The 57,671-nt window shown below is 60.9% G+C and carries 48 protein-coding genes and 4 tRNA genes (2 of these 52 cut by a window edge); 35 read left to right on the top strand and 17 right to left on the bottom strand.

Features of this window, described 5'->3' with window-relative positions; all coding sequences use genetic code 11:
- From cobO to CWE01_RS13110, 14 genes are all read left to right on the top strand, one after another.
- Nucleotides 1-446 carry the 3' portion of a cob(I)yrinic acid a,c-diamide adenosyltransferase gene (gene cobO / locus CWE01_RS13170; protein WP_100940942.1) on the top strand. It extends 166 nt beyond the left edge of the window, so 446 of the gene's 612 nt are visible here — the last part of the coding sequence; its start codon lies off the left edge, out of view; it ends in the stop codon at nt 444-446.
- On the top strand, nt 443-1,801 hold the full coding sequence (locus tag CWE01_RS13165) for a cobyrinate a,c-diamide synthase (RefSeq protein ID WP_100940941.1): 1,359 nt from the start codon (nt 443-445) through the stop codon (nt 1,799-1,801). The genes cobO and CWE01_RS13165 overlap by 4 nt, the downstream gene beginning before the upstream one ends.
- Nucleotides 1,798-2,448: a 5,6-dimethylbenzimidazole synthase gene (gene bluB / locus CWE01_RS13160; protein ID WP_100940940.1), complete on the top strand. Its 651-nt coding sequence runs from the start codon at nt 1,798-1,800 to the stop codon at nt 2,446-2,448. The genes CWE01_RS13165 and bluB overlap by 4 nt, the downstream gene beginning before the upstream one ends.
- Complete coding sequence (gene cbiB, locus CWE01_RS13155; protein WP_100940939.1) at nt 2,445-3,353, top strand: adenosylcobinamide-phosphate synthase CbiB; 909 nt, start codon at nt 2,445-2,447, stop codon at nt 3,351-3,353. Before bluB ends, cbiB begins: the two co-directional genes overlap by 4 nt.
- The gene (cobD, locus tag CWE01_RS13150) at nt 3,346-4,338 is read left to right on the top strand and encodes a threonine-phosphate decarboxylase CobD (protein WP_100940938.1); all 993 of its coding nucleotides are present in this window, start codon (nt 3,346-3,348) and stop codon (nt 4,336-4,338) included. Before cbiB ends, cobD begins: the two co-directional genes overlap by 8 nt.
- On the top strand, nt 4,335-5,789 hold the full coding sequence (locus CWE01_RS13145; protein WP_100940937.1) for a cobyric acid synthase: 1,455 nt from the start codon (nt 4,335-4,337) through the stop codon (nt 5,787-5,789). The genes cobD and CWE01_RS13145 overlap by 4 nt, the downstream gene beginning before the upstream one ends.
- A gap of 12 nt (nt 5,790-5,801) precedes the next feature.
- On the top strand, nt 5,802-6,323 hold the full coding sequence (gene cobU, locus CWE01_RS13140) for a bifunctional adenosylcobinamide kinase/adenosylcobinamide-phosphate guanylyltransferase (RefSeq protein WP_100940936.1): 522 nt from the start codon (nt 5,802-5,804) through the stop codon (nt 6,321-6,323).
- Nucleotides 6,320-7,375, top strand: coding sequence for a nicotinate-nucleotide--dimethylbenzimidazole phosphoribosyltransferase (gene cobT, locus CWE01_RS13135; protein ID WP_100940935.1), 1,056 nt, complete (start codon nt 6,320-6,322; stop codon nt 7,373-7,375). The genes cobU and cobT overlap by 4 nt, the downstream gene beginning before the upstream one ends.
- Entirely contained in the window at nt 7,372-7,947 is a 576-nt protein-coding gene (cobC, locus tag CWE01_RS13130) for an alpha-ribazole phosphatase family protein (protein ID WP_100940934.1), read from the top strand. The genes cobT and cobC overlap by 4 nt, the downstream gene beginning before the upstream one ends.
- Nucleotides 7,944-8,681, top strand: coding sequence for an adenosylcobinamide-GDP ribazoletransferase (locus tag CWE01_RS13125; RefSeq protein WP_100940933.1), 738 nt, complete (start codon nt 7,944-7,946; stop codon nt 8,679-8,681). Before cobC ends, CWE01_RS13125 begins: the two co-directional genes overlap by 4 nt.
- Before the next feature lie 95 nt (nt 8,682-8,776).
- Nucleotides 8,777-9,190 carry a MarR family winged helix-turn-helix transcriptional regulator gene (locus tag CWE01_RS13120; protein ID WP_100940932.1) on the top strand — a complete coding sequence of 138 codons (414 nt, stop codon included), beginning with the start codon at nt 8,777-8,779 and terminating at the stop codon, nt 9,188-9,190.
- Between the two features lie 61 nt (nt 9,191-9,251).
- Nucleotides 9,252-10,451: an MFS transporter gene (locus tag CWE01_RS13115; RefSeq protein ID WP_177410474.1), complete on the top strand. Its 1,200-nt coding sequence runs from the start codon at nt 9,252-9,254 to the stop codon at nt 10,449-10,451.
- On the top strand, nt 10,448-10,570 hold the full coding sequence (locus CWE01_RS33860; RefSeq protein WP_256579348.1) for a hypothetical protein: 123 nt from the start codon (nt 10,448-10,450) through the stop codon (nt 10,568-10,570). Before CWE01_RS13115 ends, CWE01_RS33860 begins: the two co-directional genes overlap by 4 nt.
- A gap of 69 nt (nt 10,571-10,639) precedes the next feature.
- A complete protein-coding gene (locus CWE01_RS13110; RefSeq protein WP_100940930.1) occupies nt 10,640-11,191 on the top strand; it encodes a glutathione peroxidase in 552 nt (183 codons plus the stop codon).
- Between the two features lie 86 nt (nt 11,192-11,277).
- On the opposite strand, the gene CWE01_RS13105 is transcribed toward CWE01_RS13110, so the two are convergent.
- From CWE01_RS13105 to CWE01_RS13095, 3 genes are all read right to left on the bottom strand, one after another.
- Nucleotides 11,278-12,534: an OmpP1/FadL family transporter gene (locus CWE01_RS13105; RefSeq protein ID WP_100940929.1), complete on the bottom strand. Its 1,257-nt coding sequence runs from the start codon at nt 12,532-12,534 to the stop codon at nt 11,278-11,280.
- Between the two features lie 144 nt (nt 12,535-12,678).
- On the bottom strand, nt 12,679-13,161 hold the full coding sequence (locus CWE01_RS13100) for a hypothetical protein (RefSeq protein ID WP_100940928.1): 483 nt from the start codon (nt 13,159-13,161) through the stop codon (nt 12,679-12,681).
- Between the two features lie 305 nt (nt 13,162-13,466).
- The gene (locus CWE01_RS13095) at nt 13,467-13,691 is read right to left on the bottom strand and encodes a hypothetical protein (RefSeq protein ID WP_003214941.1); all 225 of its coding nucleotides are present in this window, start codon (nt 13,689-13,691) and stop codon (nt 13,467-13,469) included.
- Between the two features lie 1,175 nt (nt 13,692-14,866).
- Between CWE01_RS13095 and rmuC the strand changes: the two genes are divergently transcribed.
- Nucleotides 14,867-16,231: a DNA recombination protein RmuC gene (gene rmuC / locus CWE01_RS13090; RefSeq protein WP_177410473.1), complete on the top strand. Its 1,365-nt coding sequence runs from the start codon at nt 14,867-14,869 to the stop codon at nt 16,229-16,231.
- A gap of 201 nt (nt 16,232-16,432) precedes the next feature.
- On the opposite strand, the gene CWE01_RS13085 is transcribed toward rmuC, so the two are convergent.
- Both CWE01_RS13085 and CWE01_RS13080 read right to left on the bottom strand, forming a co-directional pair.
- Nucleotides 16,433-19,903: a hybrid sensor histidine kinase/response regulator gene (locus CWE01_RS13085; protein WP_100940926.1), complete on the bottom strand. Its 3,471-nt coding sequence runs from the start codon at nt 19,901-19,903 to the stop codon at nt 16,433-16,435.
- A 105-nt stretch (nt 19,904-20,008) separates the two neighbouring features.
- Nucleotides 20,009-20,551, bottom strand: coding sequence for a TetR/AcrR family transcriptional regulator (locus CWE01_RS13080; protein ID WP_100940925.1), 543 nt, complete (start codon nt 20,549-20,551; stop codon nt 20,009-20,011).
- A gap of 100 nt (nt 20,552-20,651) precedes the next feature.
- Between CWE01_RS13080 and CWE01_RS13075 the strand changes: the two genes are divergently transcribed.
- Together CWE01_RS13075 and CWE01_RS13070 are read left to right on the top strand one after the other, a co-directional pair.
- Complete coding sequence (locus tag CWE01_RS13075) at nt 20,652-21,848, top strand: MFS transporter (RefSeq protein WP_100940924.1); 1,197 nt, start codon at nt 20,652-20,654, stop codon at nt 21,846-21,848.
- An 89-nt stretch (nt 21,849-21,937) separates the two neighbouring features.
- Nucleotides 21,938-22,702: a hypothetical protein gene (locus tag CWE01_RS13070; protein ID WP_157815210.1), complete on the top strand. Its 765-nt coding sequence runs from the start codon at nt 21,938-21,940 to the stop codon at nt 22,700-22,702.
- Nucleotides 22,703-22,811: 109 nt separating this feature from the next.
- Here CWE01_RS13070 and CWE01_RS13065 read toward each other — a convergent pair whose 3' ends face one another.
- Complete coding sequence (locus CWE01_RS13065; protein WP_256579347.1) at nt 22,812-23,426, bottom strand: AraC family transcriptional regulator; 615 nt, start codon at nt 23,424-23,426, stop codon at nt 22,812-22,814.
- Nucleotides 23,427-23,476: 50 nt separating this feature from the next.
- Here CWE01_RS13065 and CWE01_RS13060 point away from each other — a divergent pair, with 50 nt between their 5' ends.
- The 3 genes from CWE01_RS13060 to CWE01_RS13050 all read left to right on the top strand — a co-directional run bounded on the left by CWE01_RS13060 (nt 23,477) and on the right by CWE01_RS13050 (nt 26,900).
- Nucleotides 23,477-23,671: a hypothetical protein gene (locus CWE01_RS13060; protein WP_100940922.1), complete on the top strand. Its 195-nt coding sequence runs from the start codon at nt 23,477-23,479 to the stop codon at nt 23,669-23,671.
- Between the two features lie 105 nt (nt 23,672-23,776).
- Nucleotides 23,777-24,931: a TDT family transporter gene (locus CWE01_RS13055; protein WP_100940921.1), complete on the top strand. Its 1,155-nt coding sequence runs from the start codon at nt 23,777-23,779 to the stop codon at nt 24,929-24,931.
- Nucleotides 24,932-25,022: 91 nt separating this feature from the next.
- Nucleotides 25,023-26,900: an MFS transporter gene (locus tag CWE01_RS13050; protein WP_100940920.1), complete on the top strand. Its 1,878-nt coding sequence runs from the start codon at nt 25,023-25,025 to the stop codon at nt 26,898-26,900.
- Between the two features lie 134 nt (nt 26,901-27,034).
- On the opposite strand, the gene sugE is transcribed toward CWE01_RS13050, so the two are convergent.
- From sugE to rdgC, 3 genes are all read right to left on the bottom strand, one after another.
- The gene (sugE, locus tag CWE01_RS13045) at nt 27,035-27,352 is read right to left on the bottom strand and encodes a quaternary ammonium compound efflux SMR transporter SugE (RefSeq protein WP_100940919.1); all 318 of its coding nucleotides are present in this window, start codon (nt 27,350-27,352) and stop codon (nt 27,035-27,037) included.
- A 116-nt stretch (nt 27,353-27,468) separates the two neighbouring features.
- Nucleotides 27,469-28,434: a bile acid:sodium symporter family protein gene (locus CWE01_RS13040; protein WP_100940918.1), complete on the bottom strand. Its 966-nt coding sequence runs from the start codon at nt 28,432-28,434 to the stop codon at nt 27,469-27,471.
- Between the two features lie 253 nt (nt 28,435-28,687).
- Nucleotides 28,688-29,608 carry a recombination-associated protein RdgC gene (rdgC, locus tag CWE01_RS13035; RefSeq protein ID WP_100940917.1) on the bottom strand — a complete coding sequence of 307 codons (921 nt, stop codon included), beginning with the start codon at nt 29,606-29,608 and terminating at the stop codon, nt 28,688-28,690.
- A 160-nt stretch (nt 29,609-29,768) separates the two neighbouring features.
- On the opposite strand from rdgC, the gene CWE01_RS13030 reads away from it, so the two are divergent.
- The 6 genes from CWE01_RS13030 (at nt 29,769) to CWE01_RS13005 (ending at nt 33,054) form a co-directional block, all read left to right on the top strand.
- Nucleotides 29,769-29,844 (top strand) — tRNA-Val (locus tag CWE01_RS13030).
- A gap of 19 nt (nt 29,845-29,863) precedes the next feature.
- Nucleotides 29,864-29,940: transfer RNA gene (locus CWE01_RS13025), tRNA-Asp, on the top strand.
- A 306-nt stretch (nt 29,941-30,246) separates the two neighbouring features.
- Nucleotides 30,247-31,386, top strand: coding sequence for a mandelate racemase/muconate lactonizing enzyme family protein (locus CWE01_RS13020; protein ID WP_100940916.1), 1,140 nt, complete (start codon nt 30,247-30,249; stop codon nt 31,384-31,386).
- A gap of 46 nt (nt 31,387-31,432) precedes the next feature.
- Nucleotides 31,433-32,722, top strand: coding sequence for an MFS transporter (locus CWE01_RS13015; protein ID WP_100940915.1), 1,290 nt, complete (start codon nt 31,433-31,435; stop codon nt 32,720-32,722).
- 160 nt (nt 32,723-32,882) lie between these two features.
- Nucleotides 32,883-32,958, top strand: a tRNA-Val gene (locus tag CWE01_RS13010).
- A gap of 19 nt (nt 32,959-32,977) precedes the next feature.
- Nucleotides 32,978-33,054: transfer RNA gene (locus tag CWE01_RS13005), tRNA-Asp, on the top strand.
- Between the two features lie 78 nt (nt 33,055-33,132).
- On the opposite strand, the gene CWE01_RS13000 is transcribed toward CWE01_RS13005, so the two are convergent.
- A complete protein-coding gene (locus tag CWE01_RS13000; protein WP_100940914.1) occupies nt 33,133-34,269 on the bottom strand; it encodes a catalase family protein in 1,137 nt (378 codons plus the stop codon).
- A 37-nt stretch (nt 34,270-34,306) separates the two neighbouring features.
- A complete protein-coding gene (locus tag CWE01_RS12995; protein WP_100940980.1) occupies nt 34,307-36,112 on the bottom strand; it encodes a di-heme-cytochrome C peroxidase in 1,806 nt (601 codons plus the stop codon).
- A gap of 267 nt (nt 36,113-36,379) precedes the next feature.
- Here CWE01_RS12995 and CWE01_RS12990 point away from each other — a divergent pair, with 267 nt between their 5' ends.
- The 4 genes from CWE01_RS12990 (at nt 36,380) to CWE01_RS12975 (ending at nt 38,667) form a co-directional block, all read left to right on the top strand.
- Complete coding sequence (locus CWE01_RS12990; protein ID WP_100940913.1) at nt 36,380-37,096, top strand: FKBP-type peptidyl-prolyl cis-trans isomerase; 717 nt, start codon at nt 36,380-36,382, stop codon at nt 37,094-37,096.
- A 293-nt stretch (nt 37,097-37,389) separates the two neighbouring features.
- Nucleotides 37,390-37,845: a YkvA family protein gene (locus CWE01_RS12985; RefSeq protein ID WP_100940912.1), complete on the top strand. Its 456-nt coding sequence runs from the start codon at nt 37,390-37,392 to the stop codon at nt 37,843-37,845.
- Nucleotides 37,846-37,957: 112 nt separating this feature from the next.
- Complete coding sequence (locus CWE01_RS12980; protein WP_100940911.1) at nt 37,958-38,299, top strand: helix-turn-helix transcriptional regulator; 342 nt, start codon at nt 37,958-37,960, stop codon at nt 38,297-38,299.
- Nucleotides 38,296-38,667, top strand: a complete 372-nt coding sequence (locus CWE01_RS12975; RefSeq protein WP_040065236.1) for a hypothetical protein — start codon at nt 38,296-38,298, stop codon at nt 38,665-38,667. Before CWE01_RS12980 ends, CWE01_RS12975 begins: the two co-directional genes overlap by 4 nt.
- A gap of 11 nt (nt 38,668-38,678) precedes the next feature.
- Here the strand turns inward: CWE01_RS12975 and CWE01_RS12970 are convergent, their stop codons facing one another.
- On the bottom strand, nt 38,679-40,496 hold the full coding sequence (locus CWE01_RS12970) for a bifunctional diguanylate cyclase/phosphodiesterase (protein WP_100940910.1): 1,818 nt from the start codon (nt 40,494-40,496) through the stop codon (nt 38,679-38,681).
- A 135-nt stretch (nt 40,497-40,631) separates the two neighbouring features.
- Complete coding sequence (locus CWE01_RS12965; RefSeq protein WP_177144267.1) at nt 40,632-42,716, bottom strand: carboxy terminal-processing peptidase; 2,085 nt, start codon at nt 42,714-42,716, stop codon at nt 40,632-40,634.
- Nucleotides 42,717-42,899: 183 nt separating this feature from the next.
- Between CWE01_RS12965 and CWE01_RS12960 the strand changes: the two genes are divergently transcribed.
- Entirely contained in the window at nt 42,900-43,862 is a 963-nt protein-coding gene (locus CWE01_RS12960; RefSeq protein WP_100940908.1) for an NAD(P)H-quinone oxidoreductase, read from the top strand.
- Nucleotides 43,863-44,199: 337 nt separating this feature from the next.
- Here CWE01_RS12960 and CWE01_RS12955 read toward each other — a convergent pair whose 3' ends face one another.
- Nucleotides 44,200-44,583 (bottom strand): Ig-like domain-containing protein, encoded by a 384-nt coding sequence (locus CWE01_RS12955; protein ID WP_100940907.1) that lies wholly within the window; start codon nt 44,581-44,583, stop codon nt 44,200-44,202.
- Nucleotides 44,584-45,059: 476 nt separating this feature from the next.
- Here CWE01_RS12955 and CWE01_RS12950 point away from each other — a divergent pair, with 476 nt between their 5' ends.
- From CWE01_RS12950 to CWE01_RS12930, 4 genes are all read left to right on the top strand, one after another.
- Nucleotides 45,060-46,988 carry a hypothetical protein gene (locus CWE01_RS12950; RefSeq protein WP_157815209.1) on the top strand — a complete coding sequence of 643 codons (1,929 nt, stop codon included), beginning with the start codon at nt 45,060-45,062 and terminating at the stop codon, nt 46,986-46,988.
- Between the two features lie 186 nt (nt 46,989-47,174).
- Entirely contained in the window at nt 47,175-49,199 is a 2,025-nt protein-coding gene (locus tag CWE01_RS33285) for a hypothetical protein (protein ID WP_157815208.1), read from the top strand.
- A 303-nt stretch (nt 49,200-49,502) separates the two neighbouring features.
- Nucleotides 49,503-51,794, top strand: coding sequence for an autotransporter outer membrane beta-barrel domain-containing protein (locus tag CWE01_RS12935; protein WP_100940903.1), 2,292 nt, complete (start codon nt 49,503-49,505; stop codon nt 51,792-51,794).
- Between the two features lie 412 nt (nt 51,795-52,206).
- The gene (locus CWE01_RS12930) at nt 52,207-52,467 is read left to right on the top strand and encodes a short-chain dehydrogenase (RefSeq protein ID WP_100940902.1); all 261 of its coding nucleotides are present in this window, start codon (nt 52,207-52,209) and stop codon (nt 52,465-52,467) included.
- Between the two features lie 105 nt (nt 52,468-52,572).
- Here CWE01_RS12930 and CWE01_RS12925 read toward each other — a convergent pair whose 3' ends face one another.
- The 3 genes from CWE01_RS12925 to CWE01_RS12915 form a co-directional block, all read right to left on the bottom strand.
- On the bottom strand, nt 52,573-55,851 hold the full coding sequence (locus CWE01_RS12925) for a hypothetical protein (protein ID WP_100940901.1): 3,279 nt from the start codon (nt 55,849-55,851) through the stop codon (nt 52,573-52,575).
- A 216-nt stretch (nt 55,852-56,067) separates the two neighbouring features.
- Entirely contained in the window at nt 56,068-56,463 is a 396-nt protein-coding gene (locus CWE01_RS12920) for a nucleotidyltransferase domain-containing protein (protein ID WP_100940900.1), read from the bottom strand.
- 194 nt (nt 56,464-56,657) lie between these two features.
- Nucleotides 56,658-57,671 carry the 3' portion of a hypothetical protein gene (locus tag CWE01_RS12915; RefSeq protein ID WP_100940899.1) on the bottom strand. It continues 924 nt past the right edge of the window, so 1,014 of the gene's 1,938 nt are visible here — the last part of the coding sequence; its start codon lies beyond the right edge, outside the window; its stop codon occupies nt 56,658-56,660.

Below are 57,671 nucleotides of genomic sequence, written 5' to 3'. Positions count from 1 at the left end.
GCGCCATGGGCCATGGCATGCAGTGCGGCGTGGTGCAATTTATCAAGGGGCGCAACAGCACCGGCGAAGAGCTGTTCTTCCGGCGCTTCCCCGAACAGGTGCGCTTCCATGTGATGGGCGAGGGCTTTACCTGGGAGACCCAGGATCGCCAGCGCGATATTGCCGCCGCCGAAGCCGCCTGGGCAGTCTCCCGGGAAATGCTCCGTGATCCGAGCATCGGCCTGGTGGTGCTCGATGAGCTGAATATCGCCCTCAAGCACGGTTATCTGGACCTCGACCAGGTCCTGACCGACCTGCAAGCCCGACCACCGATGCAGCACGTGCTGGTGACCGGACGCGGCGCCAAGCCGGAAATGATCGAACTGGCCGACACCGTGACCGAAATGGGCCTGCTCAAGCATGCGTTCCAGGCCGGGATCAAGGCCCAGAAGGGCATCGAACTATGAGGCAAACGCGTCATTGCCCGGCGGTGCTGATCGCCGCGCCGGCTTCCGGCCAGGGCAAGACCACGGTGACGGCGGCCCTCGCGCGCCTGCACCGCAATCAGGGGCGCAAGGTCCGGGTGTTCAAATGCGGCCCGGACTTTCTCGACCCGATGATCCATGAGCGCGCCAGCGGTGCGCCGGTCTATCAGCTGGATTTGTGGATGGTTGGTGCCGAGGAAAGTCGCCGGCTGCTCTGGGAAGCGGCCGGCGAGGCCGACCTGATCCTGATCGAAGGGGTCATGGGGTTGTTTGACGGCACGCCGTCGAGTGCCGATCTGGCCCGGCACTTTGGCGTGCCGGTGCTCGGGGTGATCGACGGTACGGCCATGGCCCAGACCTTCGGCGCCCTGGCCCTGGGGCTGGCGCGTTATCAGCCGGACCTGCCGTTCGCCGGGGTGCTGGCCAATCGTGTCGGCACCCTGCGGCACGCGCAATTGCTCGAAGGCAGCCTGACCGAAGGCCTGCGCTGGTACGGCGCGCTCTCCCGGGAAACCGGGATCGAGCTGCCGAGCCGTCATCTCGGCCTGGTGCAGGCCAGTGAATTGAATGACCTGGACAAGCGCCTGGACGCGGCCGCCGAGGCCCTGGCCGGCAGTTGCGAGGTGGCGTTGCCGCCGCCGGTGGCCTTTGAGGCGCCCGAGCCGGTAGCCGCCGAGCCGCTGCTGGCTGGCGTGCGCATCGCCGTCGCCCATGACGAGGCCTTTGCCTTCATCTATGGCGCCAACCTGGACCTGCTGCGGGCGATGGGCGCCGAGTTGCGGTTTTTCTCGCCGATCCACGATCAGGTCTTGCCCGAGGCGGACAGCCTTTACCTGCCCGGTGGTTATCCGGAGCTGCATCACCTGGCCCTGGCGCAGAACTCCCCGATGCTGGAGGCGATCCGCGCCCACCATCAGGCCGGCAAACCCTTGCTCGCCGAATGTGGCGGGATGCTCTATCTGCTCGATGCGCTGACCGATGTCGAAGGCCAGCGCGCCGAGTTGCTCGGCTTGCTGGCAGGTGAGGCGACGATGCAGAAGCGCCTGGCAGCCCTGGCCTTGCAGGCGGTGACCTTGCCCGAAGGGCTGTTGCGCGGTCACACCTATCACCATTCGTTGACCACCACGGTGCTTGAGCCGATTGCCCGGGGCCTGAGCCCCAACGGCGGGCGCGGCGCCGAGGCGGTGTATCGCCAGGGGCGGATGACCGCCTCTTATGTGCATTTCTATTTTCCGTCCAACCCGCGGGCGATTGCCGCGCTGTTGGCCCCGGATACCCACTTTGCCAAGGCCGGCGCACTCTCGGAGCGCGCGGACTTACCCGCGCGGAGGCCATGACCGATAACGCTTTTAGCCCTGAAGAACGCGCGGCGGTCTACCGTGTCATCGGTGAGCGCCGCGATATGCGCCATTTTTCCGGTGGCAGCGTGGCGCCCGAATTGCTCTCGCGCCTGCTGGAAGCGGCGCATCAGGCGCCCAGCGTCGGGCTGATGCAGCCCTGGCGCTTTATTCGCATTACCGACCGCGCATTGCGCGGCCAGATCCAGCAGTTGGTGGAAGAAGAACGGATCCGCACCGCCGAGGCCCTCGGTGAGCGCTCCGATGAATTCATGAAGTTGAAGGTCGAGGGCATCAACGACTGTGCCGAGGTGCTGGTCGCCGCGCTGATGGACGATCGCGAGCGACATATCTTCGGCCGGCGGACCTTGCCGGAAATGGACATGGCGTCTTTGTCCTGCGCCATCCAGAATCTCTGGCTGGCATCCCGCGCCGAAGGCCTGGGCATGGGCTGGGTCTCGCTGTTCGAGCCGCAGGCCCTGGCGCAGTTGCTCGGTCTGCCGGCGGGGGCCAAGCCGCTGGCGGTGTTGTGCCTGGGTCCGGTCGAGGCGTTTTATCCGGCCCCTATGCTGGTATTGGAAGGTTGGGCGCAGCCGCGTCCCTTGAGTGAATTGTTGTATGAGAATTATTGGGGAGTGAGTCAATGAGTGTGGCGTTGTTGAGTGTCGCCGGGGTTGCGCTGGATGCGCTGCTGGGCGAACCCAAACGCTGGCATCCGCTGGTGGCGTTCGGCCGTCTGGCGGACCGTATCGAACAACGTTTCAACTCCGGCGGGCGTGGCTGGCGCAGTCACGGGGTCACCGCCTGGGTGCTCGCGGTGCTGCCGCTGACCCTCCTGGCCACGGCCTTGTCGTGGGCGCCCTATGTCGGCTGGATCGTCGAAATCCTTGCGCTCTATTGCGCCCTCGGCCTGCGCAGCCTCGGTGAGCACGTGATCCCCGTGGCCCAGGCCTTGCGCAGCGATGACCTGGATCGTGCACGCCAGCGCGTGGGCTATCTGGTCAGCCGCCAGACCACGGAGCTCGATCACACCGAAGTGGCCCGCGCGGCCACCGAATCGGTCCTGGAAAACGGCAGCGATGCGGTGTTTGCCGCGCTGTTCTGGTTTGTCGTGGCCGGTGCGCCTGGCGTGGTGCTCTATCGCCTGAGCAATACCCTCGACGCCATGTGGGGCTATCGCAACGAACGCTTCGAGCGTTTTGGCTGGGCGGCGGCGCGGATCGACGATGTCTTGAACTATATTCCCGCACGCTTGGTGGCCCTGACCTACGCCTTGCTCGGCAAGACCGGGCTGGCGCTGCAATGTTGGCGCCGCCAGGGACCGACCTGGGACAGCCCGAACGCCGGGCCAGTGATGGCGGCGGGCGCGGGTGCGCTGGGGGTCGAGTTGGGCGGGGCGGCGATTTATCACGGTGAATTGCATCAGCGTCCGCAGTTGGGCGAAGGGGAGCCGGCGACCGCCGATTCCATCGACCGCGGCTGGCAGTTGGTGCAACGGGGTGTGTGGTTGTGGTTGCTGATTCTCTGTCTGGGAGCTGAGATCTATGCTTGAGCACGGCGGGCGCTTGCGCAAGGCGGTGGAGCACTACGGCATTGCCGAGTCCGATTGGCTGGACCTGTCCAGTGGCCTGGCGCCCTGGCCCTGGCCGATCCCGCCGATCCCCGAGCGTGCCTGGGCGCGTCTGCCGGAAACCGATGACGGCCTGGAACAGGCCGCCTGCACCTACTACGGCGCGCCCCTGGTGTTGCCGGTGCCCGGTTCCCAGGCGGCGATCCAGTTGCTGCCGCGTCTGCGTCGTGCCGGCAAGGTCGGGGTGCTGTCGCCTTGTTACGCCGAGCACGCCGAAGCCTGGCGGCGTAACGGCTACATCGTGCGCGAAGTGCTCGAGCACGAAGTCGACTTTTTTCTCGACAGCCTCGATGTGCTGGTGGTGGTCAACCCGAACAACCCCACTGGCCTGAGCCTGGCCCCGGAGCGGTTGCTGGAATGGCATGCGCGCCTGGCCCAGCGCGGCGCTTGGCTGGTGGTGGACGAAGCCTTCATGGACAACACGCCGCAGCGCAGCCTGGCCGCCCACAGTCATCAGGTCGGGTTGATTGTCCTGCGCTCGTTCGGCAAGTTCTTCGGCCTGGCGGGTGTGCGCCTGGGCTTTGTCCTGGCTGAGGCTCAACTGCTCAGGTTGCTCGCCGAACAGGTCGGGCCCTGGGCGGTCAGCGGGCCGACGCGGGTGCTGGGGCAGGTCTGCCTCGCCGATACCGCCGGCCATGAACGCCAGCGTGTGCGCAGCGAACAGGCCAGTCAGCGTCTGGTGGAGTTGTTGACGCGTTTCGGCCTGACGCCCCAGGGCGGTTGCGCGCTGTTCCAGTGGTTGGTGACGGCGCGGGCCGAGGCTCTGTATGAGTTCATGGCACGCCGGGGCATTCTGCTGCGCCTGTTCACCCAGAACAGCAGCCTGCGTTTCGGCCTGCCGGCGGATGAAGCGGATTGGCTGCGCCTGGAGCAGGCGTTGCTGGCCTTTGCCGGGGAGCCGGCATGACTACCCTGATGGTGCAAGGCACCACCTCCGATGCCGGCAAAAGTACCCTGGTGACCGCATTGTGCCGCTGGCTGACCCGCCAGGGCGTACGCGTGGTGCCGTTCAAACCGCAGAACATGGCGCTCAACAGCGCCGTGACCGCCGACGGTGGCGAGATCGGCCGGGCCCAGGCGGTCCAGGCCCAGGCGGCTGGCCTTGAGCCTCATACCGATATGAACCCGGTATTGCTCAAGCCCAACAGCGACACCGGTGCCCAGGTGATTATCCACGGTCGTGCCGTGACCAGCATGAACGCCGTGGCCTATCACGACTATAAAGCCATCGCCATGCAGGCGGTGCTGGCCTCGCACCAGCGTCTGAGCGCCGCCTATCCGGTGGTGATGGTCGAAGGCGCGGGCTCGCCGGCGGAGATCAATCTGCGTGCCGGGGATATCGCCAACATGGGTTTCGCCGAGGCGGTGGACTGCCCGGTGCTGCTGATTGCCGATATCAATCGCGGCGGGGTGTTCGCCCATCTGGTGGGCACCCTCGAACTGCTGTCGCCCAGCGAGCAGGCGCGGGTCAAGGGCTTTATCATCAACCGTTTTCGCGGCGATCTCGCGCTGTTGCAGCCCGGGCTGGATTGGCTGGAGCAGCGTACCGGCAAGCCGGTGATCGGTGTGCTGCCCTATGTGCTGGACCTGCACCTGGAGGCCGAGGACGGCCTCGACCAGCGCCAGACCGACAAGGCCGACCAGGTACTGAAGGTGGTGGTGCCGGTGCTGCCCCGCATCAGCAACCATACCGATTTCGATCCGTTGCGCCTGCACCCGCAGGTCGACCTGCAATTTATCGGTCCCGGCCAGGCCATCCCGGCCTCGGACCTGATCATCCTGCCGGGCTCGAAGAGCGTGCGTAGCGATCTGGCTTATCTGCGCGAGCAAGGCTGGGACATGGCGATCAACCGTCACCTGCGTTATGGCGGCAAGGTGCTGGGGATCTGCGGCGGTCTGCAGATGCTCGGTGAGCAGGTCCATGATCCGCTCGGGTTGGAGGGGGCGCCGGGCTCCAGCGCCGGATTCGGCCTGCTGTCCCTGAGCACCGAACTCGAGCAGGAAAAACAACTGCGCAATGTGCGTGGCCGTCTGGCGTTGGAAGACGCAGAAGTCAGCGGTTATGAGATCCATGCCGGGGTCACCGTCGGTGCGGCGCTGGAGCAGCCGGCCGTGCACCTGGACGATGGTCGTTGCGACGGCGCCCAAAGCGCTGATGGCCAGGTGCTCGGAACTTACCTGCACGGTTTGTTCGAGTCGCCCCGGGCGTGCACTGCACTGCTGCGTTGGGCCGGTCTGGCACAGGTGCAGGAGGTGGACTATCACGCCCTGCGCGAGCGCGACATCGAACGCCTGGCCGACCTGGTGGAAAAACATCTGGATACCGATCGCTTGCGTCAGCTTTGTGGTCTTGAATAAGGGCGTCCTACCATGCTGCAACTGATCCTCGGTGGTGCCCGCTCCGGCAAGAGTCGCCTGGCTGAACGCCTGGCGGCGGAAAGTACGCTGCCGGTGACCTATATCGCCACCAGCCAGCCGCTGGACGGTGAGTTGAACGAGCGGGTCGCACTGCATCGCCAGCGTCGTCCGGCCCATTGGCAGTTGATCGAAGAACCGCTGGAACTTGCCCGGGTCCTGGGTGAGAACGCGGCGGCGGACACCTGTCTGCTGGTGGATTGCCTCACCCTGTGGTTGACCAATCTGTTGATGCTGGACGATGCCGAGCGTTTGAACATCGAGCGTGAAGCCCTGTTGCAAAGCCTGGCGCAGTTGCCGGGAGAGATTATTTTTGTCAGCAACGAAACCGGTCTGGGTATCGTCCCGCTGGGCGAATTGACTCGCCGTTATGTCGATGAAGCCGGTTGGCTGCATCAAGCTCTGGCCGAGCGTTGTCAGCGTGTGGTGCTGACAGTCGCCGGTTTGCCCCTGACTTTGAAAGGAACTGCGTTATGAGTGAATCGTGGTGGCTGAACCCATGCAAGGCGATTGATCTGCCGGCGCAAGACGCGGCATTCGAGCGTCAGCAGCAACTGACCAAACCTGCCGGGTCCTTGGGCCAACTGGAGCAGGTCGCGGTGCAACTGGCGGGTTTGCAGGGCCGGCTCAAGCCCCGGGTCGATACGCTGTGGATCGCGATTTTTGCCGGCGACCATGGCGTGGTGGCCGAAGGGGTGTCGGCTTATCCGCAGGAAGTGACCGGGCAGATGCTCGCCAACTTTGTCGGCGGCGGTGCGGCGATCAGCGTGCTGGCGCGGCAGCTGGGCGCGCAGCTGGATATCAATGACCTCGGTACCGTGACGCCGATGCTCAACCTGCCGGGCGTGCGTCATCTGCAGATCGGTGCCGGTACTGCCAACTTCGCTCAAGGCCCGGCCATGACCGAAGCCCAGGGTCGCCTGGCGCTGGAAGCCGGACGTGACAGCGTACGACGTGCGGTGGCGGCGGGCAGCGAGTTGTTTATCGGCGGCGAAATGGGCATCGGCAACACGGCTTCGGCCAGTGCGGTGGCCTGTGCCTTGTTGAAGTGTCCGGCGGCACTGTTGGCCGGTCCCGGCACCGGGCTCGATCCTGCCGGCGTCAGCCACAAGGCGCAGGTGATCGAGCGGGCGTTGGCGCTGCATGCCGAACACACCGACGATCCGTTGCAGGCGTTGTTCCGCCTGGGCGGTTTCGAGATCGCGGCGCTGGCCGGAGCCTATGTGGCTTGCGCCCAGGAAGGTGTGGCGGCGCTGGTCGATGGCTTTATCTGCACCGTCGCGGCCATGGTCGCGGTGCGCTTGAATCCCGAGTGCCGGCAGTGGCTGATCTTCGCTCACCGTGGCGCCGAGCGCGGGCATCGGCATGTTCTGGAGAGCCTGTTGGCCGAACCGTTGCTCGATCTGGGCCTGCGCCTGGGCGAAGGCAGCGGCGCGGCGTTGGCGGTGCCATTGGTACGCCTGGCCTGCGACCTGCACGGGCAGATGGCGACCTTTGCCGAGGCGGCCGTAGCGGATCGTCCGGCATGAGTTTGCGCCTGGACCTGCTGCGTCATGGTGAGACCGAACGGGGTGGCGGCTTGCGCGGCAGCCTGGACGATGCCTTGACGCTCAAGGGCTGGGAACAGATGCGGGCCGGCGTGGCGCAGCAAGGGCCCTGGGATCGCTTGATCAGTTCGCCCTTGCAGCGTTGCGCGCGTTTTGCCGAAGAGCTGGGCGCGAGCCTGGGTCTGCCGGTGGAGATCGAACGCGACCTGCGGGAGTTACATTTCGGTGCCTGGGAAGGGCAGAGCGCGGCGGCGTTGATGGAGACGGACGCCGACGATCTGGGCCGGTTCTGGTCCGATCCCTATGGTTTCACACCGCCTGACGGTGAGCCGGTGGAGCAGTTCGCCGGGCGGGTGCTGGCGGCGGTGTCGCGCTTGCAGCAGCGCTATGCCGGCCAGCGTGTGCTGTTGATCAGTCATGGCGGGGTGATGAAGGTGTTGCTGGCCCAGGCCCGTGGCTTGCCTCGTGAGCAACTGTTGCAGATCGAGGTGGCCCATGGCGCCTTGTTCACCTTGCAGGTAGCGGCTGACGGCGGGCTGGGGGAGGCGCGGTGAATCGCTTGCCGTTCTGGATCGCCTTGCAGTTTCTCAGCAGCCTGCCGATTCGCCTGCCGGGCATGCCGGAACCTCGGGAGATGGGGCGGTCGTTGCTTTGCTACCCGTTGGTGGGGTTGCTGTTCGGTAGCGTGTTGTATGCCCTCGATTGGGCGTTGGCGGGAGCACCGTTGTTGCTCCATGGGGCCTTGTTGCTGACGGCTTGGGTGCTGCTCAGCGGCGGCTTGCATCTGGATGGCCTGGCCGATAGCGCGGATGCCTGGCTGGGTGGCTTCGGCGACCGTGAGCGGACCTTGCTGATCATGAAGGACCCGCGTAGCGGACCGATTGCCGTGGTCACGCTGGTGCTGGTGTTGTTGTTGAAATTCTGTGCCTTGCTGGCGTTGATCGAGCAACAGCAGACGGTGGCGCTGCTGCTGGCGCCGCTGATCGGCCGTAGTGCCTTGCTCGGATTGTTCCTGACCACCCCTTATGTGCGTGCTGGCGGGTTGGGGCAGGCATTGGCCGATCATCTGCCGCGCCGGGTCGGTTGGTATGTGTTGCTGGCGAGTGCGTTGTTCTGTGGCGCGTTGGCCGGGTTCAAGGGGGCCGGGGCAGTGTTGCTGGCGGCGCTGGGCTTCTGCTGGCTGCGGCAGTTGATGATGCGGCGTCTGGGCGGCACGACTGGCGATACGGCGGGGGCGTTGCTGGAATTGCTGGAAGTGTTGGTGTTGGTGGGATTGGCGCTGGCCTGACAATATTTCGGCTATCTGGCGATGGCGTCAGATGCCACACCGCTGATATATCGTTCAAACTTGTTTTCACTGTGTCACGGGTATATACACACGCCATGTTATCCACCGATTGTTTATGCATCAGCCTGCGTCGCGCCGCTCGTGGCGTTAGCAGGCATTACGACGGCGCTCTCGACGGCTTCGGGATCAACGTTGCCCAGTATTCTCTGCTGTGCAATCTCAAGCGCCTCGACCAGCCGAGTATTTCCAGCCTGGCCGAAGCCATGGGCCTGGATCGCAGCACCCTCGGGCGCAATCTGCGGGTGCTGGAGTGCGACGGCCTGGTGGCCCTGACCGAAGGCGCCGACCTGCGTAACCGCCTGGTCCGGCTCACCGACGCCGGCGCCGAACGGCTGATTGCCGCCGGACCCGCCTGGGAAGCGGCCCAGCAGCGCCTGGCGAACCGCCTCGGGGATGAAAAACGCGCGGCACTGGTGGCCCTGCTGGAAGAGTTGGCAAGCGGCGAGTGATCGCCGTTTTATTTGTATAAAGCGGGTATGTACCCGTTAAAGGAGAATAATAATGACCTCGATGTGGCGTGCCAGTGGCTGGATTCTGCTCGGGAGTGCGCTGATCCTCGCGCTGTCCCTCGGGATACGGCACGGTTTCGGGCTGTTCCTGCCCCCCATGAGCGCGCAGTTCGGTTGGGGCCGCGAAGTGTTCGCTTTTGCCATCGCCTTGCAGAACCTGATCTGGGGCCTGTCCCAACCCTTTACCGGCGCCTTGGCCGACCGCTTCGGCGCGGCGAAAGTGGTGTTGATCGGTGGCGTGTTGTACGCCGTCGGGCTGGTCTGCATGGGGCTGTCCGATTCCGCGCTGACCTTGTCCCTGAGTGCTGGCCTGCTGATCGGTATTGGCCTGTCGGGGACCTCGTTCTCGGTGATCCTCGGTGTGGTCGGACGTGCCGTACCGCCGGAGAAGCGCAGCATGGCCATGGGGATCGCCAGCGCCGCCGGGTCCTTCGGTCAGTTCGCCATGCTGCCGGGTACCCTGGGGTTGATCGGCTGGCTTGGCTGGTCGACGGCCTTGCTCGTGCTGGGCGTGCTGGTGGCGCTGATCGTGCCGCTGGTGAGCATGCTCAAGGACAAGCCGCTACCCAAGCTTGCGGGTGAGCAGACCCTGTCCGAGGCACTGCGCGAAGCCTGTTCCCATTCCGGCTTCTGGTTGCTGGCGTTCGGCTTTTTTGTCTGCGGATTCCAGGTGGTATTCATCGGTGTGCACCTGCCGGCCTACCTGGTCGACCAGCACTTGCCGGCCACCGTCGGGACCACGGTGCTGGCGCTGATCGGCCTGTTCAATATCTTCGGTACCTACACCGCCGGCTGGCTCGGCGGACGGATGTCCAAGCCACGCCTGCTGACTGCTTTGTACCTGGCACGGGCGGTGGTGATCGCGGTGTTTCTCTGGGTGCCGGTCACGCAATTCAGTGCCTGTCTGTTCGGCATGGCCATGGGCTTTCTCTGGCTGTCGACGGTGCCCCTGACCAATGGCACCGTGGCGACGTTGTTCGGCGTGCGCAATCTCTCCATGCTCGGTGGGATCGTGTTTCTCTTCCACCAGCTGGGGGCCTTCCTCGGCGGCTGGCTGGGCGGGGTGGTGTATGACCATACCGGCAGCTACGACTTGATCTGGCAGGTTTCCATCCTCCTGAGCCTGCTCGCTGCGGCCTTGAACTGGCCGGTGCGTGAGCGGCCCGTGGCGCGGTTGCAGGCACAGGCAGGCCTGGCATGAGTGCCTTCTGGTCGCGGCTGCTGGCCCTGGCGGTGATCGCCTGGCTGCTGGCGCTGGCCTGGTGGGGCTGGCATCAGGGCGGCCTGGCGTTGATGCAGTTGGGCATGGGCGCTTGTTAAGCGCCGCTTGCTAGGGAGGGGAGCCGGCGCGTAAGTTGACGCTTCGATCTCTTCTCCAGGATTCAGGATATGGCGATGCGCTGGCTGGCGATTCCTGCCGTTTTGATGGCCTTTTCCGGAGCGGCCCTGGCGGCCGGGTGCCCGGAACTCTTGCAGGGGCAATTGCCGAAGTTACGGGCCAAGGAGTCCATCGATCTTTGCCAGCGTTTTGCCGGCAAGCCGCTGGTGATCGTCAACACCGCCAGTTTCTGTGGCTTTGCCCCACAGTTCAAAGGTCTTGAGGCGCTCTACCAGCATTACAAGGGCCAGGGCCTGGAACTGATCGGCGTGCCGTCGGATGACTTCAAGCAGGAGTCCAATGATGGCGCCGAGACGGCCAAGGTCTGTTATGTGAACTATGGCGTCACCTTCACCATGACCGAACCGCAGGTGGTCAGGGGGCCGGATGCCGTGCACCTGTTCAAGGTGCTGGCGCAGCAGAGCGCGGCACCGAAGTGGAATTTCTACAAGTATGTGGTGGACCGCCAGGGCAAGGTGATCGCGCACTTCTCCAGCTTGACCAAACCCGACAACCCCGAGCTGATCTCCGCCGTGGAGAAGGCCATCGCCTCGAAGCCCTGATAAACATCAGGCAATAAAAAACCCGCATCAGAGGCGATGCGGGTTTTTTTCTATCCAGCTAACGAGCGGTTCAGGCCCGTCGTGAATCAGAACTTGTAAGTAGCACCCGCGCCGAAGCCCCATGCACTGTTTTCGTACGTGGAGCTGTAGGCGCCTTTACCTGGAACGTTCAGGTTGACGTTGACGTCTTCTTCCTTGAGGTAGGAGACGGCGAGGTCGATGGTCCAGTCGTCGGTTGGGCTGTAACCAGCACCGAAGCTGATGGCCTTGCGATCACCCGTAGGGATACGCACGGAGCGATCGGTGTTGTTGGTAGGCGCCTGGTCAACCGACAAGCCGCTGCGCAGTACCCACTCCTTGTTGACCCGGTAGGCTACGCCGATGGCCGAGGCCCAGGTGTCGTGCCAGTTCTGTTGTTCGGTGATGGTGCCGATAGGGCCGGCAGAGCCACCGAGGAATGGCGAAACACCCTGGTTGTTGATGGTGATGTTTTGCAGGCGGCTCCAGCGGGTCCAGGTGGCACCGGCATAGACGGTCCATTGATCATCCAGTTTCTGGGTGACCGAGAAGTCCACGTTCTCTGGCGTGGTGATATCCAGGGAGCCTTTGTAGCGGGTGCCGGCGAAAGGACCGAAGCCAGGACCGCTGAGGGCGGTGTGGCCATCCAGCGAGTAGCTGACCTTGGAATGGTAGGTCAGGCCCAGGCGGGTGCTGCTGGTCGGTTGGACAATCACGCCGAGGTTGTAACCCACCGCCGTGTCGTCACCCTTGACGTCCACAAAGCCGCCAGTAGCGGTTGTGGAGCTCAGTTCGCCGCTCATGCGGTTGAAGGTTGGACCGCCGCCGATAGACACCATATCGTTGATGGCATAGCTGACAGTCGGTTGCAGGGTGACAACCTTGACTTCGCTCTTCTGGCCGTAGTTGGCGCCAGCAAAGCCGCTTTCATAATCGGTTACCAGGCCGAAAGGTGCGTAGGCCCCCACACCCACTGCCCAGCCGTTGCCCAGCTGTTTGACGATGAAGCCATTGGGTACAGACGTGAACGGGACCATATCGCCGTCGTTGGTGCCGCCTGGGCGGCCGCCGCTGGCGTTCCTGATATCGGTCTTGGCATCGATGGTTGCTACACCTGCGGTCACTTCATCGCGACCGAGCAGGGACATACCGGCAGGGTTGCCGTAAACGGTGCTTGCATCTTCGGCAGAAGAAGATCGACCCGCATAACCGGTCCCCATCCCGCTGATGCTCTGTTCGTTGAGGGCAAAGCCACTCGCGAACAACTGGGTGGATGCCAGTGCAACAGAAAGGCTGAGAGTGGTCTTGAGCATTGCTTTTTTCATTATTAGAACTCCGTGGTGATCACCGAGGCGAAAAGTAGCAACATTTTCGCTGCGGCGCTATAGGGTGAATTACTGGAGATAGAGCGGTTTTGTAGGACAATCCGACCAAAATCGATTGGTTTTTCCAGAAACTGGGGTTTGGCGCTAACAGGTGACCGGAGTGACCGATGAGTCACAACTTTGCCAGGCGCGGGTGAAGTCCCTTAAACGTCCTTGTGGCTGGAAAGTCTGTCTCCAGATCCGCGCCATACCGAGCAGATCGTCGATGGCGGGCAGGTGTGGGTGGTGTTCCTCCACCAGCAGCCAGGCGATGGCCGTGGAATAACGAAGATTCACCGCAAGTTCGAGATTCGGGCTGCTAAAAAAAGCGTGCTGGCTGGCCAGGCCACGAACCAGGCTGGCCAATTCCGGGTCCGGGGCCAGGTAGCGATCCCATAACGCGGCATGGCGGCTTTCGTCGATGCAGTACAGGCCGTGGCCGCGGCGGTCATGCAGGGCCGAGCCCAGGTCCGACTGGCTGGCGGCGATGCCCAGTAGCAGTGCTTCGGCGCTCGGGCTGTGGCGACCCAGGTACAGCAGGGTCGGGCGAATCACATAAAGGCGCAGTTCCCTGGCGGCGATACCCATGACACCCTCGATGCTTCTGCCGTGTGATCGGCGTTTTTTATTGGTCGGCGTGGCCTGGCCCCTGGTAGCGGTTGAGGCGTTCAGGCCCGCCGGAAGCGGCCCGGGCCGCTTGAGTTGAAGTGTAGTGTCATATCTTTGCTGTAAAGGACTGTTTTTAAAATATTTAAACCATGAGCGCGCGGCTTATATATTTATTCGTGCTTAGCAATACAGCCAAAATCGCGAAACTTCAGGCAATAAAAAGCCCGGCAACAAAGGCCGGGCTTTTGGGTTACAGCTTGTTTCGAAGCTGGGTTATATGAGCTTCAGGCAACCAGGGCTTGGCGCGTGCGGTCGATGACCGCCTGCAGCGGTTCGGCGCTGGAGTACTGGTCCGGGTACAGGCGTTCGCTGTGACGGGCGATACCGTGTTCGTTGACCAGCGTGAAGCTGAAGCAGCCTTTGCGAGCGGCCATGATCAGGCAGTTCATCGGTGCGAAGGCGTTGGTCAGGGTGCGAATAGCGTCCTGGGTATGGATTTGAGTCGACATAATTATTAGGTGTTCCTGCAAATGACACGGAATCTGATCCGTGCAACGTTAAAACGTTCCAGTAGCGTCGAACCATTATGGATCGGACGAAGAACCTGACTGGAACAAAGCCGCCAGTTGAGCGCATGAAATCAAGTGGCGCTGGGGCTGGCAGGTAGGTACTTAGGAGGGCAGGCAATCACAACAAGGGCAAAGGTTCTGGGCCCGGGGTGAAGATCCTGATCAATCTTGCAGGTTGGTTCGGTCAGAGTAATAACCTTCGGCAGCCGCCTTTCATAAGGCTGTACTGGAGAGGATTTACCTGGAAACCATCGAGGGGTCGATCCCTTCGTTCGAGCGACTGATCCATTTTGGAGAGTGCTTATGAGGGAATGTTCGACCAGAATTGACTTTCAGCTTGGTACTAACGGTGCGGATACTATCGGATTAAAACGGATAAGGGAAGTGTGTTAGCAAAAAATGTTGTGCGGGGCGCTGCCGGGGTATCGAGGCGGGATTCAGCCGGCGGCACGCTGCCCGAAGCAGGGGGTAGCGTACCCGTCCAGGGGCAGCGTTGAAGGGCGAATGGCCGCGCCTGTGCAAAAAAGGTGCGTCGATATAACCGTTATCGCACTACTTGTGCACAATTGGGCCATGGCTTGTCACCTGAGTGTCATCTGCGCAATCTGTCCCTCGAATGCCTGTATCGCAAATACAAGTCAATGAAAAATATCGTCTTTTTTTATTGGTGAAAAAATCGACAGTTTGACTGCGAGCCCCATTCCATGCGGCTTTGCGAGGGTTGGAGAGGGGTTGTCCACTGAGTTATCCACAGCTTCTGTGGATTGTCCCAAGCGCTTGCTCTAGGACGGGCATGCCGGGTTTTTTCGACTTTACCCGTACGAAAAACAGCGTAGAGTGGCGCGCCCCGCGATCTGGCGTGCAATGCCACATGAAATTTCGCTTGGCTTCCTTGCCCTTGTCCAGGCCCGATACGATTTCTACCTGGCTCGAACTGTCCAGGGTCGATCGGCTTCGTTACCCTTGATTCTTTACAATTCGTTGGCACCTTGGGAGTCCTTATGGCGTTGGATCTGACCAGTCTCTTGCTCGGTTTGGCGGGCGCGGCGGTGCCGTTGCTGGCGCTGGCCTGGCAGTTGCAGCGCCGGGCGAGTGCCGCCCAGGCGGAGCTGGTGTTGCTGGACGAGCGCTTGAGCAGTGCCCGGTTGGCGGCGGAGGGGCTCGGCGCACAGCTGGATGCCTGCCGCGATGAGGTCAGTGACCTGAGCCAGGCCAATACCGTCAAGCAGGCGGAGCTGGCGGCGTTGCGCCGGGAAGTCGAACTGCTGCAGATCGAGCGTGACAACGGCCGCGACGCCGCCCATGCCTGGAACCTCGAGCGGGCCCAGAAGGAGGCCGAGCTGCGCCGCCTGGATGCCCAGGCGGCATCGTTGAGCGCCGAGCTGCGGGAGCAGCAGGACAGCCATCAGCAGCGCCTGGATGACCTGCAGGGCTCACGGGATGAGTTGCGTGCGCAGTTTGCCGAAATGGCCGCGAAGATCTTCGACGAGCGCGAGGCGCGGTTTGCCGAAAACAGCCAGCAACGCCTCGGACAATTGCTCGACCCGCTGAAGGAACGCATTCAGTCCTTCGAAAAACGCGTGGAAGAAAGTTATCAACAGGAAGCTCGCGAACGCTTCTCCCTGGGCAAGGAGCTGGAGCGCCTGCAACAGCTGAACCTGCGCCTGAGCGATGAGGCGACCAACCTGACCCGGGCACTCAAGGGCCAGAAGACCCAGGGCAACTGGGGCGAGCTGATTCTCGAGCGGGTGCTTGAGCATGCCGGGTTGGAGAAGGGCCGCGAGTACCAGACCCAGGTCAGCCTGAAAGGGCCGGACGGCGAGCGTTTCCAGCCGGATGTGCTGATCCTGTTGCCGGGCGACAAGCAGGTGGTGGTGGACTCCAAGGTCAGCCTGACCGCCTACCAGCAATACGTCGGCGCCGATGACGAGGCGATCGGCCAGGCGGCGCTCAAGCAGCATGTGCTGTCGCTGCGCAATCATGTGAAGGGCTTGGCCGGCAAGGACTACAAGCGCCTGGAAGGCTTGCACAGCCTGGATTTCGTCTTGCTTTTCGTACCGATCGAAGCGGCGTTTTCGGCGGCCTTGCAGGCTGAGCCGAACCTGTTCCAGGAAGCTTTCGACCGTAATATCGTGATTGTCAGCCCGACCACCTTGCTCGCCACCTTGCGGGTGATCGACAGCCTCTGGAAGCAGGAACGCCAGAGCCAGAATGCCCGGGAAATCGCCGAGCGCGCCGGTTGGCTGTACGACAAGTTCGTGTTGTTTATCCAGGACCTGGACGAGGTCGGCAATCGCCTCCAGCAACTGGACAAGGCCTACGCCGCCGCACGGAACAAGCTGACGGACGGGCGTGGCAACCTGGTCAGCCGCAGCGAGCAGCTCAAGCTGCTGGGCGCGCGGGCGAGCAAGAGCCTGCCGGCGGAGCTGCTGGAGCGGGCGATGACCGATGAGGATGGCGTGGTGCAATTGCCGGAGTGATCCGCCAGGTTGGGCATGGTCCCTGCAGCTCGGCTTGTAGGCGATAGCGTCCGAATGGGCGATGCCAGTCTTACGGGCCTCTTCGCGGCGGTGCGGCGTCCCGACAAGCCCTGCTCCTACAGTACGTCGTCGTTCACGGACTTTGTGTACAACACAACCTTGTAGGAGCAGGGCTTGCCCGCGAAAGCGTCGGTGAAGTCTTCAGAGGGGCAGATGCCGACTCAACAAGGCTCGCAACGCCGCCGGCTTCACCGGTTTGGCCAGGTACTCCAATCCCGCCCCGTGCACCTGCGCGACGGTTTCCGGACGCAGGTCGGCGCTGATCACCACGCCGGGCAGCGGCTCCGCCAGGCGCGTGCGCATCCAGGTCATCAGGCCGGTTCCGGTCTCGCCGTCATCCAGGTGATAGTCCACCAGCGCCAGTTGCGGACGCAGGCCGCCATCGAGCAGCGCGGCGCATTCCTCGCGATTGCGCGCGGTCGAAACCTGGCAGCCCCAGCGGGTCAGCAGGCTGTGCATGCCGATCAGAATGCTGTCTTCGTTATCCACGCATAACACCTGCGCACCACTCAGCGCCTGGCCGTTGACGGGCGCGATCTTGCCGAGCGCACTCGCCGGATGACGGGCAATCGGCACGCTGACGCTGAACACACTGCCGCGTCCCGGCCAGGAGCGCACTTGCAGGCGATGCCCGAGTACCCTGCATAACCCGTCGGCAATCGCCAGGCCCAGCCCCAGGCCTTTTTCGGCACGGGTCTGATGGCTGTCCAGCCGTTTGAATTCCTCGAAAATCACCTGGCGCTTGTCCTCGGGAATGCCCGGCCCGCGGTCCCAGACTTCCAATGACAACTGGCCGCCCTGGCGCCGTACGCCGAGCAGGACCGGGCCCTTGGCGTAGCGGAAGGCATTGGTCAGGAAGTTCTGCAGGATCCGCCGCAACAGCTTGATATCGCTGTTCACCGGCAAACGGCTGCCACGAACCCGGAAGCTCATGCCTTGCTCCTGGGCCAGGGCCTTGAATTCCGCGCCGAGGGTGTCGAACAGTTCGTTGAGGACAAAAGGCTGCGGATTGGGCGTGATCTTGCCGTTCTCCAGGCGCGAAATATCCAGCAGGTCGCTGATCAGGTCCTCGGCCGAACGCAGCGAGCTATCCAGGTGCTGGACCAGTTGCTGGGCCTCCGGGGACAGGCTGTCGTCCTGGTGGGAGAGGGCGGCGGAGAACAGGCGGGCGGCGTTCAGTGGCTGCATCAGGTCGTGGCTGACCGCCGCGAGGAACCGGGTCTTGGACTGGTTGGCCGTTTCCGCCGTGCCCTTGGCCTCGGTCAGGGCGATGTTCAGTTGCGACAGTTCGTGGGTCCGTTCGGTGACGCGCTGTTCCAGGCCCTCGTTGGCTTCGGTCAGGGCCTGCTCGGCCTCGCGGAACGCGGTGATGTCGGTGAAGCTCATGACAAAACCGCCACCGGGCATCGGGTTGCCGATCAGCTCGATCACCCGGCCGTTGGGGAACAGCCGCTCCGAGGTATGCGCGCGGCCCTGGCGCATCCAGTGCAGGCGCCGCGCGACATGCACTTCGGCCTCGCCGGGCCCGCACAGGCCGCGTTCGGCGTTGTAGCGGATGATATCGGCAATCGGCCGGCCGACACTGATCAGGCCGTCCGGGTAATTGAACAGTTCCAGGTAACGCCGGTTCCAGGCCACCAGCCTCAGGGACTGGTCGACCACGCTGATGCCCTGGGTGATGTTTTCGATGGCGCCTTGCAGCAACGCGCGGTTGAACTGCAGGACTTCGGAGGCTTCGTCGGCGATCCGGACAACATCTTCGAGTTGCATTTCCCGCCCTTCAATGGCGGCTTTCACCACCGCGCGGGTCGAGGACGCCCCGAGTACCCCGGCCAGCAGGCGCTCGGTGTGGGCGATCCAGTCACTGTCGGCGTTCTGGTTCGGGTTGAAGCCCTTGCCCTGGCGATAGGCGAAACGGATAAAACTCTGGCGTGCGCGCTCTTCGCCGACAAAGCGTGCGGCGAGGGTCAGCAGGTCTTCGATCTGTACCGCCAGCATCGAGCGGGCGCCGGGTCGGGCGTTGAGTTCCTGACCGATAAAACGCCCGGCCTGCCAGTGCTCGGAGACCCGTGTGCGCGACAGCACCGAGACCCAGGCGAACAGGGTGAAGTTGCCCGCCAGTGACAGCACCACGCCCTGGGTCAGCGGACTGATCGGCAGGTTCAGCGGGTTGCCGTGCAGCCAGGCCAACCCGGGGAAACTGCTCAGCGACCAGCCCAGGCTGTGGGCGGCGATCGGCAGGATCAAGGTATAGAACCAGAGGAAGGTACCGCCGGCGATACCGGCAAACACCCCGCGGCGGTTGGCCTGTTTCCAGTACAGCGCGCCGAGCATGGCCGGTGCCAGCTGGGTCACGGCGGCGAAGGCGATCTGGCCGATGGTCGCCAGGCTCGCGGTCGAGCCCAGCAGGCGGTAGCTGACGTAGGCCAACAGGAGAATGGCGACAATGCTGACCCGGCGTACCGAAAGCATCCAGTGACGGAACACTTCGAACGGCCGCTCGGAGTTCTGCCGGCGCAGCAGCCAGGGCAGCAGCATGTCATTGGAGACCATGGTCGACAGCGCGACGCTGGCGACAATCACCATGCCGGTGGCCGCCGAAGCGCCACCGATAAAGGCCAGCAAGGCCAGCGCCGGATGGGCCTGGGCCAACGGCAGGCTGATAACGTAGGAGTCGCGCAGGACATCCGTGGGCAACATCATGCGCCCGGCCAGGGCGATCGGCACCACGAACAGCGCCGCGAGGATCAGGTAGGCGGGGAACACCCACTTGGCCAGGCGCAGGTCCTGGGGTTCGATATTTTCCACCACGGTGACATGGAACTGCCGGGGCAGGCAGATGATCGCCATCATCGCCACGCCGGTCTGCACCACCATGGATGGCCAGTTGACCGTTTCCTCCCAGTATTCGGCCAGCAGCGCCGAGGTTTTGGCCTGGTCGAACAAATCATCGAAACCGTCGTAGAGGCCGTAGGTGACGAAGGCGCCGACGGCGAGAAAGGCGAACAGCTTGACCAGGGATTCGAAGGCAATCGCCAGCACCATGCCGCGGTGGTGTTCGGTGGCGTCGAGGTTGCGGGTACCGAAGACGATGGTGAACAGCGCCAGGATCAGCGATACCACCAGGGCTGTGTCCTGGGCGCGGACGCCCATGGCGTCGGCGCCGGCACCGATCAACAGGTTGACGCCGAGGACGATGGCTTTCAGTTGCAGGGCGATATAGGGCAGCACGCCGACCAGGCAGATCAGCGCCACCACCACCGCCAGGGACTGCGACTTGCCGTAGCGGGCGGCGATGAAGTCGGCGATGGAGGTGATGTTTTCCTGTTTGCTGATCAGCACCATCTTCTGCAGGACCCAGGGCGCGAACACCAGCAGCAGCACGGGGCCCAGGTAGATCGGCAGGAACGCCCAGAGCTGGTCGGCGGCCTGGCCGACCGCGCCGAAGAAGGTCCAGCTGGTGCAATAGACGGCCAGCGACAGGCTGTACACCCAGGCTCGCACGCGCGGCGGCAAGGGCGCGCTGCGGCGGTCACCATAAAAGGCGATGGCGAACATAATGGCCATATAGGCCAGGGCGACGGCGGCGATCAGCCCGCTGGACAGCGACATGGAAACTCCCGGCAAAAGACATCCCGAGGGCAGTCCGGCCCTGGCGCTACAGTCTCGCACGATGGCCGGGCGGCGTCAGTGTCGACCAAGGTCGCAGCCCTGTTGCTACGGGGCAGTGAGTGCCAGTTCGATCTGCCGGTGCAGTGCGTCGACACTCAACGGCGCGTCCGCGAACAGCACCCGGAACACCGTCGGCGCGACGATCAGGTCGAGCAGGCGCTCGACGCTGGGCAGGTTTTCGCTCGGGTAGCGATCGAGAATGGTCTGCAACTGTCCGCCGAGAATGGTCGTGCAATAGCCCGTGCTGGGGCTGCATTGCACATCACGCATCATCTGCCGGCCCGGTTCCGAGCTGATTTCATCCAGATACTGCTCGGCCCAGGCCCGCAGGTCGCCGCGCAGGCTGGCGGTATTGGCCGGTTCGACCTCCGGGCGCATACGGGCAAAGGCCACATCCGCCAACAACGCCGCCAGGTCGCCCCAGCGCCGATAGATGGTCGAGGGCGTAACCCCGGCCCGCGCCGCGATCTGCGGGACGGTCAGGCTCGCGCGGTCCTGCTCTTCGAGAAGCGCGCGGACTGCCTGATGAATCGATTCCTGCACCCGGGCACTGCGGCCGCCCGGACGTACACTTTCTTTGATCGCCATGCCAAAACCTTAACACAAAGAATTTGCTTTAAGAGAAAAGCCGTAGCACACTCCGCAAAAGCAACATTTTAGCTTTTGCGCTTTCCTGTGGAGTGTACCCATGTCCAACCGCGTCGAAACGCCGGTCTCCAACCTGGCGAGCCAGGTGTTCCTGTCGATCACCTTGCTGACCTTTCTGGCCGCCTCCAGCGCGCCGACGCCCTTGTATCATCTGTATCAGGAAACCCTGCAGTTTTCCGCGGCGACCCTGACGCTGATCTTCGGGGTGTATGCCCTGAGTCTGCTGGCGGCGCTGTTGACGGTCGGTTCGCTGTCCGACCATCTGGGTCGGCGGCCGGTGATCTTTGCCGCGCTGTTGTTGGATATCGGCGCGATGTTGCTGTTTATCTCGGCCGACAGCGCCGTGTTGCTGATCGCCGCGCGGGCACTGCAGGGCTTTGCCACCGGCATGGCGACCAGCGTACTGGGTGCGTCCCTGCTGGACAATGACAACCGCAAGGGGCCGCTGATCAACAGCATTGCGCCTTTGCTGGGCATGGCCTGCGGTGGCCTCGGTTCCGGTTTGCTGGTGGAGTTCGCGCCACACCCCATGCAATTGGTGTACTGGATCATGTTTGGTTTGCTGGTGGTGCAGGCGGCGTATGTCTGGCGCTTGCCGGAAACGGTCAGTGCGCAGCCGGGCGCCCTGGCGTCGTTACGCCCGACCCTGCATGTGCCACCACAAGCGCGCAAGGCCTTGTGGATAGCCTTGCCGGTGGACGTTGCGGTCTGGGCCATGGGCGGTTTCTACCTGTCGCTCGCGCCTTCGCTGGTACGTGCCGCGACCGGCTCGACCTCCAACCTGATCGGCGGCGTGCTGGTGGCGGTGCTGACCCTCAGCGGGGCTCTGGCGATCTTCACCCAGCGCAATCGTTCGGCGCAAAAAGTCCTGCCCCTGGGGGCCGTGCTGCTGGCCATCGGTGTCAGCCTGATTCTGCTGGCCGTGCACACTGCCAGTCTCCCTCTGTTTCTCTTCGCCACGCTGGTCGCGGGCAGCGGTTTTGGCTCGGGTTTCCTCGGCGCGTTGCGCAGTGTGGTGCCACTGGCCTTGCCCCATGAGCGGGCGGGTCTGATGTCGGCCTTTTATGCACTGAGCTACCTGGCGTTCTGCCTGCCGGCGTTGCTGGCGGGCAACTTGTGCCGCAGTTTCGGCCTGATCGCGACGACCGATGGCTACGGCGTGATGTTGATCGGGCTGTCCCTGGGGGCCTTGCTGATGTTGCTGTGGCGTCGTCCGGCACGGGACCTGGTGGCCTGAACCGGTCAGCCGGCTGATCGGTTATTGCAAGATCGACGGCGGGGTGCTGGTCAGACTGGGGTCTTTTACCGGAAGGATCACGGTGCTCAATGACGACTCCCACACGCTCAGGCATCCGGGTACCCTTGCCGACGTCCACCCAGCTTGCCCTGCGGTTCCAGTCTGCGGACCTGACACAAATGCTCGGTCTGCTGCAGGAGGTGGCCTGGCAGCCGTTGTCCGCCCAGGCCCGTTTGTTCCTGCAGCCCGAGAGCCTGTTCGGCCTGCATCAACTGCTCTGCCATGTGCTGCCCTCACGGCGGATGCGGCCCCAGGGCGCTGCGCCCATGGCCTTTGCCCTGCAGAGTTTGCGGCAGGCGCTGTTGCACGAGGCTGATCCGCGGCGTCGGGTCGAGTTGGCCCATGACAGCGTCGATGCGCTGTTGCTCAGGACCAAGGGCGTGTGGGTCGGCAAGCGCATTGCCCAGTTGCATGGTCTGGAGGCGATGGATATCGCGTCCCAGGCCTTTATCGAATTGATCCAGGTCTGTGCGGCGATTCTCCGCGATCATGCGTTTATCATGGCGCGCCTCGGTATCGGCGGCGGCTGGTTCGGGCGAGAAACCGGCGTTGCCGCGAAGTTGGGCCGGGCCGGCACCTATGGCTCCGGCGGGCATATCAACCGGGCGCGTTTTGCGATTTTGCGTGGTGCGCTGGTGCGTGGCGATGAAATCAAGCGGCCAACTCCGGGTGCGGAGCCGGTGCTGGATGCGGCGTGGTTACGCCGGGAGGCTCAACTGGATCTTTATCGTTTGGAACAAGAGGTGGATACGCGTCCTTCTGTCGGCGGTTTGCGCCTGTTTAACAGCCCATGACCTTCAGGAGCCGGTTTGCTGGCGATTGCGATCTGATGGTCGACATCGTTATCGACTGGAAAATCGCCATCGCCAGCAAACCGGCTCCTACAGGGGGATGTGTTCGACGTTAATGGGGTGGGCGCCCGACAAACTGCGCCTGGCCACCCGAACGATGGGGCGCGACCACCAGCCGTCGGGCCACCTTGTGCGTGACCTCGGCCCTGCACAGTTGCTGCATCAGGTACAGGCAGCAATCCAGGCCGGCGGCGGTGCCGGCCGAGGTCAGCAAGTGCCCGGACTCGGCATACAGCACATCGGCATCCAGCAGCACCCGAGGGTATTTGCGGGCGAAGGTCGAGGCCCAATTCCAATGGGGGGTGGCCTTGCGTCCGTCCAGCAGCCCGGCTTCGGCAAGGACAAAGGCCCCCAGGCACAGGCCGACGATCCGCGTGCCTTTGTCGTGTGCCTGGCGCAGGGCTTCCAGCAATGGCTCGGGCGGCCGTTCTTCGGTGTCGCGCCATGATGGCATGATGATCACATCGGCCTGTTCCAGGACCTCAAGCCCATGATGAACCTGGATATCGACACCCGCCGAGGTACTCAGTGGGCCCGGCTTGAAGCCGCAGACCTTCAGGGAAAAGCGCGGCATTTCGATGCCTTCGCGCTGCTCGGCAAACACCAGCGTGGGCACGGATAAATGAAAAGGGCTGATGCCGTTGAAGGCGATTACGGCGATGCCCATGATGATTATCGCGTAGCCGGGGCTTCACCGGCAGCCGTCCCTGGGCGGCGCTGGACATCGCCAGCATGAACGGCATCAGCACCCGCGTGCACTGGAGCGACCAGCCCTACGTCTGGCACGTCAATGACGGGCAGGAGGTGTTTGTGGTGCTCGATGGCCGGGTCCGCATGCGTTATCGCAAGGATGGGGCCGAACCTTTGGGTGTGGCGCGGGTATTGGTGATCGAAACCGAAGGCAGCCTCTGACTTCTTATCTATAAAACAGATAACAGTTAGATAAAATACCCGTTATATGGATATTCGATACGGTTCTATGATGACTGCAACCTCACCCGAGGACAGGAGTCAGTCATGCAAACGTGCCCCAATAGCGTCAAATCCGGAATCAGGCCTTTAGGCCACCTCCAGCACCCCCGCGAAGTCATTCGCCAGTTCACCCCCAACTGGTTCGCCGCCACCATGGGCACCGGCGTCCTGGCGCTGGCCCTGGCCCAGTTGCCGATTGAAGTCCCGGGCCAGCGTGCCTTCGCCGAAGGCCTGTGGCTGTTCAATATCCTGCTGTTCGCCGTGTTCAGCCTGCTCTATGGCGCGCGCTGGGTGTTGTTTTTCCATGAGGCGCGGCGGATTTTCGGGCATTCCACGGTCTCGATGTTCTTCGGCACCATCCCCATGGGGCTGGCGACCATCATCAACGGTTTCCTGCTGTTCGGCGTGCCGCGTTGGGGCGACGGCGCGGTGCAGGTCGCCGAAGTGCTGTGGTGGATCGACGTGGCCATGTCCCTGGCCTGCGGCGTGCTGATTCCCTACCTGATGTTTACCCGCCAGGAGCACAGCATCGATCAGATGACCGCGGTCTGGCTGTTGCCGGTGGTGGCCGCGGAAGTGGCGGCGGCCAGCGGTGGCCTGCTGGCGCCGCATCTGCTCGATAGCCCTATGCAGTTCAACGTGCTGATCACCAGCTATGTGCTCTGGGCGTTCTCGGTGCCGGTGGCGTTCAGCATCCTGGTGATCCTGCTGTTGCGCATGGCGCTGCACAAATTGCCCCATGAAAACATGGCAGCCTCGAGCTGGCTGGCGCTGGGCCCGATCGGTACCGGAGCCCTGGGCATGCTGGTACTGGGCGCGGACTCGCCAGCGATTTTCGCCGCCAACGGTTTCGCCGGCATCGGCGAAATCGCCAGCGGGCTGGGCCTGATCGCCGGGATCATCCTCTGGGGCTTCGGTCTGTGGTGGATGCTGATGGCGGTGCTTATCACCTTGCGCTACCTGCGCCGGGGCATCCCGTTCAACCTCGGCTGGTGGGGCTACACCTTCCCCCTGGGCGTCTACTCCCTGGCGACCTTGAAACTGGGCAGCACCTTGCACCTGGGCTTTTTCAGTGGTTTCGGCCTGGTACTGGTGGCGTTGCTGGCGGTGCTCTGGCTGATTGTCGGTTCGAAGACCTTGCGCGGAGCCTATAAAGGCGAGCTTTTTGTTTCGCCTTGCCTGGCAGGAATAGCGAAATAGTTGCCTGATTTTAGGTAAGGTTGTGGCCCGGGGGTGGTGATCCGCCTTCCAACAAGAAAGCCGCTCTCGGCGCCACTCAGGTACAGGGAAGATGAGTCACCCCTCACAGTTCAGCCTGCTGCGTACACGGCGCTTCCTGCCGTTCTTCGTCACGCAGTCCCTCGGTGCGTTCAACGACAATCTGTTCAAGCAGTCGTTGATCCTCGCCATCCTCTACAAGCTGGCCCTCACGGGTGATCGCGGCATCTGGGTCAACCTCTGTGCCTTGCTGTTCATCCTGCCGTTCTTCCTGTTCTCGGCCCTGGCCGGCCAGTTCGGCGAGAAGTTCGCCAAGGACGCGCTGATCCGCGTGATCAAGCTGGGTGAAATCGTGATCATGGCGGTGGGCGCCGTGGGCTTTGTCTTCGATCATCTGTCGTTGATGCTGCTGACGCTGTTCGCCATGGGCACCCACTCGGCGCTGTTCGGCCCGGTCAAATACTCGATCCTGCCCCAGGCCCTGCGGGAAGAGGAACTGGTGGGTGGCAATGGCCTGGTGGAAATGGGCACCTTCCTGGCGATCCTGGCGGGGACCATCGGCGCCGGGGTGATGATGTCTTCGGCGCACTACGCGCCCATCGTCTCCAGCGCCATTGTGCTGGTGGCGGTGCTCGGTTACCTGGCCAGTCGCAGCATTCCCCGGGCGGCGGCGGCGACCCCGCAACTGCGGCTGAACTGGAATATCTTCAGCCAGTCCTGGGCCACCTTGCGCCTGGGCCTGGGGCAGACGCCCGCGGTATCGCGCTCGATTGTCGGCAACTCCTGGTTCTGGTTCGTCGGGGCGATCTATCTGACGCAGATCCCGGCGTACGCCAAGGAGTGGTTGTACGGCGATGAAACCGTGGTGACGTTGATCCTCACGGTGTTTTCCGTGGGTATCGCCGCCGGCTCCATGCTTTGCGAGCGGTTGTCGGGGCGCAAGGTGGAAATCGGCCTGGTGCCCTTCGGCTCGTTCGGGCTGACGCTGTTCGGCCTGTTGTTGTGGTGGCATTCCGGCAACCTGCCGCAGAACGTACAGGCCAACGACTGGCTGGCGATCCTCGGTTATCACCAGGCCTGGTGGGTGCTGGTGGATATCCTCGGGCTCGGCGTGTTCGGCGGTTTCTACATTGTGCCGCTGTATGCCCTGATCCAGTCGCGGACCGCCGAGAACGAGCGGGCCCGGGTGATTGCCGCGAACAACATTCTCAACGCGTTGTTCATGGTGGTCTCGGCGATTGTCTCGATCCTGCTGCTGAGCGTGGCGAAGCTGTCGATCCCCGAGTTGTTCCTGGTGGTGTCGGTGATGAACATCGCGGTCAACGCCTATATCTTCAAGATCGTGCCCGAGTTCAGCATGCGTTTCATGATCTGGCTGCTCAGCCATTCCATGTACCGCGTCGAGCACCGCAACCTGGAGTTGATTCCCGATGAGGGGGCGGCCTTGCTGGTCTGCAACCATGTGTCGTTTGTCGATGCATTGCTGATCGGCGGCGCGGTGCGGCGGCCGATCCGGTTTGTGATGTATTACAAGATCTACCGCTTGCCGGTGCTCAACTTCATCTTTCGCACGGCGGGGGCGATTCCGATTGCCGGGCGCAGTGAAGATCTGGAGATCTACGAGCGCGCGTTCCGGAAAATCGCCGAGTACCTGAAGGAGGGGGAGTTGGTGTGCATCTTCCCTGAAGGCAAGCTGACCACCGACGGTGAGATCAACGAGTTCAAGGGCGGCATGACCCGTGTGCTGGAGGAGACTCCGGTGCCTGTGATTCCGCTGGCGCTGCAAGGTTTGTGGGGCAGTTTCTTCAGCCGTGATCCGAGCAAGGGGTTGTTCCGGCGCTTGTGGTCGCGGGTGACCCTGGTGGCGGGGACGCCGGTCGGGGCCGAAGTGGCGGTGCCGGAGCAGTTGCGTGAGCAGGTGTTGCAGTTGCGGGGGATGGTGCACCGCTAGGTGGCGGTGTCGCCCACCGAACTGGCGGGCGAAATAAACCCTGTAGGAGCCGGCTTGCTGGCGATGAGGCCCTTGAGCCTTGCAGCGTCCATTCGGACGCCATCGCCAGCAAGCCGGCTCCTACAGGGCGCGCGTCAGGCGGCCGAGACTTTCAGGCCGATCAATCCCGCGATGATCAAGCCCACACTCGCCAGTCGAAACAACGCCATGGACTCACCGAACAGGATGATCCCGGCGATCACCGTGCCCACCGCGCCGACACCGGTCCAGATCGCATAGGCGGTGCCCAGCGGCAATTCCTTCATGGCAAGGCCCAGCAGGCCGAGGCTGACGGCCATGGCCGCGACGGTGAGGGCGGTGGGGAGCGGGCGGCTGAAGCCGTCGGTGTACTTGAGGCCAACGGCCCAGCCGACTTCGAAGAGACCGGCGAAAAACAGAATGATCCAGGACATGAAGACCTCCATCTATGGATGGGGTCGTCCCCGGATGGATACCGCGCGCAAGCCGCAAGGTCGTCCCTGCGCTGCGCACTATAGTGCCCATTCCTGCCCGGGGGATCAAGTTTCCTTCAGTTCAGGGCACTGTCAGCGGCTTGTTCGCGATCCTGCTTTTCGCTCATGCGGCGGAACCAGGTTGAGAGCAGGGCGCCGGAAATATTGTGCCAGACACTGAACAACGCGCTGGGCACCGCCGCCAGCGGCGAGAAGTGCGCGCTGGCCAACGCGGCGCCCAGCCCCGAGTTCTGCATGCCGACTTCCAGTGCCAGGGATTTGCGCTGGGCCAGTGGCAGCTTGAACAGGCGGCCGGTGAAGTAACCCAACAGGTAGCCGAAGCTGTTGTGCAGCATGACCACGGCCATGATCAGCAGGCCGGACTCGGCGATCTTCGCCTGGCTGGCGGCGACCACGGCGGCGACGATGATCACGATGCTCACCACCGACACCAGCGGCAGGACTTCCACCGCATGGCGGACCCGCGCCCCCAGCAGGCGTTGGGCGACGACACCGAGCACAATCGGCAGCAACACCACCTGCAGGATCGACCAGAACAGCTCGCCGAACGAAACCGGCAACCAGGCCGAGGCCAGCAGCCAGATCAGCGCGGGGGTCAGCAGCGGGGCGAGGAGGGTGGTGACGGCGGCGATGGCCACTGACAGCGCGAGATCGCCGCGGGCCAGCCAGGTCATGACATTGGAGGAGGTGCCACTGGGGCAGCAGCCGACCAGGATCACCCCGACGGCGATTTCCGCCGGTAGCTGGAAGATCCGGCAGAGCAGCCAGGCAACGCCGGGCATGATAATAAAGTGGGCGATCACGCCCAGGGCCACGCGCCAGGGATGGCGGGCGACTTCGGCGAAATCGTCGAGTTTGAGGGTCAGGCCCATGCCGAACATCACCAGGCCGAGCAGCGGCACGATGGCGAATTTCAGGGCGATGAACCAGGTGGGTTGCAGGAACGCCAGCACGGCGAAAACCAGCACCCAGTAGGCGAAGGTATTGCCGACGAAGCGGCTGAGTGTGGCCAGAGCGCGCATGGGGGTTTCCTTGTTATATGCAGTGTTGGGCCAGACAAGCGCGGGGGCCTGTGGGAGAGGGGCTTGCCTGCGAAGCCTTTGGTGATCTTGAGGGCCTCTTCGCTGGCAAGCCAGGCTCCTACAGGTCTGTGTCGTACACAAAATCTGTGCCTGACAACGCACTGTAGGAGCAGGGCTTGCCCGCGAAGCCTTTAGCGACCTCTAGGCCCCCATCGCCAGCAAGCCGGCTCCTGCACAGGGACCGCGCTCGGCATCAGATACCCTGCGGCATTTCCTCGCCACCCAGGGCCTCGAACAGCTGCGGCAGGAACTCGCCGAAGGTCAGCATCATCAAGGTGAAGCTGGCATCCAGCTGGCCCAGGGCTTCTTCGCCGCCGTCCTGTTCGGCCTGATCCTGCAGCAGGTCTTCGAACTTCAGGCGCTTGACCACCATCTTGTCGTCGAGCACGAAGGACAACTTGTCCTGCCAGGCCAGGGACAATTGGGTCACCACCTTGCCGGTGCTCAGGTGCAGCTGGATTTCCTCGCCGGTCAGGTCCTGGCGCTTGCAGCGCACAATGCCGCCGTCTTCATGGGTATCACGCAGCTCGCATTCGTCGAGAACGAAGAAATGCTCCGCGGTCACCTGGGTCTTCACCCAGTCGGTCATGATCGCGCTTGGCGCGGTTTTCACCGTCAGCGGACGCACCGGCAGGGTGCCGAGCACTTCACGCAAGGTCGACAGCAGGTCTTCGGCGCGTTTCGGGCTGGCCGAGTTGACCAGGATCAGGCCCTGTTTCGGCGCAATCGCGGCAAAGGTCGACGAACGACGGATAAACGCACGGGGCAGGAACGCCTGGATGATTTCATCCTTGAGCTGGTCACGCTCCTTCTTGTAGACCTTGCGCATCTGTTCGGCTTCGATCTCCTCGACCTTTTCCTTCAGTGCATCGCGCACCACGCTACCCGGCAGGATGCGTTCTTCCTTGCGCGCGGCCACCAGCAGGAAGTCGCCGCTGACATGCACCAGCGGGGCGTCTTCGCCTTTGCCGAAGGGCGCGACGAAACCGTAAGTGGTCAACTCCTGGCTTGCACAGGGGCGGGCCGGTTTGGTCGCCAGTGCGGTTTCCAGCGCCTCGGCATCAAAAGGCAGATCTTGGGTCAGGCGATAGATAAGCAGGTTCTTGAACCACATGGGGTGCATCTCTCCTTTATACAAAGGTGGGCATTATTCTCTTCATGGCCCGATAGGCCAACCCTCTGCTAAGTCTTTGGAAGCCCTGAGAAAAATATTAAAAAAAGTGCTTGCCAGAGTGTGGGGTGCTCCGTAGAATGCGCGCCACACCGAAAGCGAAGGGTGATTAGCTCAGCCGGGAGAGCATCTGCCTTACAAGCAGAGGGTCGGCGGTTCGATCCCGTCATCACCCACCATTCGATATCAGTGTTACGCGCAGCGGTAGTTCAGTCGGTTAGAATACCGGCCTGTCACGCCGGGGGTCGCGGGTTCGAGTCCCGTCCGCTGCGCCATATTCGATGATCTGGACCACTGAAAGCCAGGTCATCACAGAAAGCCCGCCTTGTGCGGGCTTTTTTGTTTTCCGAATTCCCTTCGGATCCAGCGCCCGCCGCGGTTTTCACCTACGCATTCAAGCCGGCCTCAGCCCTCGATTCCCCAGCGATCAATGTTGCGCCGTTCCCAGGCCGGCATTCCCGACTCCGTTGTTCGGATAATCCACACGATTCATTCCTTCCTCTCTCAATGATGTTGTACGATAACGTAACACTGCTCCTCGTCAGTTTATAAAACCAAAAAAAGCGTTGGGAGACCTGCCTGTGATTATTCGCAGTATCGAGATCATCCGCCTGAGCATCCCGTTTTCCGCGGGCACCCCCGAGCGCAAGAACCTCGGGCCGGCCAAGGACGACGATGCCTTCAATGCCGCATCGCCCCGACATCGGCGTATGGAAAGCCTGATGCTCAAGGTCACCACCGACACGGGCCTGAGCGGTTGGGGCGAGGCGTTTGGCCACGGTTCCAATCCGGTGACCTTCAAGGCGTTGACTGACGTAGTGGCGCCCATGTTCATCGGCACCGCGCTGGCCGACCGCGCCCAGACCCTGGAAGTCGCACGTCGCGCCCTGCATGGTTTCGGCTCGACCGGGCCGATGGTGTATGCCTTGTCCGGTATCGACATCGCCTTGTGGGACCTGGCCGCACAAGTGGCCGGCCAGCCGTTGTTCCAGCTGCTGGGTGGCACGCTGCGCGAGCTTGAGTTGTATGCCAGCCTGGTCAGTTATGGCGGCGATCCCGACGAGGTGTTTGCCCAGGTCAACCGCGCCCGCCAGCAGGGCTTTCGCAAGATCAAGCTGCATGAAACCACCTGTGCGGCCATTGCGGCGGCCCGTGCGGCGCTGCCGGTGTCGGTCGGCGAGTTGATGGTCGATGTCAATTGCCCATGGACCGTTGCCCAGGCGTGCGACATGGCTGAACAGTTGCGCGAGCTTGACCTCGGTTGGCTGGAGGAGCCCGTCTGGCCGCCCGACGATATCAATGGCCTGGCCCGGGTGCGTGGTCATGGCGTGGCGATTTCCGCCGGTGAAAACGCCGCTGGGGTGAAGGGTATTCGCGCCTTGGTCGAGCAGGGTGCGGTCGATGTCCTGCAACCCAGCGTCGCCAAGGTCGGGGGCATCAGCGCGATGCTGGAGGTTTTCGCCATTGCTCGTGAGCACGCTGTCCGCGTCGTGCCCCATTGCTTCTACTTCGGCCCGGGGCTGCTCGCCGTCGCCCACCTGTGCACCTTGTTACCGGCGGACGTGGCACTGGAAGTCCCCTTTATCGAGTTCGAGCGCCTGCTGTATCCCGAACTCGCCTTCAAACCCCGCATGAGCCTGCCCGACGTGCCTGGCCTTGGTTTTGTGCCCGATGTCGAGGTGTTGCGCAGCTATTGCACGGACCATGCGCTGATCAGTTGAGCCACCACAGGCTGTCACTCTCTAAAAATAATAAAGGCCATAAAAAATGAAAGACAACTACCGCTGGAAAATCGCCGGGCTGCTGTTTTTTGCCGGCATGCTCAACTACCTGGATCGCGCCGCACTGTCGGTGGTGGCGCCGTTGTTGAAAACCGAACTGCACATCGACGATGCCCAGATGGGCTTTATCTTCAGCAGCTTTTTCATCGGCTACTGCGCCCTGTGCTTTGTCGGCGGCTGGGCTGCCGATACCTATGGTCCGAAAAAGGTCTTTGCCTGGGCGGCGGGTGTCTGGTCGCTGTTTTGCGGTTTGACCGCGATCATTACCGGGTACGTCCACCTGCTGATTTTCCGGGTGTTGTTCGGCATGGGCGAGGGGCCGATGGGCACCACCACCAACAAGGCGATCACTAACTGGTTTCCTCGGGAAGAGGCTGGGCGGGCGTTGGGCTTCACCAACTGCGGCCAGCCCCTGGGTGCGGCCGTGGCGGGGCCGATCGTCGGCCTGGTGGCGCTGAATTATGGCTGGCGGGTGTCGTTTGTGGTGATCGCCTTGCTGGGTGCGCTGTGGCTGCTGGCCTGGCTGTTGATCTTCAAGGACACGCCCGAGCAGCACCCGAAGGTGTCCGAGGCCGAGCGCGAGTTGATTCGTGTCAGCCGTGCCGAGGTGCTGGTCGAAGGTGTGCAGGAAGGCCGCAGCCTGGTCAGCTACATTTTTTCCGCTCCGGTGCTGGCTGTCGCGACCGCGTTTTTCTGCTTCAACTATGTGCTGTATTTCTTCCTGACCTGGCTACCCAGCTACCTGATGGACTTTCAGCACCTGGATATCAAGAGCATGAGCATCATCGCCGTGATCCCGTGGTTGGGAGCGGCGTTGGGCTTTCTGGGCGGCGGTTTTGTCACCGATGCATTGGCCAGGAAGCTGGGTAATGTGATCCTGGCGCGCAAGTGCGTGCTGATCGTCGGCCTTGGGGTCGCGGCCACTTGCGTGATGATCACCACCCAGGTGTCGTCGTTGAGCATGGCGGTGGCCTGCATCACGGTGTCGAGTGTTTTCCTGTTCGTCACACCACAGATCTGCTGGGGGCTGATTCAGGACATCGTGCCGAAGAATCGTGTCGGTGGCACCGGTGGTTTCGTTCATTTGCTGGCCAACCTTGCCGGCATCATTGCGCCGTCTTTGACCGGTCTGGTGGTGCAGTACGGCGGAGGTTACAACGTCGCGTTCGTGATCACCGCCGGGGTCTGCGGGTTGGGGATGCTGGTGGTCATCCTGGCGGTACGCGGGCATGCCCCGGCTGCCGGAAGCCAGGGCACCGCCCTTCGGTCGCATTGAAATAGGCCATTGGCGGCCAGAGTCGGGCGGCTGTGTTTCGCCCCTCTGGCCCGGTTTTTTTGCGGGCTGAGCTTCAAGAAATCCAAGTGCTGAAAAAAGATTATCTAAATCAGTGCGTTATGGATTTTTTGTGGCATAATGCGCCCGCACCGAAACGAAAGGGTGATTAGCTCAGCTGGGAGAGCATCTGCCTTACAAGCAGAGGGTCGGCGGTTCGATCCCGTCATCACCCACCATTTCGCTTCAACGCTACGCGCAGCGGTAGTTCAGTCGGTTAGAATACCGGCCTGTCACGCCGGGGGTCGCGGGTTCGAGTCCCGTCCGCTGCGCCATCTTCAAATGATCTGGACCACTGAACGCCAGGTCATCACAGAAAGCCCGCCTTGTGCGGGCTTTTTGTCGTCTGGGGTTTATTGCTCGGCGTTGCGGCTATGCCGGTAATCGCTGACCGCGTCATACACCGCCTTGCGCAACCGGTTGATCCCACCAATCGGCCGGTGCGCCTCAAGACCGTGCCAAGGGCTGAACGACTGGTTGTCACAGGCGATATTCTGTTCCAGCGTATCGAAATCCTGGGCCGGAATCCGGATCCGCGCCACCGTCTGGAACGGCGCATCACTCTCCTTCCATTCAATGCTGGTGTCTTCGATCGGCATATACAGGTGCGCATTCTGCCGCTGGATCTGCAAGACGAAACAGGCCGGGACACGGTCTGTGGATAACTGTTGGGTCAGGGCGCTACGAAGGAAGTTCGGCAGGTCCTCATTCTGTTTCGGCAAGGCATATTCCGGGCAGCTCTGCGGGTCAGGGGCTACACGGAACTTGGCGTTGTCATTGCCGAACTTGTAGGGCGAGACCGAAAAGTAAGTGGTCTGCGTCGGACTGATCGGCGCCGGTGCCAAGGTCGCCAGGGCGATAAACAGATGGCGTACCTGCCAGGTGGTCGGGTTCCAGCTCGGGAAAAACGCCAGCACCTGCTTGCCGTCCGCCTGGGCCCCGATGTTCTGCTGGTACTCGGCGACATCGCTGACGAAGAAGTTCGGATGACTGAACATCACGAAATCCTGCTCGTTGCGCCCCTGTTGCCCCGGCAGCAATTGCTTGCCCGGTACATCGAGCAGCTTCAGCGCCATGCCGCGGGCATCACGAATACTGTCGAACTGGGGATAGGCGTTGCCATTGGACAGGCGTATCAGCGCCTGCCAGGTCTTGCCCGGCTCGGCAAACACACCCTGGCGCAGATCGCTGCTCAGATCACTCGGCACCTGAACCTCGGCCTTCACGCAGCCATGGGCCTTGGCATGGGCATCGCGCAGGTAGCGGGTGCCCTCGCGGTGCTGGTCGACGATGCGCACCGCGGTCTGGATGATGTCCTGGGTCATGGCCGATTCGCCGGGCGGAATCTGTTCCTCGGCGGACACCGGGCCGCTATGGCGCCAGGCGTACCAGCCGCTGGCCAGGGCCCAGCCGACCAGCCCGAGGCCGATCAGGATCAGCAGGCTCTTGCCCAGAAAGGCGCCGAGGCGCAGCCAGAGTCGGGTCAGCATGTAGACATCCTTTTAACGTGAACGCGAAGGGGAGGGGTCATGGCAGTTGCGACTCCAGTGGGCCGCCGAGGACTTTCAGGTATTCGAGCAGGGCCCAGCGTTCCTCGGGCTGCAGCAAACGACCGATCACACCATTGCCACGCTTGCCGGCGCGGAATTCGTGGCCACTGTTGTGGTTGCCGCTGATCCGGGTGTCGTACAGGAAGCCATTGGGAAAGGCTTCCTGGCGATAACCGAGATGACGCGGATCGTATTCGAAGGTGCCGCGATAGAAGCTACTGGCGCGCTCGTCCTGGGGCGAGAGCAGTTGATACAGCGAAGGCACCGAGCCGTTGTGCAGAAACGGCGGGGTGGCCCATACGCCGGCCAGCGGCCGGGCCTTGTAGGCGCGTTGTTCGAGCACGCCGATGGGCAGGCCGAAGCCATCCATGGCCGGGCGCTCTTCGGGCGTCACCTTGGCTTCGCGATAGGCACGCTCTTCGACGAAAGCGGTGACATAGGCCAGGCCCTTGGCCACCGACAACTGGGTCATGTCCAGCGGCGCCTCGGGCGTCGGGTGCAACTGCACCGGCAGCTTCGCCAGCTCGGCCGGGTTCCATTGCAGCGTGCTCAGGTCATAGCGATTGTCGGCGATATTGTTGGCGGTGTTCGGGTCGGTGCCGATTGCCGCGACCGGGATGGAAACCAGGTGTTTCACCGGGCGACCGTTCTCCTCGGTCACCGGCGGCACATGGCAGCCGGCGCAGTTTTCCGCGAACAGTCCGCGGCCCTTGGCGGCCAATGGCAGGTCGACCTTGCCGAACAGATCCTCCGGCCAGTGCGGTGGTTGCAGGTGCTTGAGGGTTTCCTCGATCCGCTGCAGGTCGCGCACGCGCACACCGGAAGGGTAGCGGTCGGCACCTTGCAAGGGCTGGCCATTGGTGTCGAAGAAATTCAGGGTTGCGCCGACCCCCAGCGCTTCGCCGATATTGCGGGCCATGGGCTGCTGGGCTGAAGCCGTCCACTGCACCCAGTCGAAGGTCCAGATATCCCAGAGCTGCGGGTAATCCACGGGGGCGTTGGCGACGCGGTAGTTTTTCTCGGAAATGGCATCGCCGAAGCTGGCGTTGGCGATTCGGCCGAAGGCGTCGGTACGGCCCGGGCCTTCCTGGGTCGGGTAGAGGCCACGATGGGTATCGTTCCAGGCCGTCTTCAGGAAGATGTCCAGGGACTGCTTGAAGTCCCCGCGCAACTGGTCGTACTGGGCGTCATAGTTATCGCCCAGGACCTTGTGGGCAAAGCGCTTGAACTTCCACGGGTTGTAATAGGTAGCGGCGAGGCTCGCCACCATGGCCTGGCCGAAACTGCCGCCGCGCACCGTCGGTACGCTGGAGGGCAGCACATGCTGGGCCGAGCCGCCGTCGATCCGCAGCGCCTGGCCTTTGTAGCGCAACTCGCCGGTATGGCAGGCCGCGCAGGTGATATCCAGGTACTGCTCGTTGCTGCCGGGGTTCTGATGGCGGGCGAAACCCACCGGCAAGTTGCCGGGGTTGTTCGCGCTGGCCTTGCGCTTTGGATCGGTCAGGAAACCGAAGCGTGCCAGATACGCCGGTTCTGCAAAGCGTTGTTCGGAAAACGGCAACTCCAGGGCCGTGAACCACTCGTAACGCAGGCCTTTGACCTGGGTGCCCTGGGGTGTGTAGTAGTAGGTTTGCCGGTCGGCCTCGCTCCATTGGTCCAGATAGCGCACGGGGGCCGGTACGTAAGTCGGCAATTTCGGATTGACGACGTAGTACAGGATCACCGCGATGCCGAGGCAAAGCAGGAGAATCGCTGCCAGTAATACACGGTAAAAAATGCGCAAGATCACCATCCTTGTCGAGTTGTTTCCTTCTTATGCCTGAGCCGTTGCCTAGCATCAAGTAGCCATGATGGCCGTGACTGCTGGCCCGTGGCGCTTCGGTCTCGTCCGTGCAGACGTAAGCAGACTGTCAGGGTTTTGTAAAATGCCCCAAACACCTGAACTTATTGGCTGTTTGCCCCTCTCATGCCGGTAGCCATTGGTCGTGGCGGCCTGATAAGCTCGCGGCTTTATACGATTGCCCTTTAGGCGCATGAACAAGGAAATAGCATGAAACAGCATCGGTTGGCGGCGGCGGTGGCCCTGGTAGGCCTGGTACTTGCGGGTTGCGATTCGCATTCCAGCGTTGAGCTGAAAACCCCGGCGCAAAAAGCTTCCTACGGTATCGGCCTGAACATGGGCAAGAGCCTGGCCCAGGAAGGCATGGATGACCTGGATTCCAAAGCCGTGGCCCAGGGGATCGAAGATGCCGTCGGCAAGAAGCCGCAGAAGCTCAAGGATGACGAACTGGTCGAAGCCTTTGCCGCCCTGCAGAAGCGCGCTGAAGAGCGTATGGCCAAGCTGAGCGAAGAGTCGGCGACTGCCGGCAAGAAATTCCTCGAAGAAAACGCCAAGAAGCCAGGTGTCGTCACTACCGCTTCCGGCCTGCAGTATGAAGTCGTCAAGAAAGCCGACGGTCCTCAACCCAAGCCGACCGACGTAGTGACCGTTCACTACACCGGCAAGCTGACCAATGGCACCACCTTTGACAGCTCCGTGGATCGCGGCAGCCCGATTGACCTGCCGGTCAGCGGCGTGATTCCAGGTTGGGTCGAAGGCCTGCAACTGATGCACGTCGGCGAGAAGTACAAGCTGTACATCCCGAGCGACCTGGCCTACGGCGCACAAAGCCCAAGCCCGGCAATCCCGGCCAACTCGGTCCTGGTCTTCGACCTGGAACTGCTGGCCATCAAGGATCCTGCCAAGGAAGACGCCGCCGCCAAATAAGGCGCCGGCTCGTGACAACGCCCCGTTTTCGGGGCGTTGTCGTATCTGGGATATACAGGCTGTAAGAAAACGAACATCTATAGGTCGGTATAGTCTTAATATTCAGCTAACAGGCCTAATCGTAGACTGATGCCAAGTCAATGAAATAATGGCTTTTTTTCGGTGAGTAAAAAACGCCCGATCTGAGCTGGGCCCTTGTAAAGCGGGGCTTCCAGCGTTGAAAAGTGGCTCTGTTCACAAGGTTATCCACAATTTGTGTGGATAACCTGGCGTCGCTGTCGATTGGAGTGATGATGAAAGCACCCTGGAGTTTCACGCGCTTCCTGCCCAAGGCCCAACGTGTGCTGCTGCGCGGCCGTCTGCCCAGCCTGTTGTTCGCCGTGGCGAGCAAGAGCACGCACCAGGGCGGCCGGTTGGGCAAGCTCAGGGAGGACCTGAAGCTGCTGCAGGTCCTGTGCCTGGCCTACTGGCGCGGCGAGTACCGGGCCATCAGCGTCAAGTCGATGGTCACCGTGGTGGCGGGCTTGATGTACTTCCTCAGCCCGATTGACGCCATCCCCGATTTTATCCCCGTGTTCGGCATGCTCGACGACATTGCGGTCCTGGCCTGGGTGATGAATACCCTGGACCAGGAGCTGACGGCTTTCCGCCACTGGCTCGAACTCCAGGCGCCCGAGCAGCTCAGGGCCATCGAGCATTTGCCGGACACCCCCGAGCAGTTGCAGCTGGAACGTCACGAAAAGGATTGATCTGGATCCGTTCCCTTGAAGAACACACCCCTAGCGACCTTGGTGGCTGTTAAGATTAAGCTACAAGGAAAGCGCCGACTCGCTATGTGTAAAAGTCCTACGGGGTGTGGTGATGGATCTTCAAGTAATTACACGTGACGGAGAACCGGAATATGCGGTTCTACCCTGGGCTCAGTATCAAACGTTACTCCAGGCTGCCGGTTTGAGCAGCCAGCAACCTCCTCAATCTCCCCCAGCAAGCCCGGTGCCGCCGGCTGACACCTTGCCGGCCTTCGAGCAGTTGCGCAGCCTGCGCGAAGCCAAGGGCCTGGCGGTGGAGACCCTGGCGCGTACGGTGGGCATCAGCCCTTCGTACCTGGGGCTGATCGAAAGCGGAGAGCGCGAGCCTGACGCCGCGATTCGTCGCAGCCTGGCCTGGGAATTGGGTGTGGCGGGCTGGAGGGATGCATCGTGAGCGTGCGCATCAGTCGTCAGCATTGGGACGGGCTGCTGGGCGAACTCGACCAGGCGCGCCGCCAGCGGCATCTATTGACCTATCGTGCCTTGCTGGAGCGTTTGCAGTTGCCCAGCCCGGCCATGCAAACCCTGACAGCGGCCCTGGAGCACCTGGCGGCCCTGGATGCCAAGGCCGAACAACCGCTGCGCAGTTCACTGGTGATCAGCCAGGGCGCGAGCCGCTTGCCGCGCACCGGTTTCTTCGAGTGTGTCGAGCGTCTGGGGCGTTTTTCCGGCCCGTCCGACGGCGTGGCCGCGGCGTCCTGGCATGCTTCGGAAGTGGTGCGGGTGTTCGAGTACGACTATCCGGAGTCGGCCGAGGCCTGAGGCCTCGTCGACTAGGGCTTGGCCCAGGCCGGCGCGGCGTCCGCTTCGGGTAGGGCGCTGTCAGCCGCCGCAGCAATGATCGTCTCGCTGTCGATCACATGAATGCTGTAACCCGGCACATTCTTCGCGTGATGCTTGGCCTGGGAGGCCAGCTCGGCCAACTGGGGGGCATCCAGCCGCCCACAGGATTCGGGTTTCAGGTGCACCACGCCGATGGACAGTGACAACAGCGGGAACTCCTGGCGCTGGCCCTGGCGGTTCGAGGCGATGAAGCAACCGGCCTCCAGGTGCTCGGCGCGGTAGAAGCGCCGACACTGGTTCTGGAAATCATCCAGCAACTGATTCAAACGTTTGCGCCAATCCTCCTCGCCCAGTACCAGCAGGAAATCATCGCCGCCGATATGCCCGACGAAATCCCGGCTCGGGTCGACGCGCTCGTTCAAACATTGCGCCAGGCACAACAGCACCTCATCCCCACGACCGTAGCCGTAGATATCGTTGAATGGCTTGAAGCTGTCGATATCCACATAGCAGATCACCGATTCCCGCGCCTGTTGCAGCAGCCGCGTCAGGCATTGCTGGATCGGCACGTTGCCCGGCAACAGGGTCAGCGGATTGGCATGGCGGGCTTGCTGGATCTTCAGTTCGGTAATCAGTTTCAGCACATCGATGACCCGCCCCAGGCCCAGGTACCGGCCCTGCTGGGTAATGATGAAGTCTTCCTCGATACGCTGCCGCGCGCGGCTGGTGAGCAGGCGACTGACCTGCTGCAAGGATTGGCTCAACTCCACCGCCAGGAAGTCGTTGCTCATCAGCCGGCTGATCGGCTTGCGGGCGAACAGCTCGGTGGCGAAGGGCTTGAGCAGGGCCTCCGAGAGCGAATGCCGGTGGACGATACCGCACGGGTGATTGTGTTCGTCCAGCACCGCCACGGAGTTGAGGTTGGCCTGGCGCCGGAAGGCTTCCAGCACGTCTGCCGTGGGCGTGCTCAGGGCCACCGCCGGTTGCACGCTGAGCAGGGCGCCGAGGTCGCTGGCCTCTTCGTTGAGGGCCATCGAGGTGGGCTCGAGCTTGGGCAGCAGCGTGCGCGCTTCCTGCGGCGGCTGTTCCTGGGGCCGGCAGAGCAGATAACCCTGGACCAGGTCGACACCCATCTCGGTGAGCACCGCCAGTTCCTCCGGCAGCTCGATGCCTTCGGCGATCACCAGGGCCCGCGAAGCCTTGGCGATTTGCAGGATGGAACCGACGAACTCGCGCTTGAGCCCGTCCTGATGAATGCCGTCGATAAAGTGCCGGTCGATCTTCACATAGTCCGGGCGCAGCTCCGACCACAGGCGCAAGCTCGAATAGCCGGCCCCCAGATCGTCCAGGGCGATGGAGAAGCCCATGGCGCGATAGTGATGCAAGGCATTTTGCAGCAGTTGGAAATCGTCGGTCGGGGTCTGCTCGGTGAGCTCGATCACCACGTTGCTCGGGTCGATGCCGAAGTCCTGCAACAACTTCAGCGTGCGCCCGGGCTGGTGGGTCGGTTCCAGCAGGGATTCCGGCGAGACATTGAGAAAGAGTTTGCCCGGCAGTTTCTGATCGCTGAAGCGTCGGCAGGCACTGAGGCGGCAGAGCATTTCCAGTTCGCTGAGGCGACCGGCCTGGCGGGCCACGGCGAACAGGTTGATGGGCGAGTGCAGCGGGCTGTTGGACGGGCCCCGGCTGAGTGCCTCATAACCGATGATCCGTCGTTCGGACAGCGAGATGATCGGTTGGAACAAGCTGTGCAGACCATTCTGAGCCAGGATTGAACTCAGGGCGTTCAGCTGTTCGGTCATGGTCATGGCTGTCTCGGTCGATAAAAAAAGGACCGGGCCCGACTCTTTCACAAGAGCCATGCCCAGTCCTTTATTTCACGACAGAATGATGACTATTTGATGACGCTCAGAAGCGCCCTCACATTAAATTGCCATCATCTTTCAATGTTTCGCCACCGCCGTGTTCAAACGCAGGTAGTCCAGCAGAATACGCCCGGTTTCGCTCAGGTAGGCGTCGTCTTCCGGCTTGGTTTTCTTGTCCGGATCTGGCGGCAAGGCGTCCTCGTCTTCCTTCTTCAGTTCCTTGAGCGGCTCTTCGCCCTTGGCTTTGCGACGGGCGTTCTCCATGGCCAGCTGCTTGGCGTCGATGTCGGTGCGCTGGGCACGACGCTCGGCCTCGTTCAGGCTCACGGTTTTTTCCTTCATCAGCTTCTCGGCCAGGGCCAGCTTGTCGCGAATGAAGATGAACTCCGCATCCTTCGACGCACGCGCCTCGTGGTCAGCCTTGAGCTGGGCCAGGAATGGCTTGAACGGATCCACCGCCGGCTTGATCGAAGGCCGGATGGTGTCCCACGGCATGGCTTCCGGCAGCGCGCTTTCGCCGATTTCCTTGGTGTCGATGATCGACGGGAAATCCACATCCGGCAGTACGCCCTGGTGCTGGGTGCTCTGCCCGGAAACCCGGTAGAACTTCGCCAGCGTCAGTTTCAGCTCGCCATGGTTGAGCGGCTGGATGGTTTGCACGGTGCCTTTGCCGAAGGTCTGGCCACCGACGATCAGCGCGCGATGGTAGTCCTGCATGGCGCCGGCGAAAATCTCCGAAGCCGAAGCGGACAAGCGGTTGACCAGCAATGCCAACGGGCCTTTGTAGAAGGCGCCCGGGCTTTCGTCTTCGAGCACGTCGACCTTGCCTTCGGCGTTACGCACCAGCACGGTCGGACCTTTGTCGATAAACAGGCTGGTCAGCTCGGTGGCTTCCTGCAGGGAACCGCCGCCGTTGTTGCGCAGGTCGATGACCACGCCGTCGACGCCTTCCTTCTGCAACTCGCCGAGCAGTTTCTTCACGTCGCGGGTGGTGCTCTTGTAGTCCGGATCGCCAGCGCGGAACGCCTTGAAGTCCAGGTAGAAGGCCGGGATATCGATCACCCCGAGCTTGTATTCCTTGCCATCCTGCTTGAGGTGCAGGATCGACTTGCTCGCCGCCTGGTCTTCCAGTTTCACCGATTCGCGGGTGATGGAAACGATCTTGCTGGTCTGGTCGTTCGGCGCGTTGCTGGCCGGAATCACTTCCAGGCGCACCACCGAACCTTTCGGTCCGCGGATCAGCTTGACCACTTCGTCCAGGCGCCAGCCGATCACGTCGACCATCTCTTTGTCACCCTGGGCGACACCAATGATCTTGTCGGCCGGAGCGACCTGCTTGGTCTTGTCCGCCGGGCCCGACGGCACCAGGCGCACCACCTTGACCAGGTCGTTGTCGCTCTGCAGCACGGCGCCGATACCTTCCAGCGACAGGCTCATATTGATGTCGAAGTTTTCCGCGCTATCCGGAGACAGATAGTTGGTGTGCGGGTCGTAGGACATCGCAAAGGTGTTGATGTAGGCCTGGAAGATATCTTCGGCCCGGGTCTGGTCCAGGCGCGCCAGCTGATTCTTGTAGCGCTTGACCAGCAGGTCCTGGATCGCCTTGGGATCCTTGCCGGCGATCTTCAGGCGCAGCACTTCGTCCTTGACGCGTTTGCGCCACAGGTCGTCGAGCTCGGCGGTGGTCTTCAGCCACGGAGCGTCCTTGCGATCGATCAGCAAGGTTTCCTGGGTGGTGAAGTCCATCTTGTCCACGCCTTTGTTCAGCTCGGCAATGGTGAAGTCCAGACGCGATTTGACCCGGTCCAGGTAGCGCTTGTAGATGGTGAACCCGGCATTCAGGTCGCCGCTCTTGAGGAAGTCGTCAAATTGGGTTTTCCATTTGTCGAATTCGGCGATGTCGCTGGCCAGGAAATAGCTGCGCGAGGGATCGAGCAGCTTGAGATAGCTCTCGTAGATGATCACCGAGCGAGCGTCGTCCAGCGGCGGCTTGCTGTAGTGATTACGCTTGAGCAACTCGACGACATTCAGGCTGGCAATCACCTCGTCATGGTCGGGCTGAAGATTGTCCCAGCTATTGGCTGCGAACGTATTGGCCGAGAACGTGGAAATGCCAAGGCCAATGAAAAGAGCGAGTGCGGTGCTGGGGAACAGATGCTTCATGCTGAGTCGACGCGGGGGCAATTGATAACGCATATTAGGCCGTCTTTAAAGTCGCCGGTTCCGCGGAGTGCTGTACCAAAACTGCGTTGGCGAGTTTTCGTACGACCCTCGGGCCGGTCGCATAATGCAAAAAAGCCCGGTGCTATAGCTCCGGGCCCAGTCCAGACTCACTATGGAGGCACCGTGAAAGCATTGCAAGGCGTCGAAGGTCAAGTGGAGTGGGTTGAAGCGCCAAGTCCGGCCTGTGATATGGGACAAGTCCGCATTCGCGTGGCGGCGGCGGGGCTCAATCGCGCTGATTTATTACAGAAGGCCGGGCTCTATCCGCCACCGCCCGGCGCCAGCCATGTGCTGGGCCTGGAGTGTTCCGGGGTGATCAGCGAAGTCGGGCCGGGGGCGTCCTGGCAGGTCGGCGACCGGGTCTGCGCGCTGCTGGCCGGCGGCGGCATGGCCGAGGAAGTGGTGGTCGACGGGCGTCATGTGCTGCCGGTGCCGGAAGGCCTGAGCCTGCTGGAGGCGGCCGCGCTGCCTGAGGTCTATGCCACGGCCTGGCTGAACCTGTTCCAGCTGGCGGCCCTCAAGCCCGGTGAAAAAGTGCTGCTGCACGCCGGTGCCAGTGGCGTCGGTTCGGCGGCGATCCAGCTCTGCAAGGCCTTCGGCAACCCCTGCTGGGTGAGTGTCGGTTCGGCGGATCGGCTGGCCTATTGCGAGGCGCTGGGGGCCCAGGGCGGGGTGGTCCGGGGGGACGATATCGAGGGGTTGAGCGACTTCGGTCCCTTTGATGTGATCCTCGATCCGGTGGGTGCGAACTACGCCGCGCTCAACGTGAAACTTTTGTCAGGCGACGGGCGGTGGGTGCTGATCGGCCTCATGGGCGGGCGCGAAACCCAGTTGGACCTGGCGAAGATCCTCGCCAAGCGCATCCAGTTGCTCGGTTCGACCTTGCGCAGCCGTAGCGATCAGTTCAAGGCCGATCTGTTGCGCGACCTCGGTGAGCATGTCTGGCCGTTGTTTGCCGAGAAGCGCTTGAGCCCGCAGTTGGCCAAGACCTTCCCGATCAAGGATGCCGAGGCGGCGTTTGAAGCGCTGGCGAGCAACCAGGTGGCGGGGAAGTTGGTGCTGGCGATCGATAAAGGGCTGTCCTGAGCCCTGATACGGCTTTTCAGCGGGGTCCAACGCAGTGAGCGCGGTGTTGCGCTCACGGTTGCCGTCGGCACGCTTGGGTCTATCACCTTCACCTTCACCTTCACATTCAGTATCTGATCATGTACAGGGCACCCAGGCCGGCACTGACGTTATAGCCACAACCGTAGTTAGCCGTCTGATACGCGTAATACAGGGACATGCCGGCCGGGCAACCTTCAGTGGTCAGAAGCCAGTAGTTCTGCGCGCCGATCGTGCCGGGAGGCAGGGGGAGCCCGAATGAGTGGGCCAGATCCGTTGCCCCTGCCAGGCCGGGTGAGTGGCTCCCCTGACTGGCGACTCAGGCGTTGGCGGCGTGCACGTCTGCAAAGGGGTAGGATTGTATGCCCAACAGAAAGACATTGCCCACCAGCACCGGGTATGACACCGATGTGTTGCTGACATCATAGACGGTGATGGTGGCGCTGCCGGTCCGCTCGCCGACCACCTTGCCCGCTGCATTTACCGAGACCACGGCCGGTGCGCTCGACACGTACCGGTAGGGGGGGGGACCGCCACTGGGCAGCCGGGTGGCGGCATTGCCGACCGAGTCGCGAAGGCGGGGCCACCCGGCCTGCTGGGCGGTACAGCCCCAGATGATCAACACCATCGAGGCCAGCAAGAGCCGCTTCAGGTTCAATGGATGGCTACTGAAGAGAAAGTGGCTGGGACGTCGCCGGTTCATGGAAGACACCTCTGGGTTTGAGAGGGGCAGCCAATACGGCGATAGAGGCGGACATGGCGTTATTAAAGAGGCCTGGCGCGAGGTGTGTCTACTGTCAGAACTGACAGTTCGAGGGGGTAAACGGAGGCCGTTTGTCCGAAGGGCAGACTGCCACAACGGTCAGCTCAAGGTCGATCTGCTGCCGAGCAGCGTTTGAACCTGCGGTTCTGTTTTGGAGAAGCCCGCACCTGGTGTTTTGAACATCCGAAGGCTCGAATAAACCGACGAACGGCGCTCATACCTGTCATTTCTGACAGTAGGCGAGCTTCGAAAAAAAGCGTTGAATTAACCAACAGCTTTGCACACATAGACACCTGATTCGGGCATATAAGCTCGCGGATAAGTGCGCAATCAATAACGACACCGCGATAGCTCCAGAGTGCACTCGAAGGGAGGCGGGTGTGAGTCTCTTGTTATTGGAATGAGGAGTGTATGAAATGCCATCATCTAAAAAGCCAAGTAACTCTTCGTCCGATGGCCGTCACCTTCAAGTTGACCCTCAGAAACCGACGGTTCCTGCTGTTCTGGACCCGGACGACCCCGAGGGATTATTACCTTCCCGGGTGTTGGGCGATCCTTTGGAAGTTCAATTCTGGGAGTGGTCGTTCGGTGCCGAGGGCCGCACCGACAAGGTCGAGTTGGGGTTCAGGCCCGTGGGTTTGGCTTTTGTACCGGTTGATGAAAGAGAGTATGTGATTTCCTATCCGATCGATATCCCCTTTCCCCAGTCGTTGTATGTTCCTCCGAATAGATTAAGCCCTGATGGTCTCTATGATGTCTCGATCAGGATTTCTGTAGCGGGGGGCAACCCTCTTGAGTCGCCCAAGAAACAGGTAACGATTGATACCACCGCCCCCAATTTTGGTCAGCAGCCAGATCCCATTATCTTTCCGGCTGATGCGAACGGTGTGATTACCGAAGATTATTTAACTGCCCATGGGGGGGAAGTGAACGTTGAGGTGCCCTTTTATACCGACGCGAAGGGCAAGGATCGGGCGATTTATTACTGGACCGACACACCCACGCCCTCCGACTTGGAAGTACCTATCGACGAACAGGAATTCAGCGTGCTCGATGTCATCAATAAAAAACTACGTGTGACGTATCGCGCGGAGGATATCCGCCCCTGGCGTTCCGGGGTGCGCTACGCCTATTACTACCTCCGGGACTGGGCCGGTAATCCCGGGCCGCGATCGAAGATGTCGCCGATAGACGTCGACTTGACGCCGGCTCCGGGTACGCTCAATCCGCCTCGTGTGGAATTGGTCCGTGGATTGGTTGATCGGCAGCAGGCACGTGACACGGTGTGGGTGGAAATCGATCAGTATGACGACGCCGATGCCGCGCATTTTGTCGCCATTCTCTGGGACGGAACGCCATTGCCCGAGTTTCCGGTCAATCCGGCAGGCTTCCCTCTCAAGGCACCCGTTGAATGGGCGATACTCAAAGCCCAGGGGTTGGGACCCTTGCGTGCCAGAGTCGACTATCGGATAAGGACCGCTGGGGGGTATACGCCACCTTCTCCAGGCATCGGTGTTCCGGTCAATCTGAGCATCGCCGGCCAGGACCATATCGCCGCCCCCGGATTGATCAATGCGGATCTGGAAAAACTGCAAGTGTGGGGGCAGGAAAATATTCTGAATACATTGACCGGGCTTGACGAAGGGCAGGATGCAAGGGCCACGGTGAGACTGTTCGACGATCCGGAGCCGTATGAGGAGTTGCTGGTGTACTGGGGACAGATCAGTGCGCCGGTCGGAAGTTATACCGTGCAGCCGGGTGATTTCGCGGGAAAACTGATTACGATCCCTATCCCGTGGAGCGCGATCGAGCAGGATAAAAGCAATCCGACCTTACCGGTCTACTACATCACCAGTAATGGTGTGAATGAACAACAATCCCTGGTGACTGAAGTCAATGTCATGGTCGATACCATCAAGGGGTTGCCTGAAGTGAAATTCCCCAGCGCCACGGCCCAGGGTTACCTGAATTGCTGTTCGCGGCCCCGGCTTTGGGAAGGGGTTCGCGTCCTGATTGAAGGCAATGTCAACTTCTCGGCAAACGATACCGTTCTGGTGATTTGGCAAGGCCATGAAGGCCTGAATGGAACGGATCCGATAAAAGGGGTGCGAGGGAGCTTCACCAAGATACTGAGTGCTACAGAGGCCGTGGATGGTTTTGAAGTGCTGGTTGAGCCCTATGAGTCCCTGATTGCTCCCATGGTCAGCAATGGCTCGGCCGTTGTGTTTTACCGGTTGATCAAAACAACCGGGAGGATAGGTATTTCCAGAGGGGAATTCGTGAAGATCACTCGGACGATGGCCGGTAGTGTTTGTGATCCGACGAATGATATTTGCATGGAGTGATTTCCAAAAGGAAGTTGGGTCCTGGTTTGATAGTGGTGATGCAGTGCCGAGCCAAGGCGTATGGCGTGATGATCGGTTGCTTATCTTGAGAGACTTGGTAGTGGGTTTTCGAGCGGATGTTCTTTCATTTCAAGGCAGCCAAGGACAGTGAGTGAAGGTTTCACTCTATCTTGTGGAGTCGATGATATGCTTGACATCAAAAAACGCAAAAAAAAGCCGGTCGTTAACACGGTGACGAGTGGTGTACGTAGAACGCTGCGCCGGACGAATGCCGATGTGCCTCCGGAGCTGCAAGGATTACTCCCTAATGTGGTAGGGGATATTGACAATAAACTGCCGAGGGAATTGCAAGGGCAAGATAATGAGGTATGGCTGCGTGAAGTTGCTTTCGAAGGGGGAAGTGGTCGTTCGGTTTTTGTCGCCATTACTTGGGAGGGGCTTCCTGTCACAGATTTTCAGGAGTTTACAACACCTATTGATCCAGATGCTCTCCCGGCTATATTCGTGCTTCCTGGCACAAAGACGGACGCACCAGGAGAACATAGGTTGTCCTATATCTCCTATTATGTAGAGATTGGCGCTAATCCGCATTTTGGGCCAGTCGTTACTATCTATATCGATAAGGAAGCGCCAAACCATGGGCAGAAAGATGGTGCTTTGGTTTTGGATAATGTCAGTGGTAATATCATTGATCTCGATTTCTTCGAGAATAATTCTTATATTGATGTTTCCATTGCTCGTCCATCGGATCGTGCAACGGGTGATATTGCGAATATCTATTTTGGTACGAGTATTCCAGGGAGGCTGATAGGTTCTACTGTTCCTGCCACCGATAACTCAAATGCGGATTTGACATACAGGATAGACACGGGAGAGATCACCCCGCAAGGAGAAGGAGAAAGGATACTTTACTATGAATGGGAAGACCGCGTAGGTAATGTCGGACCGCCCTCGGTGGAGAGGGGATTTCTTGTTCTCCTGACGAGGGCACCGACTGATTTAGTACCGCCCGTTGTTCCAGATGCGATTGCCCCGGATAAGACGGTCAACGTCGCGGTTTCTTTTCCGACCCTGGCGGTGGAGATTGAGGAGTACACGAATGTTGTCGTCAATATCGACAAAGTACTGTTGGATTTTGATGGGCAAAAACAAACCCCTCAAAACGTAGATGGCATATGGCCGGTAATTGTCAATGTGCCCTATGCCAGTGTGAAGCGCGGTGGCATTGGCCCTAGAGCGGCTCGGGTAAGCTACGAAATCGAACGTAATCCTTTAGTGCGCGTCCCAGAGCTTATCGGTGAGACGGTCCGGGTTGATTTGACCCGGCCGGGTCCTCCGTTTCCGGACCCTGAGGAGCCGGAGGAAGGTAACCCCAACCTGGATCCCGTCGTTGTCACCGGGAGGGGGACGCCGACAGGACCTGATAATACGCTGGAAAGGAAAGACTATGGCTTGGACGCTGATGCAACGGTACTTATTTTTGATGGTTCCAAAGAGGATGACCATGTCCAGTTGTTCTGGAATAAAGTCCCGGTGCCCGCACCTGGAGGCACCTATGATGTTATAGGTGATGAGGATCCAAGTGACACCATGGACTTTGTCATTCCATGGGACATGATCGAGCTGACATCCAACGGGGTTTGGCCTGTTCATTATGAAATAACCAGTCTTACCGAAACTAATCCGAACCCGTCCAAGCGTGCGAGGGTTACTGTGCATGTCCTGGCGACTACGCTACCTCCACCGGTCATCCAGGGCGTTTCACCTTCGGGGTTTATTTTCTGTTCTGCCGTGGTTAACGTTCCAGGGCAAGGGCGAGTGGTGGTTGTCCATGTAAACGGAGGGGGACCTTTGACAGCGGGAATGGTGTTGAACTTCAGTTGGACCGGGGAAAGACTCAGTTCGCTTGAGCCGGGTAATCCGACTGATCCTGATCCGGGTTATCCTGTTCCTGGAGCTGTGCCACCCTACAACTTCACTAAAACGCTGGTAGCGCCAGAGCATGTCAACGGATTTGATGTCTATCTACCGTTTACCGATGCTATTTTACCCATTCGCGACGGTAGAGGCTCGATTGTCTATAAGGCGATGGTTAACAATATTGAGGAGACCTCCGATCCTCATAATGTGGAGGTTGTTATCGTTGACAGTGCTAATGCGCCATGCCCTGTGGTCGCGAGTAGCAGGGCAAAACGTGACATTGATAAGTAGTTAAAAGGCGCGACAAGAGCAGGGGTTGTGAGTTCCCTGCTCTTGTCAGTGCTTCCTGAATATCTCAATCGCGCTTCGAAATAGCCATCGGAGATCGCGTGCTTTAGTTGTTGTGTGGCAGTAAGGCTGCTGGCGTAAGTCTTTCAAAGCGTGGCGAATGGTCTTTGTGAGCATAGGAAAACCCCTCTATTTATTGAAGGAAATTCCTACAGACCCTGCTCTCCAATCTCCCTAGCCTTCGCACTTTCATTTGCGCTGTCTCGGACGAGGGCCAGCCACTTATCGACTGATGAAGGTTTCGCCATGAATGTAACTATTGCCACTTTTCCTGCGATACACCTGAGACGGGTCCTCGGCGCCCTGGCTCTCACCCCGGTACTGTTCAGCCCATCGGTGTTGGCATTGACCACCATCGGTGCCGGCGAGACCAAGAATATTGACAGCACAACGGCTCCAGACACCTATCTGGTCGAGAATGGTGGCGTCCTGAATACCAGCGGCGCGAACACCCACGAAGTGTTCGTTCAGAGTGGTTCGACCCTCAATGTGGTGGGTGGGACGTTCACCGGTGGCAGCAGTTCTTCCGCCTCGCCGGGTATCACCGTCACCAACAGCCAGGGGACCATCACGGGTGCGCTGATCAGCGGTAATTTCGCTGGGATGGCGGTCAATCGGGAGGCCGGTACGACGACGGGCTCAACGGTTACCGTGGCCAATAGCAGCATCACGGGCGGAACGTCGGGCGTTCTTGTTACCGGCGCCAGTACGCTTCAATTGATCAACACTCAAGTCACTGGCACGGGCAGCACCAGTACGGGCATCAACTACTTCGGCGGTAATGTCAGCGCTGTGGGTAGCACCATCACTGGCGGTGCCACGGGCATCACCATGAGCCCGGATACCCAAGGGGTGGGGGCGGATACCAACCGTCTGGTATTGGACAGTACCCGTGTCCAGGGTCTTACCGGCGCGGCCATCAATGTGGGCGATGGGCTGGACGCGAACATCGATATCCTGAACGGTTCGACGTTGATTGGCGGCAACGGCAATATCCTCGAAGTCCAGGGTGCCTCCACCGCCAATGTCAATGTCGCCAACAGCGCCCTGACCGGCAATGTCGACGTTACCGGCAACAGCACCGCCAACCTCAGCTTCGACGGCGCTCATATGACCGGCGACTTCAACGTCGAAGCGGGCAGCACCGGCAACCTGGCCCTGGCCAATGGTTCGGTGTTCACCGGCAGCCTGAACAATGTCGATGGCGTCACCATCAACAGCGGTTCCAACTGGAACATGACTGCCAACAACACCGTCGGCACGCTGGCCATGAATAACGGCACGGTCACCATGGGCCAGGGCAGCAATTTCTACCAGCTGAACGTGGGCAGCCTGGCGGGCACCGGCACTTTTGCCATGAACGTGAATTTCGCCACCAACCAGCATGATGTGCTGAATGTCACCGGTGCTTCCAGCGGTGACTTCAAACTGCTGGTGGCCGGCTCCGGTGTCGATCCGGTGTCGCCAGAAGCGCTGACCCTGGTGCACACGGCTGCCGGCAATGCGAGTTTCGCGTTGGCGGGCACTGGCCTGGTGGATGTCGGTACCTACTCCTATGGCCTGGGCTCGAGCAGCAACGGCAGCGGCGGCACCGACTGGTTCCTCGACCCGAACAAGAAGACCGTCAGCCCGAGTACCCAATCGGTACTGGCCTTGTTCAACACCGCCCCGACCGTGTGGTATGGCGAACTGACGTCCCTGCGTACCCGCATGGGTGAACTGCGCTTCAACGATGGCCAGTCCGGCTCCTGGGCGCGGGCTTATGGCAACAAGTACAACGTGTCGGAAAGCTCCGGCGTGGGCTATTCGCAGAACCAGCAGGGCTTCAGCCTGGGTGCCGATGCGCCGCTGCCGATGGGCGACGGTCATTGGTTGATCGGTGCGATGGCCGGGCATAGCAACTCGGACCTGAGCCTCAAGGGCGGCACCACCGGTAACGTGAAGAGCTACTACGTGGGTGGTTACACCACCTGGCTGGAGCCGGAAACCGGTTACTACTTCGACGGTGTGGTCAAACTCAACCGTTTCGAGAACGAGTCGAAAGTTGCCATGAGTGATGGCACCCAGTCCAAGGGTAGCTACGGCACTACCGGTATCGGTGGTTCCGCCGAGTTTGGTCGCCATATCAAGTTGGATAACGATTACTTCGTCGAGCCGTTCGGGCAACTGTCGGCGGTGACGATCCGGGGCAAGAACTACAACCTGGACAACGGTCTGCAGGCCGAGGGCGACCAGACCCGTTCGTTCCTGGGCAAGGTCGGCGCGACAGTGGGTCGTAACCTGACACTGGATAGCGGCACCGTGGTGCAGCCGTACCTGCGTGCGGCGGCGGTTCATGAGTTCGCCAAGAACAATGAGGTCAAGGTCAACAACACGGTGTTCAACAACGACCTGTCCGGCTCGCGTTCCGAGTTCGGCGCCGGTGTGGCGGTGAAGCTGTCCAAGGACCTGCAAGTGCATGCCGATTTCGACTATGCCAATGGCAAGTCCATCGAGCAGCCGTTTGGCGCGAATGTGGGGTTGCGGTATAGCTGGTAAGCAAGACGGATAACCCAGACGATTTTATAAACGCCCGGTGCATTGCGCCGGGTTTTTTTGCATCGGATTCTGTTTTGAATAAGGTTTGCGCTTGCTTCGAGCCGGAAGAATGATTGGTAACAATTGCCTGCATTGCCTCCTCGGAAGTCAGCGGCTTATAGTCCTTTGATCGCCTTCATGGTGATACGGGTTTGGCGACTCGTGGATAAAATGTGTAGAGGCTTCCTGAGTGAGCTTATTGCAGGGATACTTGTACCCGCAAAGCTGCGTTATGGCGGCTGTGCGTGGGAGACCTTCGGGTCTGCCGGATTTTTCCCGTTTTGTCCCGGTTCGCCAACCTGCGTACAGCTGCCACCCATTCGTTTGGCGACGATTGAGTGATGGCTCTCATTTAAAAAACGAGGCCTTACCCATGTCTAAATACATACCCCTCACCGCCATCGACTGCCTGATCCCCAGCCTGTTGATCGACGCCGAAAGCCCCACCGATGTTCTCCACGCCAACGCCGCCGCGCGCTTTCTGGTGGCGACGCAAATGCTTGAAGCCCTCTCCCATATCGAATTGCACAACGCCAATGACATCGACTTCCAACACATTATCCAGGTCCCCGCTATGGTGATGCGCGATGGCTGCGACCTGATGGATGTGTTGGGGTGGCGGTTGCGGGCCTGACTGCTTAACACGTGCTGCAAAGCAAAACTGCAGGCGCTGCATCCAAATTGACGAAAATAATGAAAAGGGGGAGCCAGGCTCCCCTTTGTGATCTGAATAAATCAGTCACCGTGTAAACACGAAATTATCCATATAGAACAAATCATATCTCTGAGTCTGGACTTCAATTCTTCTGATGCCAGTGGCCGCGAATTCAAGCTGATGAACATCCGATGGTTTGGTGTATACCAGTGTTTTTGTTCCCAATAGCTTACTATTCGCATCATAGTAATAGACATTGGTATCGGGGTAGTTAAGGTAGGAATACCAAAAACTGACCCTGGAACAGGTTGATTTAAGATCGAGTCGTAGGCGCTGCCCAGCTTGGTCCGTTGAGTCTCTATGCGTGTGCATCAATAGCGCTTGGCCTTCTACTTTTCCGGGCGTGGAAGAAGACTCGGGGACTCTAAAAATTCCCGCATAGATTGGGCCCGACAGCAAGGTAACCCTCATCGTTGGGATATCGAAAGACTGACCTGCCGATATAATCCTGTCCGGCTGGAGGTCAAAGTTTTCTGTTATCGAGGCCACCACGTCCAGGGTATACGCCGCCGATATCGGATTGTTGCCGTACCTCCCCCTGGCTGTGAGGCTGTGCGAGGCTACCGATAGCCTGAGCGGTGCCTTCCAGGCACCACTGCCTTCGACCTGTGCGGTCTCTATCGGGTTTGGGCCATTGAAGTCGAAGATATCGACCCGTGCGAGGGGCGCCGCTCTGCCGATCAGCGTAACGAGGGGCGACATGGTCTCGCCGCCATCGGGAATAAGATTCTCTTCCTCGTCGAGAGCCGAGTCGATGGTCGGAGCCACTAGGGTGACCTGGATCGTATAGGTGCGCGGCGGAAAGGTATCGGCATGAGCCTCGTCAATACTCTGGTCAAAAGAGGCTTTGAACTCCACCTTCAAGGTACTGCCGTCGCGTAGTGTTTGCAGTTCGCTGCCGAGGACGCCTTTTTCACCGTACCCTTGGCGATACCAATCGGCGCTCACCCAGTTATTCGCTCCGCTCCATAGCTTCTCGTAACGTGAGCCATCATCCTTAGTGCCCTCCAGGCGTAACCAGATGCGTTGGCCTTGTGCAATCAGTGGCCAGCTATCAATGCGTACTGTGGCGTCGCCAGTCAAGTTACTCACGTCCAGTGTAGGTCCCTCGCCATTGTTGGCGGCTTGCAGGATCCTCGGCTTGGCTACCAGCAGATCGTCTTGGGCGATGGTTTGTACCGCCAGGATGAGTGAGCCCGATGGCGGCGATTCGTTGCCGCCACTAGGGGTCACGGTGTAGGTGACCGTCACCGACCGGTCCAGGTTGTAGGCGATGACCGAAACCGGAAGGAGGATCTCTCGGCTGCCCGGCAGCGCTTGCAGCGGGCTGGTGTACGACCCACCGCCGGGTGTGCCAGCCCAGGTCACGCTGACCTGATCGCCGGGTTGGGCGCCGTAATCTGGAATCTCCACGGTCAGTTCATCCTTGGCCGCCACCGGATTGAGTTGTTGGCTGGGTGCGTTGCCAGTGGCCTGCTTGACGCTGGGGGCGAGCAACTCCAGCGCCGAACCGATGGTCAGCTCACGTATCAGCGAGCGTTGAATCGGAGATCCGGTACGTATGATGTAATAGTCCGTGTCCACCGTGCCGTTCAAGTTGCCAATCACGTATTGAAACGGTACGACAAAGGGAATGGGGTTACCCGCCGAGCCTGGGTTCAGCGGCGGCGTCTCTTGATCCGGCGCACTGCTGAGCGAACCTCTCCAGCGCAGCCCGACGATGTCATTGGGCAGGGTGCCCGTATATGGCACAACCACATCGGCCCCGGTGATGGGGTTCACATCGTCCGGGTTCAAGACATCGTTGCTGTCGGCCCGGATGACGTTGGGTTTTGGCATGGAAGGCTGACCGCTGCCCACGGACAACACCAATTCCTGTGATTTACGTTGGCTATTGATCCAGTAGTAAACGGTGAGCGAACCGCCATCGAGTCGCTTGATTTCATTCTTGTCCACATCGCGCAGGATCGGAGCGCCATTCGGTTCATTACTCACATAGGCGTTAATGTCGAAACCAGTGGGGTTGTTGCTGGCGTCAAGTCCTTCAAACACAATGTAGAGATGGTCTCCGGGCTGGCGCCCCGGGTAATAGGGCACTGAAATGGTGTAGAAATTCAGGTTCGGGTCCAACACACTGCCACCTGCTTCCACAAAACTTGGGCGTTCGGGCAAGGTAATATCACCCACCACCGTAACGTTGGCGTTTTTCGACGGGCGATCCTCCACGCCGCTCCTGATCCGTACGTAAGACACCGACGCTCGCCCCTTGGCAATCGCCTCCACGTATTCGTAGGGGATGGGAAAGTCGTATTGGAAGGGGATGAATTGGACCGTTTGCTCAAGAGGCCCGACGATCACCGACGAATCCCCTTGTGCAGGGGTGCCGACCCAGGTCAGTTGCAGGATATCGTCTATCGCGTGATCCGTTTGATTGGTGTACACCCGGCAAATCACATCGGCTCCCGCCAGTTGCTCAAGATCGATCACATTCTGGGGAGCGGGAAAACCATTGACCAACACCTGTGGTGCATCGAGGCGGTTGCCGCCCACGTCGACCTGCACGGTGGTAATGGCGGACCAAGGGGAACGCTCATCGGGATAGTTGTTGCAGACATCCACCACCTGGTAGGCGATGGTGATATCACCGTCGTCGGCGGCCTCGATGGTCGCTTTGTCGACATGGATCGGGATATCCGTGTCCACCTCGTCCGGTTGGACGGTGTGCTCCACAATGACTCGCCCCCAGGCCAGGCGGATACGGTCATTTTTACGCATGAATTCGTAATGGAGAATGGTGATATCCACCCCGGCGTCGGCTTCAATCGGCCCGACGCCATTGTCGATAATCTCCTGTGGCACCACATAGAGCAGGCCCGAATGACCGGGAATCGACGGGTTGTCGTCGTAGCCGCCGGGGCGGTCAAGCTTGACGAACAACCTCAGCCGCCTTGAGTCCTCGGGAGTTTGACCTGGGATGGTCACCCGGTAGAACACCGGGTCGGCATCGCCCCTGACGATAAAGCCCTTGCTGATCGTAAAGAACAGCCGCTCGTTGGCATTGCCGTCGATCACGTCCGTCCAGACCGGGGCTTGTTCATTACCCCAGTAGAAGCCGATCGCGTCACCGTTCTCCATGGGCTCCCAAGGGTCGACGATGCATTTCAAACCACCTTCGACCAATGCGGCGCCGATACCGCCCTGGTAGTCTTCGAAGGGCGGGGCCATATTGGGGATGATCGGCGCGTAAAGGTCCCGCAATGAATTGCCATTGCCTGGCCTGGCAGAGGGGGATGGCTTTTTCATGAAAGCATTCCTGCGTAGTGTGTTTCGCCGAAGAGGTGGCGAGGCCTACAACCCAGAAGTTATTAACCGGCAGATGAGATACGGCGTCTACTGTCAGAAATGACAGGTCGGGCAGGTTATCCGACAGGTGGAAGATGTCATCAGCGCTATGGCGCGGACTTCGTCGCGTCTTTACGCAGGATGAATGTACTGAACGCAAGAAAGCTGATCAGTACATCATCGACCATACACAATGCCTTCTTCTTGAATATCCTTGAGCAAGCCTGCTCGGGCGGTGTCGAGGGCGGTTTTTTCGCTGAGAATAAAACTCTCGAAGAGCCCCGCCTGTACGTCTTTGGCCCACAGTCGCCGACCTCGGGTCACGATCTGGTACTGCATCACGGTCGTTGCCGCGCGCAAATCAATCAGATCCACCGGAGCCCCAGCTATATCCGCCAGGTCCCCCGACAGCTGCCATAACAACACAGGGTCAAGCTGACCGGACAAGAGCACAGCCATATCGACATCACTGTCAGGTCCGGCGGTCCCCTGTGCATGGCTACCGAACAGGTAGACCGCCAGTAAATCAGGCAAATGGTTTTGCAGATGGGTCAACAACGCTTGAATGTTCATGCTGCCTATCCTAGCCGCTCGTCCTGATATCGGGGCAAAAATTTAGGTGTTCGCTCCCTGGAGGGTCATGGGGTGGAGGCTGAGGTGTGATCGCTGAATACGTGCAATGAAACAGGCAGGCCAAATCCAGGCTGACTAAAAATGAAGGGGGAGCAAGGCTCCTCCTTTATGGCCTAAATAAATCAGTCACCTTTTTAGTCACTGAGGATCACACGGGTTTGCACCGTGGTACCACCGTCGGTAATCTCGGTGTTGCCGGGCTGGCCCTTTACCGACGTAATCGTCGGTACAACCTCCCGACCGATCAATAGTTCCAACACTCCTGAGTAGCGGTATTGACCCGTCGCAGCCAGTTTGAGGGTATAACGCACCTGAACCATACGGTCGCGGTTGGCGACGATAAGCGCCCGCAGCAGGGTGAAACTGAGCGGTTTTCCAGCCGTTACCGTGGTGATGGGCACCCAATCGCTGGTAGTGCCGTCGCCGGGGTTACCGTGCCAGTAGTACGTCAGGATATCGCCAGGCGCGGTGCCCAGGTAGTCCACCAACAAGGTGGCGTTGCCGGTGACCAGGTCCGGGTCGAGAATACCGCCAGGGGCTTCGACAACCTTGGGCGGTGGAAGCTGTGCGACGATGCTATTGACCTTGATTTCGAGGTGCTCTGACTCCCTGACGTCATAGACCGTGGCGGTGTCGTTGGAGACCAAGTAATAAAGATCCAGAGTCCCCCCGTCCAGGGCCTCTATATGCTCGCCGTTGACCCCGAATGTAATGTCCGTTCCTTCATCGTTCTGACTCACCGGATGGGTATCTTCATACAAGTAAGGGCCACCATTGTTGGCCTTTTCACCCAGCCACACTAGCTGGATGAAGTCCCCGTTCTGCATACCCGGATACGCATGGACCACCACATTGGCAACGGCGAGATCCGGCACGAGGGTATCGCCGACGAGTTCGATGATAGAGGGAGCCGGCAACGAGGACACTTCGCCCACCACGTTGGCAAACGTATGCCGGGATGAAAGCGGGGGAGCCCCGTCGGCTTTTCTCAACACATAGAAGGCATCCCCCGAACCACCGGCGATGGCACGGATTTCCCCGTTGGGGATTTCGAACTCATAGATGGCGTGCAGGTTATCGATGAGTTTGGTCTGGGAGTTGACCAAGGGCATGCCAATGACCGGCGTGCCGATCCAGGTCATTTCCAG

Source organism: Pseudomonas sp. QS1027, from assembly GCF_002814235.1.
Lineage (GTDB): Bacteria > Pseudomonadota > Gammaproteobacteria > Pseudomonadales > Pseudomonadaceae > Aquipseudomonas.
The sequence above is the reverse complement of the archived record's forward strand: the minus strand, read 5'-3'. Positions and strand labels throughout refer to the sequence as shown.

Coding starts and splice junctions, on each gene's coding strand:
- CWE01_RS13165 (WP_100940941.1), top strand. CDS start 443: ATGAGGCAAACGCGTCATTGCCCGGCGGTGCTGATCGCCGCGCCGGCT.
- bluB (WP_100940940.1), top strand. CDS start 1,798: ATGACCGATAACGCTTTTAGCCCTGAAGAACGCGCGGCGGTCTACCGT.
- cbiB (WP_100940939.1), top strand. CDS start 2,445: ATGAGTGTGGCGTTGTTGAGTGTCGCCGGGGTTGCGCTGGATGCGCTG.
- cobD (WP_100940938.1), top strand. CDS start 3,346: ATGCTTGAGCACGGCGGGCGCTTGCGCAAGGCGGTGGAGCACTACGGC.
- CWE01_RS13145 (WP_100940937.1), top strand. CDS start 4,335: ATGACTACCCTGATGGTGCAAGGCACCACCTCCGATGCCGGCAAAAGT.
- cobU (WP_100940936.1), top strand. CDS start 5,802: ATGCTGCAACTGATCCTCGGTGGTGCCCGCTCCGGCAAGAGTCGCCTG.
- cobT (WP_100940935.1), top strand. CDS start 6,320: ATGAGTGAATCGTGGTGGCTGAACCCATGCAAGGCGATTGATCTGCCG.
- cobC (WP_100940934.1), top strand. CDS start 7,372: ATGAGTTTGCGCCTGGACCTGCTGCGTCATGGTGAGACCGAACGGGGT.
- CWE01_RS13120 (WP_100940932.1), top strand. CDS start 8,777: ATGTTATCCACCGATTGTTTATGCATCAGCCTGCGTCGCGCCGCTCGT.
- CWE01_RS13115 (WP_177410474.1), top strand. CDS start 9,252: ATGTGGCGTGCCAGTGGCTGGATTCTGCTCGGGAGTGCGCTGATCCTC.
- CWE01_RS33860 (WP_256579348.1), top strand. CDS start 10,448: ATGAGTGCCTTCTGGTCGCGGCTGCTGGCCCTGGCGGTGATCGCCTGG.
- CWE01_RS13110 (WP_100940930.1), top strand. CDS start 10,640: ATGGCGATGCGCTGGCTGGCGATTCCTGCCGTTTTGATGGCCTTTTCC.
- CWE01_RS13105 (WP_100940929.1), bottom strand. CDS start 12,534: ATGAAAAAAGCAATGCTCAAGACCACTCTCAGCCTTTCTGTTGCACTG.
- CWE01_RS13100 (WP_100940928.1), bottom strand. CDS start 13,161: ATGGGTATCGCCGCCAGGGAACTGCGCCTTTATGTGATTCGCCCGACC.
- CWE01_RS13095 (WP_003214941.1), bottom strand. CDS start 13,691: ATGTCGACTCAAATCCATACCCAGGACGCTATTCGCACCCTGACCAAC.
- CWE01_RS13085 (WP_100940926.1), bottom strand. CDS start 19,903: ATGTCGCTGTCCAGCGGGCTGATCGCCGCCGTCGCCCTGGCCTATATG.
- CWE01_RS13080 (WP_100940925.1), bottom strand. CDS start 20,551: ATGGCGATCAAAGAAAGTGTACGTCCGGGCGGCCGCAGTGCCCGGGTG.
- CWE01_RS13075 (WP_100940924.1), top strand. CDS start 20,652: ATGTCCAACCGCGTCGAAACGCCGGTCTCCAACCTGGCGAGCCAGGTG.
- CWE01_RS13070 (WP_157815210.1), top strand. CDS start 21,938: ATGACGACTCCCACACGCTCAGGCATCCGGGTACCCTTGCCGACGTCC.
- CWE01_RS13065 (WP_256579347.1), bottom strand. CDS start 23,426: ATGGGCATCGCCGTAATCGCCTTCAACGGCATCAGCCCTTTTCATTTA.
- CWE01_RS13055 (WP_100940921.1), top strand. CDS start 23,777: ATGCAAACGTGCCCCAATAGCGTCAAATCCGGAATCAGGCCTTTAGGC.
- CWE01_RS13050 (WP_100940920.1), top strand. CDS start 25,023: ATGAGTCACCCCTCACAGTTCAGCCTGCTGCGTACACGGCGCTTCCTG.
- sugE (WP_100940919.1), bottom strand. CDS start 27,352: ATGTCCTGGATCATTCTGTTTTTCGCCGGTCTCTTCGAAGTCGGCTGG.
- CWE01_RS13040 (WP_100940918.1), bottom strand. CDS start 28,434: ATGCGCGCTCTGGCCACACTCAGCCGCTTCGTCGGCAATACCTTCGCC.
- rdgC (WP_100940917.1), bottom strand. CDS start 29,608: ATGTGGTTCAAGAACCTGCTTATCTATCGCCTGACCCAAGATCTGCCT.
- CWE01_RS13015 (WP_100940915.1), top strand. CDS start 31,433: ATGAAAGACAACTACCGCTGGAAAATCGCCGGGCTGCTGTTTTTTGCC.
- CWE01_RS13000 (WP_100940914.1), bottom strand. CDS start 34,269: ATGCTGACCCGACTCTGGCTGCGCCTCGGCGCCTTTCTGGGCAAGAGC.
- CWE01_RS12990 (WP_100940913.1), top strand. CDS start 36,380: ATGAAACAGCATCGGTTGGCGGCGGCGGTGGCCCTGGTAGGCCTGGTA.
- CWE01_RS12985 (WP_100940912.1), top strand. CDS start 37,390: ATGAAAGCACCCTGGAGTTTCACGCGCTTCCTGCCCAAGGCCCAACGT.
- CWE01_RS12980 (WP_100940911.1), top strand. CDS start 37,958: ATGGATCTTCAAGTAATTACACGTGACGGAGAACCGGAATATGCGGTT.
- CWE01_RS12970 (WP_100940910.1), bottom strand. CDS start 40,496: ATGACCATGACCGAACAGCTGAACGCCCTGAGTTCAATCCTGGCTCAG.
- CWE01_RS12965 (WP_177144267.1), bottom strand. CDS start 42,716: ATGAAGCATCTGTTCCCCAGCACCGCACTCGCTCTTTTCATTGGCCTT.
- CWE01_RS12955 (WP_100940907.1), bottom strand. CDS start 44,583: ATGAACCGGCGACGTCCCAGCCACTTTCTCTTCAGTAGCCATCCATTG.
- CWE01_RS12950 (WP_157815209.1), top strand. CDS start 45,060: ATGCCATCATCTAAAAAGCCAAGTAACTCTTCGTCCGATGGCCGTCAC.
- CWE01_RS33285 (WP_157815208.1), top strand. CDS start 47,175: ATGCTTGACATCAAAAAACGCAAAAAAAAGCCGGTCGTTAACACGGTG.
- CWE01_RS12935 (WP_100940903.1), top strand. CDS start 49,503: ATGAATGTAACTATTGCCACTTTTCCTGCGATACACCTGAGACGGGTC.
- CWE01_RS12930 (WP_100940902.1), top strand. CDS start 52,207: ATGTCTAAATACATACCCCTCACCGCCATCGACTGCCTGATCCCCAGC.
- CWE01_RS12925 (WP_100940901.1), bottom strand. CDS start 55,851: ATGAAAAAGCCATCCCCCTCTGCCAGGCCAGGCAATGGCAATTCATTG.
- CWE01_RS12920 (WP_100940900.1), bottom strand. CDS start 56,463: ATGAACATTCAAGCGTTGTTGACCCATCTGCAAAACCATTTGCCTGAT.